This is a genomic window from Chloroflexota bacterium, from assembly GCA_016887485.1.
In the GTDB taxonomy this organism is placed as follows: Bacteria; Chloroflexota; Anaerolineae; order Anaerolineales; family Anaerolineaceae; genus Brevifilum.
The window spans coordinates 1,787,817-1,845,487 of sequence record CP069394.1 but is presented as its reverse complement, the minus strand read 5'-3'; the positions used below and the strand labels follow the sequence as shown (position 1 = coordinate 1,845,487).

Sequence of the window (57,671 nt, the reverse complement as noted above, 5' to 3'; positions counted from 1 at the left end):
GGATTGGTCTCTTCGAACTTTGGCAACCAGACATCTTCATATTCCACGCCAATGCTGAAGAAAACGGGAGATTCGGAGATGGCGACCATCTGTTCCGGGGTCGGTTCATAGGAGTGAGGTTCCTCCCCTGGGCCAACCATCGTATTGATGTTGACCCAGTCACCACCGATCCGTTCGGCAAAATAGGCAAGCGGTACGATGCTGACCGTGATGTTGACCTGGTCTGTGTCCTGAGCGGCAGGTGTTGAGGTGGATTGGCAAGCTCCGAGCACAGGCACGATTACCAGCGCGAGCAGGGTGAAAAGCACTAGAGGTTTGATGGATTTTTGAAGTTTATACATTTGCTAGCGCCTCTTTCTGTTCTTGTTGGCAATTTGGACAGAGGCCATAGAGCTGCAGCATGTGACCGTCGATGGTGAAGCCGGTTTCTTTTTGAATGCGGTTCACCAGGCTGGAAAGGTCTTCTCCGCCGCTGAACTCCACTGCCTGGTCACACTCCCGGCAGATCAGGTGATGATGATGCCCCGGGGAGGCAAGGACATAGCCGTGACAGCCATCCGCGCTGTGCACCTTGCGAACCATAGCCAGTTCCATCAGGATATCCAGGGTCCGGTAGACCGAAACCAGCCCAATTTCCTGGTGGGCTTCGAGAGACTGTTGGTGAATGGTCTGTGGTGAGAGCGGCACGTTGGTATTCTCCAGAATGGAGAGAACCACCTGCCGTGGGCGGGTCATACGCATGCCTTCTTCGTTTAATTTCGTTTGCAAGTCCATAAGTTGTCCTTATTGAAAATCATTTTCAATAAGGAGTCTATTCCATTGAAAAAAGAAAGTCAAGGTGGTTTTGGATAATGGGTGGAATAGGGTTGGGTTGAGGGGGTTAAAAAAAGAAACCCCCGGCCGGCGTAAACCAGGGGCAAGGAATATTCAATATGAATGGGTGGGCTCTCAGGCCCAGAAATTAATTATAGCATAATTCTATGCAAACACAATTATCGTCGAATGGTTTGGGTGTTTAAATAAATAAGCTCCTCGACCAGGACTCGAACCTGGAACCTAACGGTTAACAGCCGCTCGCTCTGCCAATTGAGCTATCGAGGAATGCGTAGGATATTATACGGAGAATCAGGGGGAGTGTCAAGCAGCAGAAGGCATTGACTTGCCACCAATTATTTAGTCATCCGAAGGCTGGATGATATCTTGTGCCAGGCTCTGCAGGCTTTCGATTTTATCGGTTGAGATTTCCTTATCAGTCGCCTTCAGGTAAATCTCCAGCAGCTCAGTCATGGATTTTTCGGTGGCATAATCCCCTTCCGGCAGCCTGGCCCGGGACTGACGCTGGGGGCGTTTGATCAACTGGAACTCAAAGGCCGATTCACCAAGGGCTCGGATTTCGTTGTTATTGATCAACGGCTCATAGGCTTCCGGGTATTGGAGGATAATCCGCACAATGGCATCCTTGAGCTGTTCCGGAGAGGGCATGATGGCATTAATCTGGGCGCTGACCTGATTGGGGTCGTTCAATTCCACCTGGCGGGTGATGAAGGGGCGGATGTGCTTCAGTTCTTTCCAGTGCACTTCGGTACGACCTTTTTCAATATCAGCCACAATGAAGAATTTCTTTTCCTTCTCTTCGCCAAAATCGACCCGCTCAATCGAGCCGGGGTAGATCGCAGGGGGATGATGGCCCTCGTTCAAATCCTGGGCCTTATGAATGTGACCAAGAGCGGTGTAGTCAAAGACCTTGTTGGTGACGAACCCGCGATCCAGAACGAAATCTTTGGAAATGTTGGCCAGCCGTTCATAGCCGTATTCCACGCCTTCCACTGAAGCATGAGCAGCCAGGAGGAGTGGAAGTTCTGGATTGATGACGGATGAGATATTTTCGATTTTCTGATTGAGGATACTTTGGATGAAATTGTTGATCTCACTCGGTGCGTTATTGTCCGAATTGTCAAAATCATAAAATTCCACCTGTGATAGCCAGGGAATGCAGAGCACCTGCACGGGCAGGCCGTCGAGATCATCCGGCAGCAGCAGGGTGGGTTTGTTGACCACCTTAACATAGGGGACGCCCAGGGATTCAAATTCATGAATGGCATGGGCGCGCCCAGTGGAGGGGGAGATATCATGGTTACCCGTCAGCAGGATGGTTGTGATCCCAGCATGGGAAAGTTTCATAATCCGCTGGTCCCACTCGCGCTGGAAGGTGGGCGCCGGCGAGCGGTCTTTATAAGCGTCGCCGGCGAAGATTACTAAATCTACCTTCTCATCAAGTGCCGTCTGGACGATTTCATCCAGGGACTTGAGAAAATCCATCACACGCATCGGCAGCCCGGATTCCGGGTCGTGCCGACCGTAATTAGCCATGTCGATATGCGCGTCCGCAAAGTGAAGCAGTTTGACCATGCGGTGATTATATCATCCCGAAATTTGGCGGAACGAATTGATTGCGGTTAGCCTTCACTTGCGGGGGCAGCGGTCGTGTTCCCGTTATTTGCCTTGTTCTCAGTTTCTTCTTTGGCGAGTTTGCGCTCGAGCCGCTTCTCATCCAAAAGTTTCAAGCGACGAGTCTGGATCCCGGTGTTGACCAGGAAGTAGATGGCCATGACGATTGTCAGCAGGGCTACAAACAGCGTATAGAAGCTGATTTCGCCAACAATGGGCAGCGTTAGCAGGGGGTTGCCGATGAAGAAGATAAAGGTGTTCAGGAGCACTGCCAGAACACGGATCTCAGTGGGGCCAATCTTGGCATTGGTGATCTGGAAGACACCGGTCACATAAGTGATCAGATAGACCATGATTGAGAGAAGGAGATACATAATGGCGCCCAGGCTGGCGGCTCTGAAGTCGACATAAGGTGAAAGCCCAAGACCGAGGAAGATCAACACGGTGCTCATTGCGTCAATCCAATGGTCCACCAGGAAACCATACCGGGGCCGTTCCATATGGCGATAGCGAGCCAGGGTGCCATCAAGGCTGTCTCCCAACCAGTTCAGGGCAAAGCCGAAGCTGGCAAGCCAGAGGAAATGAGGACTGACGTTGGTGAGAACGTAACTGATGAAGATCAGTACGGAAGCACTAATCCCAAGATAGGTTAGAACGTCTGGGGTGACCCAGGCGGGGGCGTTTTTGGCCAGCCATTGCAGTGCTGGGCGTTCAAGAAAACCGAGAAGAATATCGTTTTCTCTTTTGTGTTTTTCAACTTTGGGCATAATTACCTTTCCTTCAATAAATCAGACTCCCAGGAATTGGGGCCAGATGGGATAAAACATCGCCCATTGTTGGGCTTGTTCAGCAATAAAGGGTTCGGCGGCTTTTAAAACCGTTTCGGCATTCGTCTGGATTTCGGTTTCCAGATCGTCGTTGGGGGTCATCCAGATCGGATCGGACCCTATTAGGCGATAGTTGCCATCCGGTAAGGTGACGACTGCCAGGATGACCACGGGGGCGTTGGCCTTCAGGGCCATGCGGATGTAGGCAACAGGCAGATGAGTTTCGTAGCCAAAGAACCGGGGCATATATTTTGTGTCACTCTGATCCGCCAGGGGGCGATCCATCCCGGTCAGCACACTGCCGCCTTTTTGCAGCCGTAATTGGGCTTGCCGGAATGCGGAGAAGTCGAGTGGGGTGACATTGATTCCGGTGCGTTCTCGTAATCGGTTTTGGACTTTATAGGTCTCGTTCGGATTGGGGAATGAGAGCACTTGAACATCAACTTTATGGAGGGCCAACGTATAGCCCATCAGGTCAAAGTTGCTGAGGTGCGGACAAACCACAACCGTGGGTTCCTGATTTTTGATCCGCTCAATCGCGTTGCTTGCCTCGGGGCTGAAGCTGATAACTTTATGAAGCTTCTCAGGGCGGGGCAGAAAATAAAAATAATCAAAGATACATTTGGCTGCTGAAACGAAAATGGTCTTTGGTATTTGGTTTAAGGCTTCGGCAGGCATCTCTTGCCCATGCACCACATATTGGTTGGCCCTGATGGCTTTCACCATTTTGTTATTCTTGAGGCTTCCTATCAGGTTCCCAACGAGCGTCGCCAGGCCATATCCCCAACGGCGCGGAAAGATCCATCCGATCAGGATTGCCAGATGAATCAAAAGAGGCTGTATGGAAAGACGTCTTTTTTGTTTCTCTTGTTGCATTATATTTTCTTTTTCGAGCTTTTCCCGATTTATATCAGGATTAATATTTTACAACGCGAATGTAAGCGTTATGTAAATTATTAACCGGTAAAATAAGTACAGACGTTTATTTAGATCGCGAGATGTCATGTCTGCCTATTGGTTCTTATTAATTATTGCCCTTGGCGGCTTATTTACCTGGTTCATCTATGTCCTATTTCGAAGCCACACCAAATGGCCAAAATGGGTACAGATTATTCTGGGGTCCATATATGGACTATCACTGAGCGGTTTTTTGGTATTGGTCGTGCTGCTATCACTCAGCAATATCTTCCCGCAGACCTTTACTATTGAGGACCGTTGGGTAAAATGCGATCCGGCTTATCCGGCAGTTTGCATTGCACCTGGCCCGCCAGACCTGAATTGCGATGACATCCCCTATGCCAATTTTGAGGTGCTCTGGCCAGACCCGCATCACCTGGACGCTGACGGTAATGGGATCGGATGCGAGCGTTAGTGTGTCTTTGCGGGTCCTGTGGTATAAATGCAATCGTCAAAGATTCTATAACCCCCAATTTACTGGAAAGTTGTTCACCTAATTAGGCATACCCGGATTTTCTAATGAGAATTGTTTGTATCGCTGCATCTTTTGTCCCCTCCAACGCTGCTAATAGCATCCAAGTGATGAAGGCGGCTCATGCCCTCGCTGAACTGGGCCATGAGGTGACTTTGTTGGTGCCGGGGCATGAAAACGCCCCTTGGGACGCGCTTCAAGACCATTACGGCTTGCAGGTTCCCTTTCAGGTCGAGTGGATTCCTGAAAACCTGACCTTTAAGCGTTATGACTATGCTTTTAAGGCCGTTCGCCGTGCCAAACAGTTGTCACCGGACCTGGTCTACACCTGGGTTTTGCAGGCGGCTGTATTTGCCCTTGGTCGCGGCTTGCCCGCTTTGTTGGAACTGCATGACCGCGTGACGGGCAGGATGGGTCCCTGGTTGTTCAACCGTTTTTGGCGATCCAAAACGCCTCAGCGAGTGCTGACCAACACCCAGGCGTTGAAGGATGTCCTGATTGAGACCTTCGGGTTGAGTGAAAAAGCGGATGAAATTTTGGTTGGCCCCAATGGAGTCGAACTGGAACGCTATCAGGATTTACCTGATGAAAAAATAGCCCGTAAGGAATTGGGTGTACCCGAAGGCTTCACCGCCGGTTATACCGGGCATTTCTATGCCGGACGTGGGATGGAACTGATGCTGGCTTTGGCCAAAGCCCTGCCGGAGGTCAACTTCCTGTGGGTTGGCGGCCAGCCGGGGGATGTGGCTCAATGGCAGCAGCGGTTGGCAGATGAAGGCGTTCACAACATCACCCTGACCGGTTTTGTTGATAATGCCATTCTGCCCCGTTATCAAGCCGCGGCTGATGTGCTCCTGATGCCCTATGGCACCCAGATTGCGGGCAGCGGTGGTGGGAATTCAGCGGAGATTGCAAGCCCCATGAAAATGTTCGAATATATGGCGGCTGGACGGGCGATCATCGCCAGTGACCTGCCTGTGATCCATGAAGTTTTAAATGAGGAAATGGCGGTTTTCTGCCCACCGGAGGATGAACAAGCCTGGCAGCAGGCGATTCGTGAGTTGGCGACTGACCCAGCCCGTAGCGCTGCTCTGGCTTCGGCAGCCAAAGCGGCAGTGAGTGACTATACATGGACTGCCCGAGAAGCTCATGCCCTGGCGGGGATGAAACTAAATAAATAATGGAAAAACCAATCCTTACTGAAGATAAGCAAAAAGCCCGGCAGCTTCGAACCTGGCTGTTGATTGTGCTTGTGGTGGCAGTGGCCCTGAGGGTCTTGCTCTTTGCGGTGTACCCCCCGGTGTCCTATTCTGACACAGCCAGCTACCGGCGGTCGGCCAATGCGATTTTGGGCGGCCTGACGCATTATGACGGCACCCGCACTCCCGGCTATCCGGCCTTCATGGCGCTGGTCGGTTCTGATCGCACTGTTTATGCCGTTCAACTGATCCTTGGCCTGGGAATTACCCTGGCCTGGTTCCTGATCGCCTGGCAGGCCACAAAGTCCGTAGTTTTTGCGGGAATTGTCAGTCTGGCGCATACGCTCAACCCCGGACAGTTGTTCTTTGAGGCAGACCTGTTAACCGAGACTTTGGCGACCTTTTGGCTGATCCTTGCGCTTCTGGGCGCATGGTTCTGGCTGAGGGCAGAGAAGAACCGCTCCATCTGGCTGGGTATGGGCATTGGCACGGCGGCTTCCCTTGCCGTTCTGACCCGTCCTGTGTTCATTTTCATGCCGGTCTGGCTGGCGGTCTTCCTGGCTGTTTCCTTTAAGGACCGCAAATTGAAGGTGAATTGGCGGGCTGTCTGGACTATTTTATTGGTCGCCGCTGTCCTGGTGGGTGGTTGGATGACCTATATCAAATCTCGCTATCATGTCTTCAGCGTCTCCACGATGTCCGGCTATCACCTCGTCCAGCACACCGGTTATTATTTTGAAGACGTTCCGGATGAATATGCCGTGATCCGAGATATTTATCTGGATTACCGCGATGCCCGCATTGCGGCGCGCGGCACCCAGGGGAACACGATCTGGGACGCCATCCCCGCGATCATGGACGCAACCGGTCTGAGCTTCTATGACCTATCCGGCGTACTTTCCAAGATTTCAGTACAATTAATCCTGACCCATCCCTGGCAGTATCTGGCCAGGGTTCTGCGCGGTTGGTGGCTGTTTTGGCGGGCACCGGTCTATTGGGATGTCACCGCTGTTCAATCCACCGTTTTGGCAAGCGGCTTGAATGTGATGATTTGGGCCGCCCGCTTGGCTTTGTTCACGGCGAACCTCATTTTTGTCGCGACGTCAGCTGGGGCGCTGTTTTCAAAACGGCTAAAAAAGTTATGGCAATTTCAGCCCTTCCATTGGCTCCTTGCCGGTTCGGTCTGGGCGACCTCTGTGGTTTCTTCCCTACTTGATCATGGGGATAACCCCCGTTTCCTGATCCCACTGCAAACAGTGGTGGTCTTTTGGGTTTTATGGATCAGTTTCTATTCATGGCAGGCCTGGCGTTCGCATCGTCAGAGCGTGCCCACAGTTGAAAAAGGTGACTGATGAAACCTTTGAAAGAATGGAATTTTGAAGTCTATCTGGCGTTGATCATTGGACTCAGCCTGGCTCTTGGCGCTGGTATCCAGGGCTTGGTTGGTGTAGGCCGTTTTCTGCCAGGATTTGTTGCCGGTTCTCTGATCGCTTTCTTTTGCTTGTTCATTATTCTGCTGATCTGGCATTGGGCGGGCAGCGGAAAAGTAGTTGCCTTGATGATGTTGATTGCCTTTGGCCTGCGGATCATCCTGGCGGTTTTTCTGATTATTGGCTTACCGAACTATGGCTATGATAACGAAGAGCAGCAAGCCGGTTTTGTTTTTAATGATTCTTATCGTCGGGAAGGGACCGCTTGGGCGCTGGCTCAGTCGGATGAGTCCCTGCTCAAGGCTTTTGATGATGAACTGGGGACGGATCAGTATGGCGGCATGCTCCTGATGAGTTCTCTGGTCTATCGCGTGCTCAGTCCGGATGCCTTCAGGCCCGTTCTGATATCGATCATCTCTGCCGCCGCCATGAGCCTAAGTATTCCGATCTTGTTGACAACCATTCGACGCAAATTCAGCCCAAGGGTCGCTTTATGGGCAGGATGGATCATGGTCTTTTATCCGGAAGGCGTTCTTCTAGGCGCATCCCAGATGCGCGAGCCCCTGATGATCCTGCTGATTACGGTGCTGATCTGGGCCGTGGCTCACTGGCTGGATCGGGATCGGGTGAAGTTGGCGATAACCGTGTTTGTCGTTGATTTGGCCGTGTTCCTCCTGATCTCCTCTCGGGTCGCTATTCCCTGCATTGGCGTGATGGGTCTCTGGATTTGGGTTGTTGAATCGAGCAAGGCAAAGAAGTTATGGGTGAAGGTGGTCGGCTGGCTGGTGATCGCTTTGGGCGGGTTGGTAAGCCTGGCGTTCTTCAAGCCCTGGCTGGATGAAGTCTTCCGGTGGGATGCCTACCTGACGATCTTGAATTCCGGTATGATGGATTTCCTGGTGGAGAGCATGCCGGAAACATGGGCTTTTCCCTTCATAATGGGCTATGGATTGTTCCAGCCTGTGCTGCCTGCTGCGCTGGTCACTCCTGCGCCGGCGATTTGGAAGGGAATTGGTATTTTCCGCTCAATCGGATGGTATGCCCTGATTCCGCTGCTGGTTTTTGCCGCAGTTCGGCTATGGAAAGCGGATTCCAGGCTCCAGCGTCAGTGGCTGGGAGTGTTCCTGGCTGTAGTCGTGGCCTGGATCGTGCTTGCTTCAGTCCGAGCAGGTGGTGACCAATGGGATAATCCCCGTTACCGGACGATTTTCCTGCCCTGGATGGCGTTTTTGGCTGGTTGGGGCATGGATTATCTCGCCAAGCATAAAGACCGTTGGTTCAGGCGGATTATCGCTGTTGAAAGTGTCTTTTTGCTGCTCTTTACGGAGTGGTATTTCAGCCGTTATCTGCTGATTGGCCCGAATTTGGGCTTCAAGGTTACCGTGGCGCTGATCGCGGGAATTAGCTTGTTGATCCTGGTTGGGGGTGTGGTGCGAGATCATTTGGAGCATAAGCGCGCCTTGACGGATTAACTTTAGAAGTTATAATTCAATCGTTGAAATTATGATGACTGCAGATTCGAAGAGCGACGAATATCGAGACCTGGCCCTCTTACAGGAGATCGAGGCGGACCCAGATGTTTCTCAGGCTATGCTGGCTGAGGAGCTGGGCGTCGCCATTGGGACGATCAACTGGCATATCAAGCGCCTGGTCGAAAAAGGCTTTGTCAAAGTCAAGCGTGCCCGGCGGCGAAAGCTCCGCTATATCATCACGCCTGAAGGCATTGCCTTGCGCGCGCGTCTGACAGTGGACTATATTCAACAGTCCTTCAAACTTTTTCGGCATGTTCGTGAGCGGGTGACGACCCTGCTGCAAAAGTTGGAGGCGATGGATATCCATTCGGTGCGGCTGGATGCCACGGGTGATGTGGCCGAGGTCTGCCGGCTGACCTGTATGGAGCAGCATTTTACTTTGACGGACAATCCCGAAGCGCCGGCCCTGGTCGTTGATGGCCTAAAGGTTCGGCTGGAACTAAATTCACTTGAATCTAAGCATGAAGAGGAATGATGGAAAACAAGTTCAATTGGGCAGATAAACGTATTTGTGTCACAGGCGGCGCTGGCTTTTTGGGGACCCACCTGATCGCTAACTTGCGGTCGAAAGGCGCCAAAGACATCTTTATTCCCACAATCGAGAAATATGACCTGACGGATCGCGATGCTATCGCCCGGCTGTTGGAAGATTCCAATCCTGATGTGATCATTCACCTGGCAGCCCACGTGGGCGGCATCGGCGCTAACCGTGAACACCCCGCCGAGTTCTTCTATGACAACCTGATGATGGGCGTGCAGCTTCTGCACCAGGCTTATGAGCGCGGTGTGGAAAAGTTCGTGGCGATCGGCACCGTCTGTGCCTATCCCAAGTTCACCCCCGTGCCCTTCAAGGAAGATGATCTCTGGCTGGGTTATCCTGAAGAGACCAATGCGCCCTATGGCCTGGCGAAGAAGATGCTGCTGGTGCAGTCACAGGCTTACCGCGCGCAGTATGGCTATAACAGCGTCTTCCTGCTGCCGGTGAACCTCTATGGCCCCGGTGACAACTTCAACCCCCGCAGCTCCCATGTGATCCCCGCACTGATCCGCAAATGTGTGGAGGCCAAAGATAATGGCGATGATCAGATTGTGGTCTGGGGTGACGGTTCACCAACCCGTGAGTTCATCTATGTAAGCGATGCCGCCGAAGGGATCGCCCTGGCTGCGGAACGTTATAACGAATCAGAACCGGTCAATATTGGCTCCGGTTTTGAGATCAGCATCAAAGACCTGGCTGAAAAGATTGCCCGGATGACAGGCTTCGAGGGCGAATTGGTCTGGGATACCAGCAAACCCAACGGCCAGCCCCGCCGTGCGCTGGATACCAGTCGCGCCACCGAGAAATTTGGCTTCACCGCCAAAACCGATTTTGAAGAAGGGTTGCAGGCAACCATTAACTGGTTCCTCAACAACAGGAGCTAATGGCTGAATTGATCGAAAAACGTCCAATTTCCGAAACAGAGGAACTGGTCACCTTTTTGAAGCCGGCCAAGGGCTGGCTTTCAATTGACTTCAAGGAACTCTGGCGTTACCGGGAATTGATCTACTTTCTCACCTGGCGGGATATCAAAGTCCGCTATAAACAGGCTGTCCTGGGGATTGCCTGGGCTGTCTTGCAGCCATTGATGACGATGGTGATCTTCACGGTCATCTTTGGTACCCTGCTGAAGACCCCTTCTCAGGGCATCCCTTATCCGCTGTTTTCGCTCACCGCGCTGCTGCCCTGGCAGTTATTTGCCTCTGCTTTGCAGCGTTCGAGTACCAGCCTGGTGGGGAATGCTAACCTGCTGACCAAAATTTATTTTCCCCGTCTGGCGATTCCCCTGGCCTCGATTTTTGCCGCTTTGGTTGATTTTCTGATCTCCTTTGTTGTGCTGATCGGCGTAATGGGCTATTACCGTTATATGCCGGGCTGGAATGTGCTCTGGGTGCCCTTGCTGGTGCTGTTGGCCCTGTTGACGGCCTTGGCCGTTGGGCTTTGGCTTTCAGCGCTCAATGTCCAATATCGGGATATTCAGCAGATTGTTCCCTTCCTGATCCAGGTGTGGATGTATGCTTCGCCTATTGTTTATCCCATTGAAACCATCCCGGCCGGGATCTGGCGCTGGTTGTATAGCCTGAATCCAATGGTTGGTGTGATCCAGGGATTCCGCTGGGCACTGCTGGGCGGAACGCCACCGGACCTGACCCTCGTGATTTCAGTTGCGATGGTCCTGATCCTGTTGGTGAGTGGTTTGTATTATTTCCGGCGAATGGAAAAGACCTTCGCCGATATTGTGTAGGATCTTATGGCTGATTACGCGATTCGAGTTGAGAACATCTCCAAACAATACCGGATTGGCCTGGCTCAGGACCGACCTGACACCCTGCGCGACCTGCTGACCTCAGGCGTGCGGCGGGTGGGCAGGATCTTCCGTCCCAAGGCCGAAGGCCGTTATAGTGACCCAACCCATATCTGGGCCCTCAAAGATGTCTCCTTTAATGTGGAACGCGGTCAGGTGCTGGGCATTGTGGGCCGTAACGGTGCGGGCAAAAGCACGCTGCTCAAGATCCTCTCACGGGTCACAAACCCCACGGAAGGCTTTGGCGAAATCCACGGCCGGGTGGGTTCCCTGCTGGAAGTTGGCACCGGTTTCCATCCAGAACTCTCCGGACGTGAAAACATCTATTTGAACGGTGCGATCCTCGGGATGCGGCGGGAAGAGATCACCCGCAAATTTGATGAGATCGTCGATTTTTCTGAGGTCGGTAAATTCATTGACACTCCCGTCAAGCGCTATTCAAGCGGGATGTACTTACGTCTGGCTTTTGCCGTTGCCGCGCACCTTGAACCGGAGATCCTTGTTGTGGATGAGGTCCTGGCAGTGGGTGACGCAGAATTCCAGCGCAAATGCCTGGGCAAGATGAACGATGTAGCTAATGAGGGCCGTACCGTGCTGTTTGTCAGCCATAACATGTCCGCGATCCTGCGCCTGACGCAGGAGACGATTGTCCTCAATGAGGGCAAGGTGGTCATGCGGGCCCCGACGCCTGAAGCGGTGGATGCCTATTTGAATATGGGCCTGACCAAAGCCGGTGAGCGTAACTGGACCGAGAGTGAATTGGTGGGTGCGGATAAGGCATTCAGGCCGATTGCACTCCGGGTGCGCAACCCCAGGGATCAGGTGGTTGATACCGTGGTCGCTGCGGATGGTTTCTCGGTGGAATTGGAATATCAGCTCAATGAGGCCATCAGTGGGCTGCGGGTGGGCTTCTATATGATGACCACCCGAGGCGAATATGTCTTCACCACGTTTGATACCGATGACCCCGGTCTTTATCAGACCTATACCTCGCGACCTGCTGGCCGGTATATCAGCCGCGTGCAGATCCCGCCGAATTTGATGAACGAAGGCCGTTATCTGCTGGGTGTTAATGCCAGCACATACCGGATCAAGCGCTATTTCCAGGACGACAAAGTGCTGACCTTCACCGTGGATGCCACCGGTGCGCCGGGTATGCAATGGCCGGAAAAACGTCTGGGGCCGGTTCGCCCGGATCTGGACTGGAAAATTGAAGTGGTAGAAAAATAAAATGAATAAAAGATTACTGAAGAACATTCTTGGGCGTTTGCCCTATACCGTTGAGTTGTACTGGGAATTGGTCCAGCGGCATCGGCCCTGGTCGGCCCATTACAACCTGGATGACCTGGCTGCTGTCCTGCCTGAGGCAGTTGAGCAGACGGCCCCCTTCGCGGCATCGGCAAAACCCGGCAAGAAGGTCTTTGTTTTTGCCTCCCTGCACTATTGGATTGATTTTTCCACCCTGTTGGGCTTGGCGCTGGCTGGGAAGGGCCATGACGTCACACTGTCCTTCCTGCCTTATGCCAATTGGGATAAACCGATCCAGAAGTTTGACCTTCGCAAGCAGAACCTCTATACCCGCGAGGTTTTGAGCCAGGTACATCCCTTGATGCAGGTCCAATCCCTGCTGGACGTGCGACCATTCTCACGAGAGCTTCCATCTGACCTGCGCCAGGCGGTTGAAGCTGTGAGTGTTTTTGATACGCAATATACTCTGCAGGTGGAAGATATCACCCGGGAAGAGGAAGTCTATAAGATCCGTCAGGAACGCAACCTAGAAGCCGCTCGGAACGCCCGGGCCTGGCTGCTGGCGCATAAACCGGATGTTGTGGTCATTCCCAACGGGACGATCCTTGAAATGGGCGCGGTCTATCAGGTCGCCAAACATTTGAATATCCCGGTGGTTACCTTTGAATTCGGCGACCAGCGCGAACGGATTTGGATTGCGCAGGACGCTGAGATCATGCACCATGAGACGGATGAACTCTGGGGTGCTTTGGGTGATCAGCCGCTGACCGAAGATGACCTTGGCAAGCTGCAAGCGCTCTTTTCCGCCCGGCAGGATGCCAAAACCTGGAAGAATTTTGCCCGCCAATGGCAGGATACCCCTACGGAAGGCGGCAAAGCCGTCCGGAAGAAACTGGGACTGGATGACCGGCCCGTGGTGCTGCTAGCGACCAATGTACTTGGTGACAGCCTGACCCTTGGGCGCCAGGTCTTCAGCGAGTCGATGGCCGAATGGATCGAACGCACGGTTAAATTCTTCGCTGAACGGGAAGATGTGCAGCTGGTGATCCGGGTGCACCCCGGCGAAATGCTGATCCATGGCACCTCGATGGTGGATGTGGTCAAAGATGCCCTGGGTGAGATTCCACCGCAGATTCATCTGGTGGGACCTGAGGAAAAGGTCAATACCTATGACATCACCGATATCACCGACCTGGGCCTGGTTTATACCACCACGGTCGGGTTGGAAATGGCCCTGCGCGGGATCCCCGTGGTCGTCGCCGGCCAAACGCATTACCGGAACCGCGGCTTCACACAGGACCCGGCTTCCTGGGATACCTACTCTGAGACCTTGAACGTCCTGCTGGCGGACCTCAAATCCGCCCGGCTGACCGAAGAGCAGGTCGAACTGGCCTGGCGCTATGCCTACCTGTTCTTCTTTGCTTTCCCCAAGCCTTTCCCCTGGCACCTGCTGGATCTGAAATCGGATATCAAAGAACGTCCGCTGTCTTTCGTGTTGGGAGACGAAGGCACTCAGCGCTATGGTGAGACTCTGGCATACCTGACTGGCAAACCGCTGGTCTGGTGAGACCGCATGAACATCCTGCTGACCACAGCCTGTAACCTGGCATGCGACTACTGTTTTGAGCAGTCACTGAGGAGCGGGACAGGGAAACAGGAAATGACATTGCGGGAGCTTGAATGGCTCCTGTTCAATAGGCTAAACCCGGATGTTGATGAAGTCCGGTTGATGGGCGGTGAGCCCACTTTGCATTCCCGCTATCCGGAAGTGATGCGGCTGGCAAACGAGCATGGCTATATCGTCACGGTCTTTACCAATGGTACTCAGCCGGTCCTCCGGCAAACTGCGCCGGACCTGCCCTATCGGGTGCTGCTGAACCTGAATGATTGGTCTTTCTATTCGGAGGATCAGCAGACCGAAATCCTTAACAACCTGGCTGCCCTGGGTGAAAAAGTTAGCCTGGGCTTCACGGTGACAAAACCGGACTTTGACCTTTCAATGCACCGGCATCTGATCCGAGAGTATGGCCTCAGGCAGGTGATCCGGCTGGGCCTGGCTCAACCGATCATCGGCGGGACGAATGTCTACCTGCCCGAAAAGCACCTGGCAGCGGCGCATGCCTCAATTGCCGACTGGGCGACTGAGCTGGCCGTGGATAACATCCGCTTGAACTTTGATTGCGGATTCATGCGCTGTCACTTTGATGACCGCCAGATTGAGCAGTTGATCCGGGCAGGCACGATTCTGCGTTTTGACTGTTCACCCGCCCTGGATGTGGGCCCGGGTCTGCGAGCCTGGCGCTGCTTTGCTTTTTCAAACGGGCCAAGCCTGGATCTGCAGAAATTAATGGATTTGCAATCCGCTCGGGAATGGTTTGAGCGGCGGGATCGATATCTTGCCCCGCAATGGGATGCTTGTCCCCGGCATCAGACAAATTGGTGCCAGGGTGGCTGTCTGGCCCGCCAGGCAGCCAAAACCGCTGAGTCGGAGATGGCAGCGGAAAAAATCTAGAGAATATTGGAAGTACGACAGAATGAGTGATGAGAATATAAAGAAAAATGTGCGTGAGTTTTATGACCGCGTGGGCTGGCAGATGGTCAGCGGCGAGGTCTACCAGAACGCGGAATATGAAGACTTGCGTCCTGTCTCACGTGACTATATCCATAAATGCCACCTGCGGATCAACCGCCATTTAGCCCCGGAAGGTGACTTCCTGCTGGATGCCGGCTCCGGGCCGGTGCAATATCCCGAATATCTGACCTACTCTGAGGGCTATAAAGCTCGAGTGTGTATGGATATCTCGATTGTTGCCATGCAGGAAGCCCGTAAGCGCCTGGGCGAGAAAGGTCGCTATGTGGTGGCTGATATTGCCCACCTGCCTTTCAAATCTGACGCTTTTGATGGGATTGTCTCCCTGCACACCATTCACCATGTACCGATGGAAGACAAGCTCCCGGCCTATGAGGAACTTTACCGGGCATTGAAACCCGGACGCAAGATGGCGATTGTCAACGGCTGGACCAATGCCCCATTGATGGTGCGGCTGAAACCCTTTATGAATAGAACGGCCCGTTTCCACAATTGGTGGCTGCGGCGGGTGAAAAAGCAGGAGATTGAGCCGGTGGCAGCAAAACCGGTTGCTCAGAACGCTGCTGAACCTGAAGAAAAGAAGAACGGCCCGGCTGGGACATTTGTGCAGAAGTTGACCGCTGAATGGCTGACTGAGGCGTTGAGCGGCAAGATGCCCTTTGATATTCTGGTTTGGCGCAGTGTGAACGTGGCTTTCTTGCGGGCTGTGATCTACCCTGAATGGGGCGGGAATTTCTGGCTGAAGGTGATCTATGGACTGGAAACCATTTTCCCCCGCTGGCTGGGCCGGATCGGCCAATACCCGCTGGTGGTTGTTTCCAAACCTCTGGTTGAAGAACCAGTGACTACGATATAATTTTTTAAAAAATTCCAGGAGAATGATGATGGATTGGACCAATAAGAACATACTGGTGACCGGAGGAACGGGTTCCTTTGGCAAGAAGTTTGTGGAAGTGATGCTCAAGGAATATCACCCCGCCCGGTTGATCATTTTCAGCCGTGACGAACTGAAACAGCATGAAATGCGGATGGCAGGCTTCAATCAGCCCAACCTGCGCTATTTCATCGGCGATATCCGTGACCTGCCCCGGCTCAAGCGGGCTTTTAATGGTGTGGACATTGTAGTGCACGCTGCGGCGCTCAAACAGGTGCCCGCTTGTGAATATAACCCGATGGAAGCGATCAAGACCAATATCCTCGGCAGCAGCAATGTGGTTGATGCCGCATTGGATGCCGGTGTGGAAAAGGTGCTGGCGCTCAGCACCGATAAAGCCGTCAATCCGGTGAACCTCTATGGCGCCACAAAGCTGGCCGCCGAAAAACTGATGGTGCAGAGCAACGCCTATGCCGGCGGCACCAACACCCGCTTCAGTTGCGTCCGCTATGGTAACGTGGTGGGCTCTCGCGGCAGTGTGGTCCCCCTGTTCATTAAACAGCGTGACAGCGGCCAGGTGACCCTGACCGATGACCGCATGACCCGTTTCTGGATTTCGCTGGACCAGGGCGTGCGCTTCGTCATCCGCTGCATTGAACAGATGGATGGCGGCGAGGTCTTCGTCCCGAAGATCCCCAGCATGAAAATGACCGACCTGGCTAAGGCGATTGCCCCTGAGGCTGAGATCAAGGTGATCGGCATTCGCCCCGGCGAGAAGCTGCACGAAGTCCTGATCTCAGAAGATGAGGCCCGCACCACCGTTGAACTGGACGATATGTACGTGGTTCAGCCCGCCGCGGCGCTCTGGTTTGGGCACCACTGGCAGGATCTTGGCAAGGCGCTGCCGGATGACTATCACTATGCCAGCGATAACAACACCGAGTGGCTCTCGTTGGAGGGCATCAAAGATCTTGTCGCACCTTTTGAAAAGAAAGGTCCCGCTAACTAATGCGACTCCTGGTGACCGGCGCAAGCGGGCTCTTAGGGCTGAACCTCAGCCTGGTGGCCGCTCGTCAGGGGGATGAGGTGACCGGGCTGGTCCATTCCCGCTCGCTGCAGGGCGTTCCGTTTGAGGTCCGGCAGGCAAACCTGCTGGAGACGGATGCGGCCTTGCAAGTTGTCGAGGCCAGCCAACCGGATGCGATCATTCACTGCGCCGCAATTGCCAGCATCAATTTGGCTGAACAACAGCCTGAGCTGACCCAAAAATTGAATGCCGAAGTCCCCGGAAAGCTCGCCGCAGCTGCTCAAGGTTGGGGTGTGCCGTTTGTGCATATCTCTACCGATGCGGTATTTGATGGTGTCAAGGGAGACTATCGCGAAACGGACCCCACCGGGCCGCTCAGCATTTATGGCCGCGCCAAACTGGCCGGTGAGCAGGCTGTTCAATCCGCTAATCCGGATGCGATCATCGCCCGCACGGTCTTTTATGGCTGGAGCCTTTCCGGCAAGCGCAGCCTGGCGGAATTCTTTTTCAACCAGCTGACCGCCGGTGAACCGATGAAGGGCTTTACCGATACGGTGTTCTGCCCGCTTTATGTCGAAGATCTGGCGCAGGCGTTGTTGGAGATGATTGAAAAGCGATTGAGCGGGGTGTATCATGTGGTCGCATCGGAGCATTTGAGTAAATATGACTTCGCGGTACGGATCGCCCAGCAATTTGGCCTAAACCCTGATCTTATTGAGCCTGTGCAGGCAGAAAAAGAAAATCGGATTGTGCCCCGGTCATTGAATCTGACTCTGAATACGGAAAAATTACAGACAGCGCTGGGGCATGCCCTGCCCGGTGTGGAAGCGGGACTGACCCGGTTTTATGACCGCTGGGTTGAAGGTTACCCACAGACCCTGCAGGGTTATCGAGCCTGACGCTACATAAAAACTTGGTGGAGGATGACATGGAATTGAAGATTGGCAATCACCTGATTGGAAAAGAACATCCCACTTATTTCATTGCAGATATCGCCGCCAACCATGACGGCAGCCTGGAGCGCGCCAAGCTCCTGATCCGCCTGGCCAAAGAAGCTGGAGCGGACGCCGCCAAGTTCCAAAACTTCCAGGCGCCCAAGATCGTCTCGGATTACGGCTTCACCCACATGAACGGCCAGGTGTCTCACCAGGCCAAATGGAAGAAGTCCGTGTCGGAAGTCTATGCCTCAGCCTCAGTCCCCTTTGACTGGACGCCGGTGTTGAAGCAGACCTGTGACGAGGTGGGGATCGACTATTTCTCCTCGCCCTATGACTTTGAGGCGATTGATATGCTGGAAGACTACGTCCCGGCCTACAAGATCGGTTCAGGGGATATCACTTGGATTGAAGCCTGTGAGCGGATGGCTAGCAAGGGCAAGCCGGTGCTGCTGGCAACCGGCGCCTCCACCATTGGCGATGTGCAGCGGGCTGTGGAAGCGATTTTGGCGATCAATCCCCAACTGGTGCTGATGCAATGCAATACCAATTACACCGCCGCGGACGGCAATTTTGACAATATTCACCTGAATGTGCTCAGGACCTATCATTCGATGTACCCGGACCTGATTTTGGGCCTTTCGGATCACACCCACGGCCATGCGACTGTGCTGGGTGCGGTGACATTGGGCGCAAGGGTGGTGGAAAAGCACTTCACGGATGATAATAACCGGGAAGGGCCAGATCATCCCTTTGCAATGAACCCGCAAACCTGGGCCGAGATGGTCAGGGCCACCCGACAGCTGGAAAGGGCGATGGGTTCCGGCGACAAGTTTGTGGCGGACAATGAAATGGAAACTGTGGTGATCCAGCGGCGTTGCCTGCGGGCCGCGCGGGACCTGCAACTCGGTGAGATCGTGACGCGTGAGATGATTGACGTGTTGCGACCGGCATCAACGGGCGCGATCATGCCGTATGAGGTTGATGATCTGATCGGATTGAAAGTGCTGGAACGAATCCCGGCCGGGCAGGATCTGCGCTGGTCGCAATTTGGGAATTCCTGAACGAGACCAACTAATTTAACTGAAAACGAGACCTGATGCGAGTCCTCTACTTCACCGAACGAGATACGCCGCACGACCGGCGATTTCTGTCGGCTTTGGCGGGGTCAGAACATCAGGTTTTTGCGCTTCGGCTGAAGGCCTGTGAGCCGCTGACTCCCAAGGGCATCACGGAATGTGAATGGCCGGAGGGGCTGCCGGAACTTACCCATTGGGCAGGCTGGCAGGCGGGAGCGAAACAGCTCTCCACATTTTTAGCCGACCTCAAGCCTGACCTGGTGCACGCCGGACCGGTGCAAGGACCTGCCTTGTTGACGGCACTGATTGGATACCATCCCCTGGTGACAATGTCCTGGGGCTCGGACCTGTTGCGGACGGCCCAGCGCAGCCCGTGGATGCGTTACGCCACCCAGTGCACATTGGACCGGACGGACGTCTTCCTGGGTGATTGCCAGGCAGTGGCGGATGCAGCAGCGGGATTTGGCTTCCCGCATGAAAAGATGGTTTTATTCCCCTGGGGAGTGGACCTTGATACCTTTTCTCAAACCAATGGTTTTGAGGAGGGGGAAGACCTGCGTGAGGAGCTGGGTTGGAATGATAATTTTGTGGTACTCTGCAACCGCTCCTGGGCGCCGCTCTATGGGGTAGACCTGCTGGCCCGGGCTTTTTCAAAGGCCGCCAGGCAGGAACCCCAATTGCGGCTGTTGCTGGTTGGGGATGGCCCTCAAGCAGAGTTGATCCACAAGATCCTCGACCCGTTGGGCGAGGTGGTTCATTTCGCCGGCCGGCTCAGCCAGGTACGGCAACCCGCCTATTATCATGCGGCAGATCTTTATGTCAGCCCCTCGCACAGTGATGGTTCTTCGATTTCACTGTTGGAAGCAATGGCTTGCGGTCGAACGGTGTTGGTTTCGGATATCCCCAGTAACCGCGAGTGGGTGGAGGATGGTGTGAATGGTCGTTTGTTTGAGGATGGCTCTGCGGTGGACCTGACGGCAAAACTGGTTGAAATGGTGAGAGACCCGGGGCAGTTTGACTATAGGTGGCTGGCGCATGTCACAGCGACAGAACGTGCGGATTGGCGGCGGAATTTTATCGAGCTGCTGAAGGCTTATAAGATGGTGTAACTGTAGACGTTTGTTTCTGTTGTTGGACCAGGATGTGAGATTTTAGAATTGTTGGATATTATGATTTGTGTTTATATTGAGCAAATACGATGAAACCAGTAAATAGATAATAAGGTTAAATTAAATTTGATAGCCATGACGCATAGAAATTCAAATACCGTTGCCATTATCCAGGCCCGGATGGGATCCAGCCGGCTGCCGGGTAAGGTGCTGCGGGATATCGGCGGTCAGCCGATGTTGTATCGGGTGGTCGTTCGTGCCCGTCATGCCCAGACGGTCGGGAAGGTGGTGGTTGCCACCACGACCGATGCCGGCGATGACCCGGTGGAGGTGTTTTGCAATCAGCAGGGATTCCCGGTTTTCCGGGGCGATCCCTATGATGTCCTGGACCGCTATTTTCAGGCGGCTGTCACCTATCATGCGGAGACGGTCGTTCGCCTTACGGCGGACTGCCCATTACTGGATCCAGGTGAGGTTGACCGAACGGTCCTCGCGTTTGAGGACGCACATGTGGATTTTGCGGCGAATCGTTTGCCGCCACCCTGGAAACGCACGACCCCAATTGGCATGGATACCGAAGTGGTGACGATGGCCGCGCTCACCCGCGCCTGGCAGGAAGCGGACGCCAAATATGCCCGTGAACATGTGATGCCCTATCTTTATGAGGAGCCTGGTCGTTTCAAGACCCTGCTGGTGGATCACACCCCGGATTGGGGCGATGTGCGGCTGACAGTTGATACTCCGGAGGACCTGGAGCTGATCCGCCAAATCACCGCCCATTTTGGCAATGGCAATGACTTCGGCATGTCGGAGGCCGTCCAGTATCTTCTGGCGCATCCCGAGCTGGGTGCGATCAATGCCGGCATCCATCACAAGACATTTAAGGACGTGGATGACCGCGGTTAGGACGCGGTGTTATAATTGCGCCACAAATTTTTTTGAGGAGTTGCATGACCTGTTTACTTTGTGGATCGGAACAAAAGAAGATATTTGACCGGGCGGAATCCTTTGGGTATCCCCTGATTTATTACCAGTGCGAAAACTGCGGTTTGGTGTTCCAATCTCAGGAGGAGAGCCAGGCAGCGGACCCTGAATTTTATGCAACCACCTACCGGAAGATCTATCAGGCGCATGAGGAGCCAACAGCTAAGGACCTTTGGGTGCAGGGCCAACGCTCACAGCACTTGATAACCAATGTGCGGCAATCCGGGGTGAGCGCAGTGGCGAATATGCTGGATATCGGCGCATCAGCCGGTGTGCTGCTGGGGGCCTTTCATCAGGCTTTTGGCTGCAAGATCACTGGCGTGGAACCGGGTGAAGCCTACCGGGTTTTTGCCGAACAAAAGGGAATTCGAATGTTCCCCAGCGTGGAGGACCTGGTTGCTGCCAAGCCCCAGCGGTTTGATCTGGTGAGCATGAGCCATGTGCTGGAGCATCTGCCCGATCCGGTCGGGATGCTGCGGCTCATTCGGGAACGGCTGCTTACGGATGACGGGCTGCTGTTACTGGAAGTGCCTAATTTCTATGCTCACGATAGCTATGAACTGGCGCACCTGGCCTGCTACACGCCGCATACCTTGAAGGAAGTCCTCAGGCAGGCGGGCTTTCATGTTATGCATTTGGCGCGGCATGGCGTTCCCCGTTCAAACCTGCTGAACTTGTACCTGACGGTTCTCGCCACGCCTGACGCAACGAAATCAAACCCTGGCGCTGTTCGACCAGAGAAAAATGTCAGCCCAAAGCGTAAAATTGCCATGCTCTATCGCCGGGTGATCCAGCGGATCTTCCCGCACCGGGCCTGGCTTTCCCTGCCGACAGAGAAGGGTGACTAAATGGCGCCTTTGCTAACCCTTTTTACCGCCCCGAAATCCTTTGAGAACCCTCATATCAACACTATCCAGCGCAATACCCTTCGCAACTGGCTGGCGTTGGGGGATGAGGTTGCCGTGGCGGTGATCGGGGATGACCCCGGGATAGCGGAGGTCTGTGCGGAATATGGCATTACGCATTTGCCTGACGTGCGCACAAATCAGCAGGGCACGCCGCTGATCAGCTCGATCTTTGAGCTTGGCCGCGATCTGAACGACTCGCCCTTATTGGTTTATGCTAATGCGGATATCCTCTTTCTGCCAGATTTGGTCACGGCCGTAAAGCGCCTGGCGGAATCAGACAAGCCATTCCTGGCTGTGGGGCAGCGTTATGATATGGATATCACCGAGTCCGTGGATTTCAGTGGGGAATGGCCGCAGGAATTGAAAGCCTGGATCAGTAAAAAGGGAAAGCTGCACGGGCAAACCGGCAGCGATTATTTCATCTACCCGCGGGGATGCTTTGATGATATCCCCGATTTTGCTGTTGGCCGAGCAGGGTGGGATAACTGGATGTTGTATCAGACCCGTTATCAGGGTTGGAAGCTGGTGGATGCAACACCAGCGATCACGGTGATCCACCAAAACCATGATTATGCCCATTTACCCGGTGGGGTGATCCATTTTCGCCAGCCGGAAACGGAAGTGAACGTCAAACTGGCGGGCGGCCGGCGTACCATTTTCAATGCCACGGATTCGCGCTACCTTTTGACAGAGAACGGCCTTGAACGAAAACCCTTAGGCTGGAAAGGCTTTTGGCGTGAAGTTGAAGTCTTTCCCCTCATTAAGCTCCATTCACGCTTGCTGGGCATGGTGAGTTTTGCCATTTTTCATCCGGTATTGGCATATAAAGAGGTTCGGGGCTGGTTGGCTTATAAACTCAAGCAGAACAAGGCAGGTTAGAAGATGCCGAGGATTGGGATTAACCCCTCTCGGGGACAGAAACTGGAATTCACACCGGCCCGCACAACGGTAGCGGTGTTGGTTTATGCGCCTCACCAGGCCGGATATTTTCAAAACCGGCTGGACGTAACCCGGATGACTATAGAGAGCATCCTGGCAAATACTCAGGAGCCTTTTGACCTGCTGGTGTTTGATAACGGCAGCTGCCCAGAGATGGTGGATTACCTGAAATCTCTGGAATCTGAAGGGAAGATCGACTACCTGATCCTTTCCAAACGCAACATCGGCAAGCTGAACGCCTTGAAGATCATTTTCAATAGTGCGCCAGGTGAGATCGTGGCCTATACGGATGATGATGTTTTCCATTTGCCGGGCTGGTTGGGTGAGCATTTGAAGATCATTGACGCCTTCCCTAATGTGGGCGCGGTGACCGGTTTCTATATCCGGCAGCGGGTGGCAATGAGCTCCGAGAGCACTCTGGCATTCGTGAACCAGCCGGGGATGCAGACGGAATGCGGCCTGTTGATGCCCCGCAAGTGGGAAGAAGAATATCTGATCAACAGTGGGCGCACCTGGGAGCGCTATGAGCAGGAAGTGGCAGGGATTGAGGATATTATTGTCACTTATGAAGGCCTGGAGGCATGGGTGTCGGCGCATCATTTCCAGATGGTCTGTCCGAAGGCTGTGATCCAGGAAGTCTTGGGGGAAATGCTGCCGGAAGGCTGGAGCGAGGCTGTGATGGGCCGGATGGTTGAGATGGACGACCGGATGGATGCCAAAGGCTATCTTCGCTTCTGCACCCGCCGGCAGACCGTTCGCCTGATGGGCAATGCGATTTCAGATGAAGTGGCTGAACTGGCGCGTCAATCGGGGCTGGAGGTCCGGGCTGCGGAACCGGTGAAAAAGACGGGTGGGTTAATGCAGCGTCTGGTCCAGGTGAAGTGGATTCGCTTCATCGTTCAGGGGATTGTCAACCGGCTCTATCGCTGGTTGAATGGGTGATTTTTCAGGGAGTTTGTACAATTTAGATAGATTCTGCACAACGAAATATGCTCTTTTTAACAGAAATAATTTGGGGAGAGCTTTTTTGTCTCCCAAAACTTGTTTTTCAGGATAGCAAAGGATAATTTTGGTATGAATTTCAATTGCTACCATTATCTATGCTTTGACCTGTTGAAAGATAAAAGTTATGATTGGGTTAATGTTTTCCACTGAAGGACAATAGAAAACAGAGCCCTAAGTTAACCGGGAAAATAGTTTACAAGGATGGCTGATTGATGATGGAAAAGGAATTTGCATCATTCCGAGACCCCAGTGGGTTCCTGTTTTACCAGGATGGTGTGCTTTATCGGCAGGTGAACCAGGAATACCAGTCCCATTATGACCAACTGATGAAATCCGGTCTGTATCAGGAGTTGGTCGATAATGGTCTGATGGTGGCGCATGAAGAGGTGGATATCGCTAAAGCGCCTCAGCCGGAACTGGCCTATAAGATCATTCAACCGGAAAAGGTCCGTTTCATATCCTATCCCTATGAATGGTGCTTCCATGAACTGCGTAGCGCAGCTTTGATGACCCTGCGCCTGACCCGGATGGCGCTCAGTCACGGCATGATCCTCAAGGACGCCAGCGCCTATAACCTCCAGTTTGTGGATGGCTCCTGGAAATTGATTGATACGCTCTCCTTTGAGACCTATGAAGAGGGCACGCCCTGGGTGGCCTATAAACAATTCTGCCAGCACTTCCTGGCGCCGCTCGCATTGATGGCTAAACGAGACCTCCGCCTGAACCTGATGAGCCGTTTGTTTATAGATGGCATTCCGCTGGACGTGGCCGCCAAGCTGCTCCCCTTCGGGACCAAGTTGAACTTCGGGCTGATGACCCACATCCACCTGCATGCCCGCACACAAGCCCGTTATGCCGGCAAGGAAGTGAAGCAGGAGGAGGTCAAGGGCAAGGTCAGCCAGCAGGCCCTGATTGGGCTGTTGGATAGCCTGCGCAACACCGTCAAGGGCCTATCCGTCAAGACCACCGGCACGGAATGGGCGGAATATTATGACATCACCAATTATTCCGATACAGCTTTTGAGGAAAAGAAAGCGATCATCAGCAAGTTTGTGGATGAGGTCCAACCTGATGAGGTTTGGGACCTGGGCGCTAACAATGGCGAGTTCAGTCGGATCGCCAGCGACCGCGGGATATTCACCGTGGCTTTTGATATTGACGCCAATGCGATTTCCAAAGCCTATATCCAGGCACGCAAATCACGTGAAACGAACCTGCTGCCCCTTGTGATGGATTTGACCAACCCCTCACCCGGTTTGGGTTGGGCGCACCGTGAACGCCAATCGTTGATCGAGCGTGGCCCCGTGCCGATGGCCTTTGCTTTAGCTTTGGTCCATCATTTGGCCATTTCCAATAACGTGCCGCTGCCTAAACTGGCGCAATTCTTTGGTGAGGTTTGTGAGAATCTGGTGATAGAATTTGTTCCCAAGGCCGATTCTCAGGTGAAACGCTTGCTCGCTTCCCGGTTGGATATCTTCGATGACTACACAGAGGACGGATTTGAAGCGGCGTTTAAAACCCAATTTGATATTCTCCACAAGGTTTCAGTCCCCGAATCGGAGCGAACCTTGTATCTGATGCAGGTAAAAAAATAGTAGTAGCATAACGACACTGGAAAGAGGTTGCTAATGCGGATCATTATCTTATTGAAACCCCTGGCTTATCTGGATCCCGGTTCAGGGAGCTTTATCATCCAAATGCTGCTGGCCGGTCTTTTGGGCATCGGCGTTGGTGTCCGGATCTACTGGAAGAAGATCGTGGCCTTCTTCAATAAAAAGAAGGGCACCGGCGTGCAGGATGAACTGGACGAGTTGGATGAGTACGGTGGCAAGGATGACGTCACGCCAGTAGATATTGACGATTAACACCTCGTTTTAGGAAATCCTATGAAATTTATGATCGCGGGCCTGGGATCAATCGGCAGACGGCACCTGCGCAATCTGGTTGCGCTGGGCGAGCATGATATTCTGCTCTACCGTACCCATCTCAGCACCCTGCCGGATGATGAATTGGCGGAATATCCCGTTGAAACTGATCTGGAGAAGGCGCTGGCACAAAAACCGGATGCGGTGATCGTGGCGAACCCTACAGCCTGCCATCTGGATGTGGCCCTGCCAGCGGCTAAGGCGGGCTGTCACCTTTTCTTGGAAAAGCCAATCGCTGACAGGCTGGGTGAAAGGGTGATGGAACTGCAGGAAGTTGTTGCAGCTCAGAGCCTGAAAGTGCTGGTGGGATTCCAATTTCGCTTCCATCCGACATTAGGCCAAATCCGCGATCTGATTGCGTCCCGTAGACTGGGACGTCCGCTGTCCTTCCGAGTGCATTGGGGTGAGTATCTGCCCGGCTGGCACCCCTGGGAGGACTATCGCCAGTCCTACGCCGCCAAGAAGGACCTGGGCGGTGGGGTAGTGAACACACTCTGCCATCCGTTGGATTATGTCCGCTGGCTCTTTGGTGATGTTTCCTCTCTGATGGCCAAGACCGGCAAGATCTCTGACCTCGAGTTGGATGTGGAGGATGTCGCAGAGATCACCCTGCGATTTGAAAGTGGCCTGATCGGTTCCGTACATTTGGATTATTTCCAGCGTCCACCTGAACATACCCTGCAAATTGGCTTTGAGCGCGGGCTGGTCCGTTGGGATAATGCCACAGGCGCGGCGGAAGTATACTCGGTGGACGAGGACCGCTGGGAAACTTTTTCACCCCCTGCGGGTTTTGAACGGAACCAATTATTCATAGATGAGACGGCGCACTTCCTGGCGCTGCTTAGGGGAAATGCAGCTTCTCGCTGTGATTTGACGGATGGCATCCGAGCCTTGGAACTCACTGAAACGGCGCATCAATCTTCTCTGAAGGGGCAGGAATATTTCTTCTAGCAATAACATTTATTTATTCCCAAAAACAAATCATTTTCCATCCTGGTCACGCCTGGATGGTCTCCGCTGGTATAATATCAATCTGAAAAACTTACAATTTGTGAAGGATAATACATGACAACGATCATGGATAAATTCTCCCTGGAGGGCCGTACTGCCCTGGTCACCGGGGGGGCGGGGTTGCTTGGCCGCCAGTTCACCCAGGCTTTGGGTGAGGCCGGCGCAAAGGTGGTCGTCGCTGATTTGGACTTTTCTCAGGCGGAGGCTCATGCGGGCAAGCTGGCGGATGCCGGGATTGACGTTATGCCCGTGCAGGTGAACGTCACGGATCCTGCTTCGGTCTCCGGTATGGTTGCCAGCGCGGTGAACCATTTTGGCAGCCTGGATGTGATTGTCAACAGCGCCGCTCTGGACCCTAAATTTGACCCCGATAATGTGGATGCCCAATCCGGCAATGCTTTTGAAAGCTACCCCCTGGATTCCTGGCAAAAAGCCATTGATGTGAACCTGACTGGCATGTTCCTGACCTGTCAGGCGGCTGCCCGGCAGATGGTGGCGCAGGATTACGGGAAGATCATCAATATCTGCTCAACCTATGGGTTGGTGGGCCCGGATCAGCGCCTTTATGAGCGCCCGGATGGGCCGAGACAGTATAAGCCTGTTTATTACACTGTGAGCAAAGCCGGTGTGCTGGGCTTGACCAAATACCTCGCCACCTATTACGCCGGGACGAATATCCGGGCTAATGCCCTGACCCCCGGCGGTGTTTATAACAAGCATGATGATACTTTTCTCAAAGCCTATTCCTCCCGTACCGTGATTGGCCGGATGGCCAACCAGGACGAGATGAGCGGGGCGGTTGTTTTCCTCGCCTCCGAAGCCTCATCCTATATGACCGGTGCGAATCTGGTTGTGGATGGCGGGTGGACGGCATGGTAGCCCGACCGGAAGTTCTGGCGATCATCCCCGCGCGCGGGGGCTCTAAAGGAATCCCGCGCAAGAACATCCGAGATTTTGCCGGTTTCCCCCTGATTGCCTACAGCATTGCAGCCGCAAAGCAGTCCGAATCGGTCACCCGTGTGATCGTTTCCACGGACGATGAAGAAATTGCGGCTGTGGCCCGGGAGCTGGGCGCGGAAGTGCCCTTCCTGCGGCCTGATGAACTGGCTCGTGATGAAACCCTCGATTTGCCGGTCTTTGAGCATGTCCTGCACTGGCTGGCTGAAAACGAATCGTATTCCCCTGACCTGGTGATCCAGCTCAGGCCGACCTCGCCTGTCCGCCCGGTGGGTTTGGTGGACCGGGCCGTGAGTGAATTGCTCACTCATCCTGAGGCAGATTCCGTGCGGGGCATTGTCCCTGCTGGGCAGAACCCCCATAAGATGTGGCGGATCGGGGCCGATGGCCGGATGCAATCTCTCCTAAAGGTAGATGGGATTGCCGAACCCTATAACGCTCCCCGCCAGAAATTACCCCCTGTCTTTTGGCAAACCGGACATATCGACGTGATCCGACCGGCAACCATCCACGAAAAGCACTCGATGAGTGGGGATGTGATCCTGCCGGTGCATATTGACCCTGAATATACCGTTGACATTGATAACCTGCGTGATTGGGCGCGTTATGAATGGCTGGTGCGGGAATCTGGCCTGCCGATGGTCTCACCCGGACCGCAGCGCCGAGCCTGGCCCGACACGGTCTCGCTGGTCGTCTTTGATTTTGACGGCGTGATGACCGATGACCGGGTATGGGTGAATCAGGACGGCCAGGAGTTTGTGGCCGCCAAGCGCGGTGATGGCATGGGTATTAGTTTCCTGCTGGCCGCTGGGTTCAAGGCTGTGATCATCTCCACCGAGACCAATCCGGTGGTGGCGGCCCGCGCCAAAAAGCTGAAGCTGCCCTATTTCCATGGGGTAGGAGATAAAGCCAGCCTTCTGAAGACTTATCTGGCGGAAAACGCCATCTCCGCCGAAGAGACGATCTACGTTGGCAATGACGTCAACGATTTACCCTGTTTTCCAGTGGTGGCCTGCGCCGTTGCGGTGGCAGATGCGCACCCGGATGTAAAAAGCAAAGCGGATCAGGTCCTTGCCCATAAAGGCGGGCATGGCGCTGTGCGTGAGGTTTGTGATATCCTTCTATCCCGGAAAAAAGTAAAATGATGCGAAACCCCGTTGGACACCCCGGCGGGATTGCAAAGGAGACTCAAATGGCTCGTGAAATCAAAATTGGGAACCGAATGGTGGGTGAAGGTCACCCAACCTATGTTATCGCCGAAGTTGGCATCAATCATAACGGCAGCGTGCAAGTTGCCAAAGATTTGATCTTAGCCGCCCATGAAGCTGGGGTGGATGCAGTGAAGTTCCAGAAGCGGACCCCCGAGATCTGCGTGCCGGATCATCAAAAGGGTCAAATGCGGGATACCCCCTGGGGCTATATCTCCTATCTGGATTACCGCTATAAAGTGGAATTCGACCAAAAAGAGTATGAAGAAATTGACGCGTATGCCAAGTCACTGGGTATTGACTGGCTGGCCAGCTCCTGGGATATTCCTTCCTTGGAGTTCATTGACGCTTTTAACCCTCCGGCGCATAAAGTACCCTCGGCCCTGCTGACCGATCATGAGTTACTGCGCGGGCTCAGGAACACCGGTAAACCCGTCATCCTTTCCACAGGCATGTCCACTATGGATGAAATTGAGAGCGCTGTGGAAGTGGTTGGAACCGATAATCTGCTGATCTGCCACACCACCAGCAGCTATCCCTGCCCACCGGAAGAATTGAATCTGAAAATGATCCAGACCCTCCAGGACCGCTTCGACTGCCCGATTGGTTATTCCGGGCACGAGGTTGGGCTGGTGCCTTCCGCAGTGGCGGTGGCGATGGGTGCCTGCCTTGTGGAACGGCATGTGACCCTGGACCGTGCGATGTGGGGCTCTGACCAGGCTGCTTCTGTGGAGCCGCAGGGCATCCGCACCCTGGTGAAATACATCCGGGTGACTGAGAAGGCCCTGGGTGATGGCAAGAAAAAAGTTTATGACAGCGAGCAATCTTCTCTGAACAAGATGCGCCGTTACAGTATTTAGGACGATAAACGCTATGACGGTTTTGGAAAGAGCAAAAGACCTCTTGCAGGTTAAACCGGCGCGGCAGGCCATAAATCGTGACATCCGCAGAATGGCCCGCTTGGTAGAAGCCCTCGCGCCAGCCCCCAAAGATGATCGAGTCATCATTTCATTCAACGCTTCAACCCGGATCACCGGGTTGAGCCTGAACGCGGCTTTTGCCATGCTGACCGGCTGGTCACTCCAACTGCAGGGAGTGCGGGTGGTCAATTTTGCTTGTCTGCACGGGATGCGCCGCTGTGTGTTGGGGACACGAACCGATGACGTCCTCCGCGAGCCGCCCTGCGAGCATTGCGTGAAGCAATCCAACGCCATTTATGACCGGCAGGAGTTGGTCTGGATGGCCGGTGACCCGGATGCCGACCTTGAAGATGCACTCAAGGGATTGACGCTGGCTGAATTGCAGACCTTTACTTATGAGGATATACCGCTGGGTGAGATTTGTTTACCCTCCATGCGGTGGATCCTGCGCCGCCATCATTTGATGGATGACGCCCCAACCACCCAGCTCTATCGAGACTATATTCTTTCCGCCTATTCCGTCGCTATTCAATTTGAAGCCCTCATCAACGAGCTGCACCCGCTGGCCGTGATGGTTTTCAATGGGATGCAGTTCCCTGAGGCTGCCGCCCGTTGGGTGGCGCAGAAACATGGCATCCCAGCCTATTCCCATGAGGTTGGGCTGCGAGCCACTTCCGCCTTCTTCACTGCTGGGGAGGCCACGGCCTATCCGGTTGATATCCCGGACGATTTTCAATTGACCCCCAAGATGGACCAGCGCCTGGATGCGTATCTGTCAAAACGCTTCAAGGGCGATTTCAGCATGGCCGGCGTGAAGTTCTGGCCTGAGATGAGCGGCCTGGATGCCGATTTCATCGAGAAATTGGCGCAGTTCAAGCAGGTCGTCCCGGTCTTCACCAACGTGATCTTCGACACCAGCCAGCCGCATGCCAATGTGGTCTTTGAGGATATGTTCATCTGGCTCGATGAAGTTCTGAAGGTGGCTAAACAGCATCCCGAGACCTTATTCGTGATCCGAGCCCACCCGGATGAATCCCGCCCTGGCAAGGCCAGCCGCGAGAGCGTGGCGGATTGGGCGGCGAAGAACCAGGTGGATGATCTGCCAAATGTGACCTTTATTCCCCCGCAGGCCTATTTCAGTTCCTATGAGATGATCCAGCGTTCCAAATTCGTGATGATCTATAACTCCACGATTGGGATGGAAGCCGCGATCATGGGCGCGCCGGTGCTTAGTGCCGGTAAGGCTCGTTTTTCGCAATTGGATACGGTTTTCTTCCCCAAAACGCAGGAGGCGTACCTGGCGAAACTGGAAGCGTTTCTCAATGCCGATAAGGTGGAAGCTTCACCGGAGCATAAAATAAATGCCCGCCGGTTCCTCTATTACCAACTTTACCGTACATCGCTGCCTTTTGAGGATTACCTGAAACCGGATGGTATCTGGCCAGGTTTCGTGCGCATGAGCGATTTTAAATGGAAGGATTTGTTGCCGGAGAATTCGCCCACATTTCGAGTGATCTCGGAGGGGCTGCTGGAAGGGAAGCCATTCCTGCTAAGCGATGAGCAAGATTAGTATTTTAATTCTGTAAATAATAGCCTACCTACAGAGTAGATTAATCCTCATCGGAAGGTGGAATATTCTTTTCTTTAATAATATATACTGGGCGGTTTTTTACTTCTTGAAAAATATATCCGATATAGATTCCAATAAAGCTGATGACAGTTGTTAGGGTTCCTCCAACAATGAGGATCATGAACATCAAAGAACTCCAGCCTGGTTCGAGTTGGCTGGTATTGCCAGATATCCATAAAAACAGGATATACAAAATTTCAATCAGTGCGAGAAAATAAAAAAGACCGCCAGTGAATAATCCCAATTTAAGTGGAAATAAAGAGAATGAAAAGATAGCGTCGTTTGCGAGGTTTAGCATCTTCTTAACGGTGTATTTAGATTGACCACCAATTCTAGGTGGGGGATCAAATTGCAGAATAGTTGACTTGAAACCGATCCATCCGATCATTCCCCGCAGGAACCGGTGGTATTCTGGCATGGATATCAGCGCCTGGGCAGCCCGTTTTGAGAGCAAACGAAAGTCTGCAGCGTTTGGAATTGTTTTTTGATCACCAATCGTATTGATGAGTTTATAAAATCTCTGCGAGGTCAATCGTTTGAACAAGGATTGATTTTGAGTTTGTTTTCTTTGGCAGATGACAATATCATAGCCGGCCTGAAAAAATTTCACCATTTCAGGAATGAGCTCGGGTGGGTTCTGTCCATCGCCATCCATGGTGATGATGGCATCACCATCAGCAGATTCGATGCCACAAGATAGCGCGGCTTGGTGTCCAAAGTTTCGGCTTAGCGTTATCACCCGAATTAGTTCATCCTTCTGAGCTAGGTCATAAAGAATCTCTGGCGTGGAATCTGTTGAGCCATCATCAATATAATAAATATTTGCCGGGTTCGGCAATTCATTGAGGACAGATCTTAGGTTGTGATGAAATTGTTCCAATATTTCAGCTTCATTAAATATGGGAACAACAATTGAAATTCTCGAAGTAGTGTGAATGTTCATTGAATTTTGGAAATCTCCCACCCATAAGTGAATGCTCGATAATCAAAGAGAGGATCAGGGTTTTGACAGAAGCCAGCATCTAACCCGAAGTTGCAAAGAATGATAGGTAAGTTAATATTAGATAAGCGGAATGATTCTTCAAAAACACTTAGCTGTTGGCGGTTTTCCTCAGTTGTCATAAGGAAAGTCTCATTCCACCTATCTTGGTAGGTTTCCTCAATCCCGGCACGGACGGTGAGGGTAGGTTGGTTTTCAATATAAGGCATGAGAGCGATAACACAGGATTGGGTGTTCACAGTTTCCATTTGGGTGCTATCAAGTACTCCAAAGCTAATATCTGTTCTCTGATAATGCTCCTTTAAATATATATCAAACTTTTCGGAATATTCATTACTTGTTCGCAGGTTCATCAGAACGGTGGAATTTTCGGGAGCTGTTTCGGTGAGGTAAGTTAACATTTCATTATTTGCTTGGTCAAATGCTAATTGCATTTTTGCTTCAGTTCGATAATTAGGGAGTGTCAAAAGGAACAGGAGGCTTGCCAGAATGCCTAAAATAAGTGGAACTGTCCGGCCTGAAGCTTTTGACCTTTTAAGCGTATTAAGAAAGACTGGCGCAGTGAGACCGATCAGCATGGCTCCCCCAAAGGCGAAAGGTAGGAGATAATAACTTTCTGCATATGTCCAGGGAATGAAAACTACAAACCAAAAAAACCACCAAGTAGCCCAACGAAAAAGCATGAATTTCTGGTTTTGGTTAATGGAAATCTTCTTGATAACAAACCAAACCCAGAATAAAGTGATGGGCATGGTGTAATGAAAATAATACGCGTATTGTGTTACCCACCGGAGTAGTTTATTTAGAGTTTCTCCAAGATCTATCAGGTAACGGTCAGTATATGTACCTTCTAATAAACCGGTGCTTTGAATGGATTGTCTTAAGCCAAAATAAGCCAGCACTGCAATGGTTACTGAACCTACCAACATCCAATAATTCTTCCGGTACAATTTGAGGTTTTTGTTTTTCCTAAAATATGTGACGTAAAGCGCCCAGAATACAATCAAAGGAAGCATGACAATTGCTGTCTCTTTCACCATGATAGCTAGTAGGAGCAGGGATGCGGCGAATATGCCTTTGGCCCATGGTAACTTCTCTTCGTGTACAAATTTGGGGGTTAGGACGAGAATAGCGCTAATTATGAGTGTTAGTTGTAATGGCTCACCTTTAGAAAGGGTATAAAAATTCCCAATGATGGGCATTGAAAAAAGAAAGATGCAACTAGTCAGCAGTATTTGCCATTCCGCAGCACCTGAACGCTTCAGGAGTAGCCGGATTTCGACCAGAAGGATAAATAAGATAACTAAGTTACTTATGAAATACCAGAAAGAGTGGTAACCCGCGAAAAAATAGATTATTGTGTAATAAAGCCAGTATATGGGACGAAAACGCCCTGCTTGAAAGTCGTGGCTCATACTGAAATCCCCGCCGAGGAAATTTCGGGCTTGTTGCAAGGTTGTAGCATCATCTAACAGCCCAAACTGTGGAGACAATAAACGTGGCAGCATAATTAGAATTGCGAGAACAAAAGGTATTGCAACAAGCAAGGCTTGCCTATTTTTATTTTTTGCCATGGTGTCCTCCCATTGGCGTTTCCAGTATAATACGCTTGTTGGTGTATTGCGATTATTGTAGTTTATAATATATCACTTGGCAGAGAAAAAAGGTAGCCGAGAGTATTTTATGACAAAAAAACTAACTGCACTGGTACCCATGCGGCACCATTCTGAGAGGGTCCCCGGGAAGAATTACCGGCCGCTGGCGGGCAAACCCCTCTATCACCATATCCTGAATACCCTTTTGGCAGTGGAGGCCATTGACCGGATCGTTGTCGATACGGACAGTGACCTGATTCTGGAGGGCTTGCAGCAGGATTTCCCCACCGTGACCAGATTGCGCCGTCCTGATGAGCTTCGGGCAGGCACCATACCGATGAATGACATCCTGCTTCACGACACGGCAGAAGTGGAAGCGGAATTCTATTTGCAAACCCACACGACCAACCCTCTGCTGACCTCTGAAACGGTGGCCAGGGCTGTGAAGACCTTCTTTGAGAATTACCCTGAGCATGATTCCCTCTTTGGAGTCACCAGGTTGCAGACCCGGCTCTATGACCAGAACGGCCTGCCCCTTAACCATGACCCAAACGTTCTCCTGCGCACGCAGGACCTCCCGCCGATCTATGAGGAAAATTCCTGCATCTATATTTTCCCGCTCCAGATCTTGATCTCGCGGGGAAACCGGCTGGGAGAACGCCCCATGATGTTTGAAATCCCGGCCAATGAAGCCTGGGACATTGACGAGGAATTGGATTTCACCGTGGCGGAAACCATTTACAAGCAGATCCACGGTGTTGACTGACCCTCAACCTGAGATTGAACTTGGAGTCGATTGATGAAAGATATATTAGTATCCGCCCCCTATATGTTACCGGAATTGGACCGGCTGCTGCCGGTTTTGAAAGCCTTTGACCTGAACCTGATCGTCCCGGAAGTGCATGAGCGCCTCTCGGAAGAAGAGATCCTGGCTTATGCCGGCGATTTTGACGGCACGATTTGCGGTGATGACCGCTATACCCGCCGGGTGATTGAAGCCTGCCAGCCTCGGCTGCGGGTGATCTCCAAATGGGGCACCGGCATCGATTCGATTGACCAGGCGGCTGCGGCTGATTTTGGCGTGATGGTGGGCAATACCCCCAACGCTTTCACCGTACCGGTTTCGGAGAGTGTGCTGGGATATATGCTTTCCTTTGCACGCAACATCCCCTGGCTGGATGATGCTATGAAAGCCAGTGAGTGGCAGAAGATCAACGGTAAGACCCTCAGCGAATGCACCCTTGGTGTAGTTGGGGTCGGCAATGTTGGTCAAGCCGTACTGCGGCGAGCCCGCGGCTTCGGCATGGAACTGCTCGGGAATGACATTGTGGATGTCGCCCCGGATTTCCTGCTGGAAAACGGTGTGGAGATGACCAGCCTGCAGGATTTGCTTTCACGTTCAGATTTCATCAGCATCAACTGTTCTTTGAACCCCACCAGCCAGCATTTGATCAATGCTGAGACCCTGAGTTGGGTCAAACCGGGCGCAATTTTGATCAATACCGCTCGCGGTCCGATCATTGACCAGCCTGCGTTGGTGAAGGCATTACAAGAGGGTAAGTTGGGCGGTGCAGGGATGGATGTCTTTGAGGATGAACCACTGCCCGCAAACAGCCCCTTATTGAAGATGAATAATGTGCTCCTTTCACCCCACAACACGAATTCAAGCCCCCGCTTTTGGGAACGGGTACACTGGAACACGATCAAGAATTTGCTCATTGGTTTGGAGATCCCGACGGATCGGTTAGCGGCATTGAAAGCGGAATACGGCGGCTGACCCCAGGAACCTTCAGTTAATATTCGAGATTTCAACACCCTAGAAATGGAAGGATAATCACTTATGACTGAAAAAGAGACCAGGATAATGCTCATTACCGGTGCGGCAGGTGGCATTGGCCGTGCGACCGTTAAAGTCTTTGCGGATCATGGTTGGCGGGTTTTCGGTGTGGACCGGGAGCCTAAATATGATGAATTTCCGGCGGATGGCGTTTATATTCAGGCTGATATTTCCCTGCCTGAACAGATCGAAGGGATTTATGATCAGGTCAAGGCTGAAACGGACACCCTGGATGCCGTGGTAAATAACGCCGCTGTTCAGATCGCCAAGCCTCTGATTGAGACGACTGCGGAAGAATGGGATATGACCATAGCTTCCAATCTACGTTCAGCTTTCCTTGGTGCCAAACTGGCCTATCCTTTATTGAAGGCTGAGGGGGGCGGCGCGATTGTGAACACCTCTTCCGTCCATGCCGTGGCAACCTCCGCAAATATCGCTGCGTATGCCGCCAGCAAGGGCGGTCTCCTGGCACTGACCCGAGCGATGGCGATTGAATTTGCACCCGCGAATATCCGTGTGAATGCGATCCTGCCCGGTGCAGTGGATACCCCCATGCTGCGGGCCGGCCTCAACCGCGGGCATGTCGGCCATGGTGATATGCAGGAGCGGTTGGATAACCTTGCTGCCAAGACCGTCAATGGACGGGTTGGCCTGCCGGAGGAGATCGGGAGCGTGATTTACTTCCTGGCTGATAATAACCAGTCCTCCTTCATCACCGGTCAGGCATTGATCGCCGATGGCGGCGCGACTGCCCGGCTGAGCACAGAGTAATCTGATGTCCGTGAAATCAACTCTTAAAAAAGCCCTGCCCGAATCGCTCTGGCGGTTCGGGTCGGACCGTTATTGGTCCTGGTATAACCGTGACCGGCACTTGATGGCGAAGATCTTTTCACCGGCGTGGATGCATAATAAGGCCCGCCTGGAGGAGTATCGGAACAAATATGCCGGTCAGCGCTGCTTCATTGTGGGTAACGGCCCCAGCCTGCGCAATACCGACCTGACTAAGCTGGCCGGGGAATTCACCTTTGGGATGAACCGCATTTACCTGGCTTTTGATGAGTATGATTTCAAGACTTCCTGTTTGGTTTCGGTAAATGATCTGGTGCTGGAACAGTGTCATGCGGATATTTCTGCACTGGACCTGCCCAAATTCGTCACCTGGCGCGCCCGGAAATTCTTTGAGGCGGGGCCGGAGATGATGTTCCTGGATACGGATTACACCCTGCCCGAAGATTTCAGTGGTGACGCGACTGGGCGGATGTTTGAAGGTTTTACCGTGACCTATGTCTGCCTGCAGTTGGCCTATTTTATGGGCTTTTCTGAGGCAATACTGATTGGGGTGGATCATAATTTCGTGACCAAAGGTCCCGCGAATACGACGGTGACCTCTGAAGGGGATGACCCGAACCACTTCTCCGGTAAATACTTCGGAAAGGGTTTTCGCTGGCAGCTACCCGACCTTGAAGGCTCAGAAAGGGCTTACCGGATGGCGAAGGCTGCTTATGAGGCGGATGGACGACAGGTCCTGGACGCCACTGTGGGCGGGAAGTTGACCGTCTTAAATAAAGTTGAGTATGAAAGTCTGTTTAAGGAATAAATAGAAATAAGGGGCTAAGATGCTTGTTCTTTCATTACTTCCAGTAATTGGTATATTGCTATTCTGGATATATAGTGCATCCATTCAGACTTCTGAAGAACCTTCAGATTTTATTTGGCAAGAATCGTTAATTAGATCTGCGCTAATATGGTCAGCTTGGCTTGTCATCGGAACTGAGATTCTGAGCCTTATTTCCGAGATTACAAGTTTAGGCGTCATTGTTTTTTGGGCGTTAACGATACTTGTCTTGTTGATCTTTCTTTGGAAAACAGGAAGATTTGCTTTTGGTTGGTATCAGATAATAAACTCAATTCGTTTGCCTAAAAAAATCTTTGGATGGATTAGTCTGGTTCTGATTATTATCATTCTGATAATACTATTCATTACAGGTATCCTTTCTCCACCGACAATTCATGATGTCTTTACCTATCACATGAGCCGGGTCATGCATTGGATCCAAAATCGTACACTTGATTATTTCCCAACATCCATCACCTGGCAGCTCTGGATGCCGCCTTTTAGTGAGATGATCCAGCTGAATTTTTACCTCCTAACGGGAAATGATGTGATGTCTTTTTATAACCAATGGCAGAGCCTTGTCTTAGCATTGGTAGCAGTCAGTGCGGCCGCTGGTCAATTTGGAGCGAAAAAGAACGGTCAGTGGATTTCAGCAATATTCATTTTGACCATGCCTATAGTAGTTCTTCAGGCATCCGGTGCGAAAAATGACCTTGTTTTGGCTTTCATCTTTTCTGCGGTCGCATATTACATTATTAAAGCAACTCATGAGAATCTAGGAGTCTGGGATAAGATTTCCTTAAGTATTGCTGTTGGGTTGGGTTTACTTACCAAAGGGAATTTTCCATTTTTCGTTCTACCGGTACTGATTTGGCTTTTGATCATATTTATTAAGAAGAAAAATTGGAAAGATATTTTAGTATTCATTGGGATAGGTATTTTGGCGGTTGGTAGTCTTAATGCGGGCCAATGGCTGAGGAACTTTAATGCATTTGGTGATCCCTTAAATTCATCGGCAGCGGATTTCACACTCAATCAACGATTTGGTTTGGATGTTGTTATATCTAACCTTTCCCGAAATATTGTGACTCAAATGATCTCTATCGGTTTTGTAAATGAGATTATGATGAAAGCGCTGACAACGATTCATAATATGATGGGTATAAGTGTGTTTGACCAGACGATCACCAATGGACCAGGTGAGTTTTTTATTGTACCTACCCGAGAAGAGGTTGCTGCAAATCCTATTCACTTTTTAGTAACTTGTTTTGTGGTTTTAGTTTTGCTAATTTCTTTGTTCAAAAAGAAAAACTGTTCAAAAGACCGAAAGGTTTTGTATCTTTGTATAGCAGCTTTTTTGGGTATGGTGATCTTCTCAGCGATATTTCGCTGGCAAGTCTGGGGAACACGGTATTTTATCCCATATTATGTTCTTTTTGCCCCAGCAGTTGGATATATTTTTAGTAGGTGCCTTCCCCGTTGGATGGGGTGGTTGGTTTGTGCGGCGCTTTTGGCCTGGTTGATTAATCCCTTACTAAACAATCATTCCCGCTCATTCTCCTGGTCAGAATCCAACCGAAATAGCATTTGGACGATGTCCCGCAAAGGGCTTCTGTTTGCAAACCATCAGGCATATGAGGGTGCAATCCTAGAAATGACCTATGAGATGTATACCTCAGGCTGCCGTGAATATGGTATGGTTTTGGGTAAAAATGTACCTGAATATTTATTTTGGGCTACTCTGACACCTGATGCATCAGAATATCGCCTTGAACATTATGCGGTTGATAATGTTACTGCTAGCCTGGAATCCCCGGATTTTGAGCCATGCGGTATCATTGTGCTGGATGCCTCATCACCTGAAATTGTGGAGGATGGTTCATATTCACTCAAAGATGAGTGGTATTTTGAGTCAGATGGTGAAAGACATCTTATTTTATACCTACTACCGGAGTATATTCCGCAAACAACAGAATGAGAAATGACTGATCAAAAACCGCTTGTTTCCATCATCACACCCTCCTATAACCAGGCGCAGTATCTGGAGCAGACCATGCTCTCAGTACTCTGCCAGGATTATGCACCCATTGAATACATTTTGATTGATGGCGCATCTACCGATGGCAGTCAGGAGATTATCCGCAAATATGAGGATCGGCTGGAATTCTGGGTCTCCGAAAAGGATCACGGCCAGGCGGAGGCGATCAACAAGGGTTTTAAGCAGGCCAAGGGAGAGGTCGTGGCCTGGATTAATTCAGATGATCTCTATTACACCTGTAATGTCGTCAGCCAAGCGGTTCGGGTGATGACGGAGAACCCTGAACTGGGGATGGTTTATGGCAATGGCGTGATGGTGGATGGCGAAGGATATTTGCTTGATTGGCATCCCTACCGCCAGTATTCGCTGGATGACCTGCTGGCATTCAATGTCCTTTTGCAACCGGCAGTATTCATGCGGCGGGAAGCTCTGGAACAGGCGGGTTACCTCCGGCAGGAAAGTCATCTGATCCTGGATCATGAACTTTGGGTGCGAATTGCTGCAGTGCATCCTGTCCAGCATGTGGATGAGTTTTGGGCTGTGGAGCGGACCCATGAAGACGCCAAGACGATTGCCATGTCGGCTAAATTTGTGGATGAAGCCTTTAATTTCGTGGAGGGGCTAAAAGCCGAACCGCAATTTGACGCCGTATTGCAGCAATATGATCGAAAGATCCAGGCCGGTCTGCATGTGTTTTCCGCCAGGCGGCTGATCGATTCCGGCGAGCCAAACCAGGCGCTTTCGCATTTCAAAAAAGCCTGGGCGATTGATCGAAAGTCAGTTTGGCATGTCTGGTACAAGTGGGTTCAGGCTTTGGGCGGTGCTTTAGGCCTTTCGGGGTTGTTTTTAGCCTATCGCAAGACCAGAAGGCAGGTTACCCACCGCGACCAGAAACTTGTGGTGGATCAAGACGGGATCCATTGGATGTAATTATTTTTAACAGGTGGAAATTTGAGGAGATAAATGAATCGAGAATACCAACCCAACACAATGAACCAAATCTGGGAGAGGGGAAAGCGGGGTTTCCTTTCATTACTGACCAATCCTTCTTTTTATATTTACCTTTTCGCTGTCCTGCTCTATCTACCTCATTTCCTCCCTAATTTAAGTGATATTACACCTTGGGATGAGACCTATTACTTGCTAAGTGGAAAAGAGCTTGTTAATGGTGTGATTCCCTCTTTCAGTGGCAGCCCGATGACAGCAATTTTTTATGCAATTTGTTATCTGCCATTCAAAGCATCGCCATTTTGGCTTGTTCAGACAGATTCGCTGGGCAGATTCTTATTGTTCTCTGGTTTATTTTTGGGCTTTTGGCAAGTTGGGAAGGCCTTGAAATCCCACTTCAATCCAATGATCCTTTGGGGATTGTTGCTCTTATCTCCAGCCCTGGTCACAATATATGAATATCCTGCGGATCCCTTGTTTATAACTTTCTCTGCCCTTGCTTTTTCACAAGCGATCCGATTTATTAAAACTTGGCAATTGAAACATTTACGATGGGCGTCTTTCTGGCTTGGGCTTGGGATGCTGACGCGGGGCGATGCACTTGTGCTCATTTTTGCGTTGGTTGGGTTTTTGGTAATTGTAGGGCTAAAAAAGAATAAGTGGTGGCAAATTGTCTTGTCTGGGATGATTCCATTCGTTGCCTTGGCGGGAGGATATATTCTCCTGCGGGGAGCAATCACCGGAGATTTTGCTACCGGCATGGGCCCTTATTCATACACGGTGTTTGAACAGGGACAAGAGGTGGACCTCCAAGGCGGTACTCAACGGTTTGCTGGTCCGACAGAAAGTTATTATGTCGCCAGGCAGCTATTTGGTACACCGGAAGAAAATGACTACTCAATGTTCAATGCGATCAAGCGGAATCCTGAGGCATATATTCGCAGATTGAAAGCAGTGGTCACCTGGATCCCCGGTGTGTTCCTCTCTGCCCACTATCGTCGTTATGCCCCTCTCATTGTCCTGTTAGCCATTCGAGGTCTTGTCGAATATTTACGAAACAAGAAGATAAAACTTGCCCTCTTGCACTTAGTCTGGTTTCTACCGTTTGGAGCGGTCATTGCTCGAACGCTGGTTCGCCCCGGATATTTCTATATGTTCCTTTTTGTCACGTTTGCCCTGGCCGCAAAGGGCCTTGTGGGAATCTTGGAGAACCTGAAAAAGGGCTGGGAAAAATATATCTGGATGGGTGTTTTTGGCGCAGGCCTGATCTTCGCCTATTTGCGCGGTGAAGATGGTGTAATGCTGGCCATGCTGGTTTATCTCTTCTGGTTTATTTTATCTCTACTGCTTATGAAGCGGAAAGAGAAATATCCAAACTGGAAATCCATGGCCATGTTGTTGCTGCTTGTAGCCGGGTTCATGTTGAAAGCGGATTATCGGATCTATTCACCTCGTGTTTTAGGACAGGATTATCGGGAAAGGGCTTCTTTGGAGCTACGGGCAGTCACGGAACCGAATAGCATTGTCTTAACCGGAACGTCCTCAGTTGTCTTGATGGCCGACCGCGAGGTGGCTAATTTTAGTGCGAGTGATATTCCTGAATTCGAATCTTCGGGTGATTTCATTGAATGGATGACGGTTCAGGATTTTTCTGCGATCTATCTGGACGAGGAAGCTCCAAGAATCCTTTGGGACCTTGTGCTTGATCAGGAGGGAAAGGCTTTATCTCTGGTCTGGTCAGATGACGCAAATGAGGCCCATATATATCTGCTAAATTCCGATTAGTCGAAGTTTTTATTTGGAATAAAGTAGAATAGATGACCGTTAGCAATCCCGGTATAATTATTTGATTCGGTTTTCTCAATAATTGTCCATGAAAGTTATAATTACTGCTTATGAACCAAGCGCCCCTCGTTTCAATTATCACCCCTTCTTATAATCAGGCCAAATTCCTCCGCCGGACGATTGAATCCGTTCTCAATCAGGATTATCCGAATTTGGAATATATTGTGATTGATGGCGGTTCGAATGATGGCAGCCTGGAGATCATCCAGGAATATGCTGACCGGCTGGCGTATTGGGAATCGGTTCCGGATAAGGGCCAGACGGACGCGATCAATAAGGGGTTCAATCGGGCCACAGGGAAGTACATTGCATGGCTGAATTCGGATGACGTGTATTATCCTGGTGTGATCAGCGAGGCGGTGGCCTATCTGGAAGAGCACCCGGATGTTGGGCTGGTTTATGCGGATTGTGACTTCCTCGATGCTGAGGATCATGTGATTGGTAAGTTTCCCTCTGCGCAGACAAATCATAAATTGCTGCAGCAAGGATATGTCCATATCCCCCAGGCAACGGCTTTCCTGCCGCGGGAAATCTGGCAGAAGGTTGGCCCCTTGGATCCGTCCTTCTATTTCGCAATGGATTACGATCTTTGGGTTCGGATTGCACGGCTGGCACCCTTGGTTTACCTGCCCGACCGCACCTGGGCCGGTTTCCGGCTGCATGGTGACGCCAAGACAATCGTTGCTGATTCTCAGTGCTGGCCGGAGATGCTCAAAGTCCACTATCGCAACGGGGGGCATTGGCTTTCTGCGATTCAGGCCAAGTATTATCTTCGTAGATTAGCTGCACCGATCATCAATTGGTATCGGAAGCAGTCTTTCCAGAAATATGCCGAAGAACACAAGGACGAAGAATAGGTTTTGACTGAATGGGGTATATGCTATAATCCAACTACAATATTGGTAAGCTTTCTTATTATGGAGGTAGACGATGACCTTTAAGAACTGGGAAGTGATCAAAGTATCCTACTGCGAACATGCTGGCGAGGAAGTTGCCCTGGAGGCTGAGATCGTATACCCGGCCAGTTACTTGCCGGAGCAAGCCCCCAGGATCATCGCTCATCGCTGCTCGCGAGGCCTGGCCTGCAACAGTTTCCGTCACCCCAGCTGCTGTTGGGCGGGGACCAACCCCGGATTTGACCCTTTCAAAACACCAAAAGAAGCCAGCCCTGTGTAAAAAATCCTCAGAACAGAATAACTAAAGAAAAAGCACTCGCTGAAAAATCCTTTCAGCGAGTGTTCTGATTTAAAGACGGTTTTTTCTATTTTGGAGCCGGGTATTCACTGTTTTTAAGCTGATCAAGCAATTTCAGATAAAAGGTTCGGAAGAAGCTTATTCGCTCAACCCATAATTTGGTCGCAAAATCGGTCCCCAGTGTCATGTTGATGTAGTTATTAAGTCTCTCCAGAGTGGTTGTAACCGTTTTCTTTTTCTCTGCAATGGGCATCTTGCTGAACGCCTTCATCTGGAGGATTTCATAAATGCGGTAGGCGTCAAAGCGGTCCAGGTTATCAGCGTCACCCACAGAGATGGCAAGCGGCGTTCTCTCACCTTCAAAATCCGACTTGTCATCCACGTGGATGGCGATCCCATAGCAGATTTCCTGGATTCTCTCCGGTTCCAGGTCGAGGGATTCAAGAAATGGCCTGGCGATGGCTGCTGCTCGTCTGCCGTGATTGAGCCAATCTTCTTCCCCTGATAACTCCTCACAATAGCTCACATCGTGCAGCAGGCAGGCGATGACTAGAGCTTCAACATCCAGGCCTTCGGCTCGTGCGATCTGTTCACCGAGATTTGCCACCCGCATAGTGTGTTCTAAACGGTAATCCTTTTGTTCTTTGCGCTCCATATAATGAGCGTAATAAGCGCTTTCATCAAATTTCTTAAATAGGAAGGCTTTAGTTTTTTTGATATTGTCGGTCATTTCGGCCTTTCAAAATGTCATTGATCCGTGCAGCGCCCTTGAAGGGATTTTATCGCTTAAAGTAAAGCCCTCAAAATTAGCTATAAAGGACTACTCTTGAGGGCTATTAATTGTCAATAAATCAGTCTGAGGTTTAGATCACGCCCAGTTCTTTTCCAACTTTCTCAAAGGCTTTCAGAGATTGTTTGAGATCCTCATCGGTATGGGCTGCTGAGATCATCACGCGGATCCGGGCCAGACCTCGCGGCACGGTGGGGAAGCCCAGTGCCATCGCGAAGACACCTTCTTCATAAAGCCGGCGGCTGAACTCGCGAGCTAGTTTGGCCTCACCCAGCATAACGGGGGTGATCGGCGTCATGCTCTTGCCGGTATCGAAGCCTAGTTCGTTCATGCCGTTTTTGAACATTTCAGCGTTGGACCAAAGCCGATCCACCAGTTCGGTGGATTCTTCCAGCAGGTCAATCGCGGCAATGGTCGCAGCGACATCGGGGATGGTGACTGCAGAGGAGAACAGGAAGGGCCGACCGCGCTGGTGCAACCATTCCATGATCTTGGCGTTCCCGGCAACGACGCCGCCCATCACGCCAAAGGCCTTGGAGAAGGTGCCGACCTCGACATCCACCCGACCATGCAGGTTGAAGTGGTCCACGATCCCCCGGCCGCCCTTACCTAAAACGCCTTCGCCGTGGGCATCATCGACCATCAGCATCATGTCGTAGGCTTCGGCGATCTCGACAATTTTATCGAGTGGTGGGAAGTCCCCATCCATGGAGAAGACGCCGTCGGTCACGATCAGGCCGCGCCGATATTGGCCTTCATTTTCCCGGATCACGGCTTCCAAAGAGGCGGGATCAGCATGTTTATAGCGGACGATCTTTGCCCCGGAGAGCCGGCAGCCATCAATGATTGAGGCGTGGTTCAGCTCATCGGAAAAGATGCGGTCTTCTTTGCCCACCAACGCTGGGATGGTGCCGAGGTTGGCGGTGAAGCCCGATTGGAAGGTGATTGCCGACTCCACACCCTTAAATTTGGCAATCCGCTTCTCGAGTTCGAGGTGCAGATCCATGGTGCCGGCGATGGTGCGCACAGCCCCCGGCCCGACGCCGTATTTATCCATGGCGTCTTTGGCAGCCTGGACCAGTTTGGGGTGATTGGCCAGCCCCAGGTAGTTGTTCGAGCAGAAATTGAGGACTCGCTTGCCGTCAACGACCAACCAGGCACCCTGCGGTGAGCTGAGTGTGCGAATCCGGTTATACAGGCCTGAATCCTTCAGGTTTTCAAGTTCCTCATCAATCCAGTTTAATTTGGTTGACATGGCTCCCTCTGATTATGGTGAGTGGGTAAAAAATTCTGAGACTATTATACCTTTTGTTCTCTGGTGAAACGGCGCTTTGAGGGTGAAACAAAATGTAATTCAATATAATCCGTGAGTAAAGGTCACGTTGAAATGATCTTATAAAACCAATAAACGACCCTATCCTCATTCCTTCCCCTGATCCCAGGGGAAGGATGCCTGCAAACGGAGTGTGGCAGGCAGAAAGGGGTTCTCATATAAATGAGAAAGCAGGTTGATGACCATTTTCTATACCAAAAGGTCTGGATGCATATTTTGGAGAAGAGATTTTATTTCAGCGTGATTTCCCAGAGGTGCACGTGGGCAATCTCGCCATCGTAAACGCTGAGCACCTCGATTTGGATTTCGTCCACGGTCACTTGCTCATCAAAGGTCAGGGTGAGCTCCCGGGTGACCGGTGATTGCCCGACTTCCTGGGTTTGGCTGGCGACCTGGTCCCCCGCAAGGTAGGCTGCCACAGTGACCCGGGTGGGCGGACCGCCGATCAGCAGGGTGGCGGATTGGAGCTGGACCGGTTCAGGATAACTCAGGACGATCTTCAGCGGGTTGGCCTCGAGGGTGCGGATCAGGGTAGTGGGGTCACCATCGAAGGCGTGGGCGATCTCGTTGGTGTCCAGTGCGGAATGCGCCACGGTGACCTGCCGGCCGTCCAGCAGCATCTCGGTGGTGATCAGGGCCTGTCGCGCCTCGCGTTCTTGCGCCAGAATATCGAGGATCTCCGGGACATATGCCAGGCGGACGAAATAAAATCCTGGGCTGCCATCCGGATAGGCGAGCGTTTCTTCTATGTTGATATCCGTGAACTTACCGCAAGAGTAGATGAAGTCCAGGTCATCTTCGGTCATCACGAACAGTATGCTGTCATCCAAAGGGCGGTAATCCAGCGCCCAGGCGTTGATATTTCCCATCTGCAGGTTGGGGATGCCGTCTGCAAAGTAGCGCAGGAGCACATCCGAGCCGTTGGCCCAGGTGGAGCTGACATAGACGGTGGTATCCGCTTCGGATTTGGCGATCTCAGCCGCCCGAGGGAAGACCTGCCGCGCGCCGTACTGCATCCCGTCCAGGCCGTAATTATCCGTCCAGGTGGGTCCGTTGGTCAGAGCGTCCGTCATCATCCAGAAGCTGAAGCCGGTGAGAACCGCGAACACAGCCAGCCAGATCAGCGTCCGGCTCAGCCGGAGCCACTTCGACCGCAGCCAGGTCGCGGCCATTTCCAGGCCAAGAGCGATCATCAGCGTGGCCGGGATGATGAAGACCAGCCCGCGGGTGATCCCCCAATCGACAAGTGCCGCCCCGGATGGGGCAGCCAGGGTGGCAAGGATCAAGGTGCGGTGGGCAGGGTCCCGGAAGCGGCGGATGCAGCGGATCAGCCCTGCCAGCCAGAAGGGGAAGGTCGCCCAGAAGATGTGCCCGTAGCCAAACATCGTGTGCCGTGCCAGGTCGAACTGGGTTGAGAAAAGCCAGGTGGGCAGGGTGACACCAGGCCAGATTCTTTCAATCAACGAGGGATTGGGCCAGAACCAATAGAAGGGGTTGAGCCCTTTGAGATAGCGGACGAAGTACATCCCGATCTTCTCCCAAAAGGAGAATGGCTTGACCCAGTAGGAATTTAACAGCGTCAGGTGTTGGAACTGTGCGCCGCCCTCGGTGAGTGTGAACCGCAAGTAGGGCAGGGCCAGGAGGATGATCAGAGCCAGCCCCTTGAGCGCGGCTTTGCGATGCTGCCAGTGATAGCGGGCATCAGCGGCTAGCAGCATCAACCCGGTGACCACTACGATCACCTGCCCGGGGCTGTAACTATAGAAAGCCAGCGCACCGGCGATCAATGCTGGGTAGAGGAATTCTGGGTGATCGCTCCGGTAACGGAGGTAGAAGGCGAGAAAGGCGGCGTAAAAGGAGACCATCAGGGTGGTCTCGAAAGCCGTGCGGGAATGCAGGAACCACGCGGGGACGGCCGCCAGCAGCAGTGGGGCCAGCCACCAGGTACGGCTCTTGAAGGCATCTTTGAACGTCAGTCCCAGGCTGGCCGCGGCCACTAAGGTGAGCAGCACGGCGGTACCGCGGGTGACCCACACATGCTTGCCAAAGATCAGGGTGGGAATCAATTGGGCATAAACCGACAGGCTTAGGTTGAACTGCCCGCCGTTTTCGAAATAGGTAGGCAGGAAGACCCCTGCGCCGTCCCGAAAGCCGCGGGAGACGAGGTCAGTGGCTTGCTGGGTCTGGATGGCTTCATCGGTGAAGAAGTATATTGGGAAATCCGCCAGACCGATCAACCGGGTGAGCAGATAGACCGCGATCCCCAGCAGGAACAACCAGACGGCCAAGCGGCTGCTGGCGCTCTTAGTGCTCACGGGTGAGGTTGGGCTATCGGACATTTCCGGGCCGGTTCAGGCTTTCTGCAATATGTAGTATAGATGCACATACTGCGATTCTTCGTCTAATTGATACGAGGTCCATTTCTGCTTGGAGAGGATTTTCCAATCGGTCAGCAACCCCTCAGCCTCCGGTACGGAAAACATGCTGTGCAGGGTCATCTTGTCGCCTTCCTGTCCATAATACTCGCCTGGGGCCTGTTCGACCCCGAAGCCGCTCTTGGGGAAGCATTCATCGGAGATGAAGCCCAGGAAGCACAACCCACCCGGCTTCAACACCCGGTGCATCTCCCGGATGGATTGGGCGGTGTCTGCTTTGCTCATGTGGCACATGGCGAAATGTTCATAGACGAAATCAAAATCTGCGTTCTCAAAGGGCATCCGGCGCATATCGCCTTTTTGGAGGTGGATTGTCAAATCCTGCTCTTCGGCATAGGATTTGGCCTTTTCGAGCTGCTGGTCCGAGATGTCGATGCCCCAGCAATCAAAACCCTGCTGGGCGAAAATCGCCAGGGGTGGCAGCGGGCCACCTGCGCCGCAATCCAAAATCTTGCCGGGGGCAAGATCACGCGACAGGATGGTGCTCAGGAATCGGTAAACAGGTGCAGCGTTAGGGCGCAGGATGATATTTGACATGGTCCTCCCTTGAAATAACTGGTCAATATTAGAGATAAGATCCTTTAATTTTATATCAGAATGGGCCGGGGACTGGCTGCCAATTTCCATGACTGGCTGCCGGATAGCCGCCAAAAGTGAACCAAAGGTCATGACTCATTGGATTGTAGAGATTGGCATAGACCGTGCCGTAATCTTCCCTGTGTTGTTCCACATTGGGGTCCGCCAGGACAGCGATCAGATCCTTCAGTTGCGGATTTTCCGGTAACGCGTCCAATTTCGTTGTCATGGCTTCCGCCCGATGGAGAGAACTCTGATTGGCCGTCATTGCATCTTTCATTTCGGGGATGAATTGGTAATGATTTGTGCCCACCAGAAAGCCTGAATCAAGATCGCAGCGGGCAACCCGGCGGCAGGAACATTCCAAAATGGCAGCTTTCCCGTTGGGACTGGCTGAGAATATTAACATACCGCCCTGCCGGGTTTCGGACCGCAGTCTGGCTTCAACCGCATCAATGGAGTCACAGGTTTCAAGGATGTCTGTCAGGAGGACGAAGGGTGTCCAGGCGTGCGCTTCAGGTTGATCCAGGGCAGGCAGCCAGTTGTAATGCAGCCATAATCCACTTGAGTTCACGCCCGTTGCGGCGTAGAGTTCACCACGCATCCCAAAGGTCACGGTGCCCAATCTTCCGTTCACCTGGCGATGGATGGTATAGCCCCAAAGGTCAGGCACCCAGAGGTCATTGTTCCGCCCGACCCAGAGCGCATCACGGGTTCGGAGGAGGAAAGCACTGCAGCCTGTTTTGCCTCCGGAGTCGGCATAACCCCACTCAGCAATTCGCTTGAGGGGCACACCGGAACCATCTGCTAATCCCTCCATTTCCAAAAGAAATCGTTGGGGGAGGGAATGGGCCCATTCCAAAGCGCCTGCTGAGAGTTGTTCAGCCGTGATTTCGCCTGCCTGCAGGGGGCCGGCATTCAGATATTGTGAGATGTTATTTGCCAGGCTTTTCTGCATGTGTTCACCAAGTTGGTATCCGACCTGATAAGGCGAACCTTCGAGGCTGATATAACGGTTTTCAGCGAGAGCAGTCACAATGAGAACTCCCTTTATGTATGTTTTCGATTGAGTTCATTATAAGGCAGAAGCCTTTTGCAAGTGTTTGATTGAAAACGGTGCCCTCCAGCGAGTGAGTTTAAGGTATCTGATATCAACAGAATTCTATGATCTGGGGCATTTAGATTACTACTATATGTTTATGGAATGTAAAAGTTATTGGTGAATACTGAAGTTATTGAATCAATGTCTATATGGAAAACAACAATGATGAAGATTTTATAAAGTCTACATCACTCAAACCAAAATAGTCTGATAGATACTCATAATGTCGTAAATCACTATCTGAATAATATGCAAATGTAATCTTTTTCAGTTGTCTCTGGTTTTGCATCCCATTTAGCCTAATAAATAGGTGCTCATCGACTATTCCACCTATTGTAGGCTCCTTATATTTAGGGATACTGGCAGATAGTCTTTCCTCATATCCAGAAATTTGAAACCCAACACCATAAACCAATAGATTTCTCAAAGATAAATTTTCATCAAAGAAGAAGTCAAAATCAAAAAATGTGTCATAACCGGGAATCTTTCTAATTTTAGAAATTTCTTCTAGTTTCCCAATGCCATTCCATCCCCACAGGCATTTATAATCGAAGGTTTTATTCGATCTTAAAGTAAAAATTAATTCCTCTTTTTTCTTAATGCCCTTCACGAAAGACCCATGTATATGGTCGGGTTTTAAACCCTCAAATAGTCTATCAAAATTCGTTGTAAATATACGAGCATCTCTTCTCACAAATGATTTGATAGATTCTTCAAAATTTTCAAGCTTTTGAGTAAAGTTCAGATAAGTTAAATAATCCACCATTATTTCATGCCAAATATTGTATAAGAATGGGAAAGAAGTTCTTATGGTCGGGTAGTCATAATCACACTCTTCTTCTTTTGTAAATAAATCTGCTCCAAACCAATATTCAATATTTGAATCATGGGCGGTGTAATATTGTTTGAAAGTTTCTTTCAGTTTCTTGAAAAAGAGTAAGTTTGTTGTGTCTTTTTTATCGTAAAACAATTTAAAAATGAGCGACTCTTCTCTTGGACTTAATTGATTGGTAATAAAGGCTTTTAAGAAACCATCAATATGAAGCAAATAATGTTTATCTGGTTTTATTAAAGGCTGCAATTGGGAAATTAAATTTAATGACAGCCCATTACCAAATAACAATCCGTCATATTCATGAATTTGCCCGTTCAAGAATTTTCAATCCTTCCAATTCGATTTACTATTATCACATTAGGTCTAAAATAACAATTTTCTATGTTATGAAGATTAATTATGGGGTTCTCCCTGATCTAAATTGTAGGCTGATTTCCCAACCTGCTATTACTAAGGAATGGGCTCAGGAATTTATAAAAGCCCGTAGTCTTGGGGCGCAGGATGATGGTTGGCATGGTCCTCCCTTGGACGCAAATTGGATCTGAATCGGTATTTTAATTCTAACAGAAGGGTGGCTGAGGGGATATCCTTTCAAACCGGTGCCCTTCAGCGAGTGAGTTTAAGGTATCATATATCATCAGAATGCTGTGATCCAGAATACGGTAATTTTAGACAATCCAGCATGTAGTTAACGCAAAAACTAAGCACTGGAAAAAACAATGACTGATGAAATAACCCCTGAACTTTTTGAACATCTGGTTGACCTGGCGGCTTTTGCCTTTGACCCGGACGAGGCGGAATATCTGCGCAAGCAGCTCAATAACCAATTGAAAGCGGTCCACCACCTGACCAGCGTCCCCCTGCCGGAGGACGTGCCCTTGGCCTCGCACGGCGTGACCTACACCGCTGAGACCCGCACCGGCCTGCGTGCCGATGAATGGGAACCCTGTGAGAACCCGGATGAGATCCTGTCTCAGGCGCCTCAGGTCGAGAACCGCTACATTATCGTCCCGGATATTCCCCATACGAAACTGGACTGACACTATGGCATTGACTGAATTAACTGCATTTGAAACGGCTCAAAAGGTCAAATCCGGTGAGCTCTCAGCGATGGAAGTGCTGGAAGCTGCTCTGGAGCGGATCGCCGCTGTGGACGGTCAGCCCGGCACCCTCGATTACGGTGAGCTGACCGATGAGGACCGGGAGAAGGTCCACGCGTTCATCACACTCACTGCCAAGACGGCCATCAAGCAGGCCGAAGTAGTGGATGCGAAGGTAAAAGCGGGTGAGGAAGTTGGCCCGCTGGCCGGTGTGCCGCTGTCCGTGAAGGACATCTTCACCGTCAAGGGAACACCCTCGACTGCGGCCTCCCGCATTCTGGCGAACTTTACTGCGCCCTACACGGCCACTGCTGTGCAGCGGCTGGAAGCGGCAGGAGCGATCAACCTGGGCAAGGTGAACCTGGATGAGTTCACCTATGGCTCTTCAAGCGAATCATCCGCTTTCCAACCCTCCACCCGCAACCCCTGGGACACCGATCATGTGCCCGGCGGGTCTTCCGGTGGCTCCACGGCTTCTGTGGCCGCGGGAGAGGCGATGCTCTCCCTCGGGACGGATACCGCGGGTTCGATCCGTCAACCGGCCGCTTTTTGCGGTGTGGTCGGGCTCAAACCGACCTATGGCCGTGTCTCCCGTTATGGGCTGATCGCTTTTGGCTCTTCGCTGGATTGCCCCGGCCCGGTGGCGAACAATGTACGTGATGCTGCTCTGATGCTGGGTGCTATGGCAGGCGCTGACCCGCATGACAGCACCGCCGCGACTGTGCTTGTGCCAGACTACCTGGCCAATCTGGGTAAAGGTGTGAAGGGGATGCGGATTGGGCTTTCGCCGGATTATATGCAGATCACCTTCCCGGACCCGGAAACGGGTGACCTGGTTGTGCAGGATCTGCCGGAAGAGATCAAATCCGCCACCTTGCATGCCGCAGATGTGCTGGCGAAAATGGGCGCGGAGATTGTGGAAGACGTCCCGATGCCCAATACAGCTTATGGCATCCCGGCCTATTTCGTGATCAGCCGGGTGGAAGCCGCTTCCAACCTGCACCGCTTTGACGGCGTGAAATATGGCTACCGGACCCAGAGTGATTACCGTGACCTCAAGGAGATGTACCGGCTGACCCGGGCGGAAGGTTTTGGCCTGCAGCCCAAACTGCGCATCCTGATGGGAATGTATGTCAGCGCTGCACAATATGCTGAACAATATTACGCCCGTGCGCTGCGAATCCGCAGCCTGATCCGCTCGGATTTTGACGCCGTCTTTGCACCGGATGGCGATTATAAGCTGGACGCCTTGCTCACACCCACCACGCCCACCACCGCGTTCAAGATGGCGGATGTCTACGGCGACTCGGTCCTGATGCAGTATGCTGACCAACTTACCGTACCCGCCAACCATGCCGGCATCCCCGGCATCTCGCTGCCCGGTGGGATCGCCTCGGATGGACTGCCAATCGGCGTGCAGTTCCTGGCGCCTGATTTCGCTGAAGAGACGCTCTTCCAGGCGGGACAGGCTTTTGAGGATGCTACGGCGGATGAGGATTGGCGAAAAATCAAACCCGCAGTGTTGCGGTAAAGAAGAACTCTCCGGATAACGTGAAGGACAACACGATGACCGATTATGAAGTAATTATTGGGTTAGAGACCCATATCCAACTGAACACCACTACCAAGATTTTCTGCTCCTGCAAAGCGGACTCCTGGGAGGATGAACCCAACACCAATATCTGCCCGGTCTGCACCGGGCTGCCAGGTGTGCTGCCTGTGCTGAATGAGGCTGCGGTTGAGAAGGGCGCACTGCTGGCTGCCGCCATGCACTCCGAGATCCGGCTGACCTCTTTCTTTGATCGCAAGAATTACTTCTACCCGGACCTGCCCAAGGGATACCAGATTTCCCAATTTGATCTATCGCTGGGTAAAGGCGGTTACCTCGACCTGCCGATGCCGGATGGCAGCGAGCGTAAGGTGAATATTGAAAAGCTGCATCTGGAAGAAGACGCCGGCAAGACCAAATATGAACACGGCGTGAGGTATGTGGACTTTAATCGCTGCGGCGTGCCCCTGGTGGAAATGGTCACCGGCCCGGACCTGCGCTCAGCGGATGAGGCCGCGGAATATCTGATCCGCTTGCGCCAGTTATTGCGCTGGATCGGCATCTCAGAAGCGAACATGGAAAAGGGCCACCTGCGCTGTGATGCCAACGTTTCGATCCGTCCGGTGGGCAGCATGCATCTGAACACCAAGACCGAGATCAAGAACGTGAACTCGATTGAGGCCGTGCGGGCCGCGATCAACAAGGAAGTTGAACGCCAGATCGAAGTGGTTGAAGCGGGCGGCAAAATTGAAGCCTGGACACTGGATTGGGATGATGCCAAGGGTAAGCTGACCAAGATGCGTTCAAAAGAGACCGAGGCGGATTACCGTTATTTCCGCGAACCTGATCTGCTCCCGCTGGAGCTGACCGACGAATGGCGGGATGAGGTGGTGGCCTCACTGCCGGAACTGCCGCTGACACGCCTGGCGCGGTTCATGAGCGAATTTGACCTGCCGGAATATGACGCCGACATCCTGACGGCTGACCGGCCGATCTCGGAATATACGGAGGCCGCGATTAAAGCCTATGGCGGCGACCCGAAAGTGGTCTCGAACTGGATCATGAATGAAGTTTTGCGGATGCAGAATGACCTGGGCGTGAGCGCCGATGAACTGGTGCTGAAGCCGGAAGACCTGGCGGCAGTGATCAAACTGGTCGAAGGCGGCACGATCAATAACGCTACCGGCAAGGCGCTGTTAGGTAAGGTGCAGGAGACTGGTAAGTCCCCGGTAGTCATTGTGGAAGCAGAAGGCCTGGCGCAGGTCAGCGATGATTCCGCGCTGCTGGTGGTGATTGACAAGATCCTGGCCGAGAATCCGGATGAAGTTGCCAACTATCGCAGCGGTAAGGAAGGACTGTTTGGTTGGTTCATGGGGCAGGTGATGCGGGAAACCCGCGGGAAAGCTGACCCGAAAGCAAGCCGGGAGCTGCTGCAAAAAGCGTTGAAGGGCTAAGGTTGACCGAATAGTCCGATTCGCGTAAAATAGAGTGGCACTATTTGCGGGCGTCGCCAAGTGGTAAGGCATCAGCCTTCCAAGCTGACATTCGCCGGTTCGAATCCGGTCGCCCGCTTTTTTGTTTTAATCGTGAGATAAACCGAAGAGTCACGGTCTCATTGAGAGTGGTGATTTGCTGGTAATGGGCCCGATAAGGATTGAGGAGTTACAAAGTACAGAGCCCTTATGAGAGCTATCTTGCTGATTAAGTTATACTAATAAAATAAAATGATAGCAAAGTATAAGACACACCAGATAGAAAGACTCCCACATACGCTACCATTTTCTCTCTTTTAAGTCTGTATGGTATTTCAATTTTTAAAAATATCCTAGTGATTAACCTGTAGAAATTATCAGGGAATAAGGTTAATTCTTTATCTTTGATTAAAACTTTTAACCCTCTGAACATGTATTCATAAAAGAAGAACAACGTCATAATAATAAGGGTTATCCCGACATCAGTTAATTTCATTTCTACAGATTCCTTTCATTTATCAAATGCTCCACTGGATCAGTAATGGATAATAAAAAACATTTATCGTGTTCTTCTCGGGTCCAGGATCTTATATTTCCCTTCACGGTACAATGGTATCGGTTTAAAGGAAACATCGGTAAGTAGGGACCTCCCGAACACTGGCATACGCCTGATGCGGCTCGAATCCATTCAGGCAATTGCCAAATGGTAAGTAGATTCGATGTTCCACACCCAAGTCTCTCGAAGTCTTCAATTTCCTTCTAGATCTAAGCCTTGTGTAATTCGGTAATACTTGGTGCCGGGGCATTTCCTTGCCCCTCTGCCAATAATCCTCCCAATCCCTCCAAATATTATTATAGTATCCAAATCGGTTTATTGGGGATAAGGACGCAAATTTGTTTAATATCGAACAATCCTATAAAATATTAAATGAGGATCAAATATCCACCGTATATTTGGTGGTGTTGTGACCTGATGGATCTGTTTAACGGAGCCCCGTTTCGACCTGACACGATTTTACTGGTGCCTTTTTTATTGTTGTTATCAGCCAATAGGTGTAATAACCTTATATCTGAAAAAGGAGATAGTAATGGATGAAAATTTAAAACAATCGTATGAGGCACTGGATAATTTTTGGGGGATGAAGGTCCGTGAAGATAACAAAATGTGGATTAATTTCATTACCTATTTCAAGACGCAAGAGAGTACGATGAAGGCTTTTGAAAATTTATCCTTTTCAATTGTGGATAACCGCGGGATTAAGATGCCTGATGGTGTTATCGCCAAGCTGCACCTGATGACAGATCTGAACCGCATCGTTTTGGTGTACTTGATGGGGAAATTTACTAAAAAACAGGCTAGAGAGGTTATTTCCACGTTTGGCCGTTATATTGACCCGGGTGTCAATGACCAATATTTGCCGGATGTTGCTGCCAAATTCGCGATCGCTCTTCAGGAAAAGGGCGGTGGTGGGCTCATCTGGACGGATTGGCCGGAGGTCACTGATGCGGGCAAGAAGAAACCATTTTGGAAGATCGGGAAATAATTGAAAATTGTTTGCTCAAGAGAGAGAAAAGAATGTAGGGTGGGTCGCTGACCCACCAGTCAAAGGAAAATCAACCACTTGCAATAATTTCCCAATGGCCAGGTTTGGTCGATCTTTAGCATAGGGCTGAGACAATAAACTGTTATGGCTGGCTTCCAGCCAATTTTCCCCGCCATTATTACTCGACCAGGTTTGGCTGGTTGAGATTATGAATCGTGAATGGCAATTATTGTTTATCTTTATTATTACCATTCTTACCACTTAACATTTTTTAAGAAGTTCCATATATAGGAAACTTCCAAAAGAAATGAAGAGACTAATAACTAATATCACTGGAATAAGTGCCACTACATATCCTATAGTCGTCCCAAATAGAGTTGGGATAGAAGCTAGAAAGAAAAGGGAGTTAAATATTAATAATGCTCTCAAAAGTGTGTTTATCCATTTATCTTTCGAGTACCTCAATAGATAAACATTCATAATCATTGAACCGCAAGCAACGAGGATAAAAATTATCATAGAAATTATTGGTAAATAATTATTCATTCCAGTCTCCTGAGTCCATAGCGTTGGTCCCTGACCCACCGGTCAAAGCAAATCCACCCTATTTCATTAGTTTCCACAATAAATGGCCCATTCCGACCTCCAAGGATCCCTGGGTCGGCGTTGTTCACTTACTTTATTCAGTTTGCTGGGACAAAAGGACTTAATCCCTAAAATTCCCAATCTCAACTTCGAATTTAGTCCGGTCACCCCGGAAGAGGACTTTGGTGGAGCCAATCCCCCGTCCATTCTTTAGGTAGGAAACAGATTTATAGAGTAATAAGGCGGACCCAATCGGGACTTCCAAAAGGCGTGCCTCGTCTTCGTTTGCGAGCACGGCCTCAATGGAGCGGCGGCTGGAATCGATCTCATAGCCGTATTCCCTGCGGATCTCTTCCAGAAGGGATTTGCCGGTCAGGTCGATCTCGGCAATCTTTGGGCAGAGGTCAAAGGGGACATAGGAGCGCATGAAGGCAAAGGGTTCGTTCTCGACGAAACGCAGGCGGTGCAGTTTGACGGCCTTGCTGCCGGGTTCCAGGCCCAGGCGGTCACAAACGGAGGTGGGCGCTATGACCACTTCGTTTAAGAGTACTTTAGTGACGGGGTTGATGCCCAACCGGGTCATGTTTTGGTAGGTGCCGGATAATTTCTGCAGGAGATCACCCGAAATTTTCTTGTTAAGAATTTCAGTGAGTTTCCCGCGACGCTGGACAATGAACCCCTCCAGCTCCAGTTCCCTTAATGCCTGCCGTACGACAGACTTA

General features: G+C 51.5%; 52 protein-coding genes, 2 tRNA genes and 1 pseudogene (2 of these 55 cut by a window edge). 40 read left to right on the top strand and 15 right to left on the bottom strand.

Annotated features, from left to right (window positions below; translation table 11 throughout):
• The 6 genes from JR338_08425 to JR338_08400 all read right to left on the bottom strand — a co-directional run.
• Window positions 1-341, bottom strand: the 5' portion of a protein-coding gene (locus JR338_08425; protein QRN82450.1) for a zinc ABC transporter substrate-binding protein. The gene continues 607 nt to the left of window position 1, outside the view; only the first 341 of its 948 coding nucleotides appear in the window; it begins with the start codon at window positions 339-341; the stop codon falls past the left edge of the window.
• The gene (locus tag JR338_08420) at window positions 334-774 is read right to left on the bottom strand and encodes a transcriptional repressor (GenBank protein QRN82449.1); all 441 of its coding nucleotides are present in this window, start codon (window positions 772-774) and stop codon (window positions 334-336) included. Before JR338_08420 ends, JR338_08425 begins: the two co-directional genes overlap by 8 nt.
• A gap of 254 nt (window positions 775-1,028) precedes the next feature.
• Window positions 1,029-1,101: transfer RNA gene (locus JR338_08415), tRNA-Asn, on the bottom strand.
• A 72-nt stretch (window positions 1,102-1,173) separates the two neighbouring features.
• A complete protein-coding gene (locus tag JR338_08410; GenBank protein QRN82448.1) occupies window positions 1,174-2,409 on the bottom strand; it encodes an exonuclease SbcCD subunit D in 1,236 nt (411 codons plus the stop codon).
• A gap of 47 nt (window positions 2,410-2,456) precedes the next feature.
• Window positions 2,457-3,215: a CDP-alcohol phosphatidyltransferase family protein gene (locus tag JR338_08405; protein ID QRN82447.1), complete on the bottom strand. Its 759-nt coding sequence runs from the start codon at window positions 3,213-3,215 to the stop codon at window positions 2,457-2,459.
• Between the two features lie 21 nt (window positions 3,216-3,236).
• Window positions 3,237-4,151, bottom strand: a complete 915-nt coding sequence (locus JR338_08400) for a hypothetical protein (protein QRN82446.1) — start codon at window positions 4,149-4,151, stop codon at window positions 3,237-3,239.
• Window positions 4,152-4,500: 349 nt separating this feature from the next.
• On the opposite strand from JR338_08400, the pseudogene JR338_08395 reads away from it, so the two are divergent.
• The 26 genes and pseudogenes from JR338_08395 to JR338_08270 all read left to right on the top strand — a co-directional run bounded on the left by JR338_08395 (window position 4,501) and on the right by JR338_08270 (window position 31,496).
• Window positions 4,501-4,647: pseudogene (locus JR338_08395) on the top strand (excalibur calcium-binding domain-containing protein).
• 104 nt (window positions 4,648-4,751) lie between these two features.
• Window positions 4,752-5,885 carry a glycosyltransferase gene (locus JR338_08390; protein QRN82445.1) on the top strand — a complete coding sequence of 378 codons (1,134 nt, stop codon included), beginning with the start codon at window positions 4,752-4,754 and terminating at the stop codon, window positions 5,883-5,885.
• Window positions 5,885-7,255: a hypothetical protein gene (locus JR338_08385; GenBank protein ID QRN82444.1), complete on the top strand. Its 1,371-nt coding sequence runs from the start codon at window positions 5,885-5,887 to the stop codon at window positions 7,253-7,255. The genes JR338_08390 and JR338_08385 overlap by 1 nt, the downstream gene beginning before the upstream one ends.
• Entirely contained in the window at window positions 7,255-8,805 is a 1,551-nt protein-coding gene (locus tag JR338_08380) for a hypothetical protein (protein ID QRN82443.1), read from the top strand. The genes JR338_08385 and JR338_08380 overlap by 1 nt, the downstream gene beginning before the upstream one ends.
• A 31-nt stretch (window positions 8,806-8,836) precedes the next feature.
• On the top strand, window positions 8,837-9,340 hold the full coding sequence (locus JR338_08375) for a winged helix-turn-helix transcriptional regulator (GenBank protein QRN82442.1): 504 nt from the start codon (window positions 8,837-8,839) through the stop codon (window positions 9,338-9,340).
• Window positions 9,340-10,287, top strand: coding sequence for a GDP-L-fucose synthase (locus JR338_08370; GenBank protein QRN84395.1), 948 nt, complete (start codon window positions 9,340-9,342; stop codon window positions 10,285-10,287). The genes JR338_08375 and JR338_08370 overlap by 1 nt, the downstream gene beginning before the upstream one ends.
• Window positions 10,287-11,147: an ABC transporter permease gene (locus JR338_08365; GenBank protein QRN82441.1), complete on the top strand. Its 861-nt coding sequence runs from the start codon at window positions 10,287-10,289 to the stop codon at window positions 11,145-11,147. Before JR338_08370 ends, JR338_08365 begins: the two co-directional genes overlap by 1 nt.
• Before the next feature lie 6 nt (window positions 11,148-11,153).
• Window positions 11,154-12,437 (top strand): ABC transporter ATP-binding protein, encoded by a 1,284-nt coding sequence (locus tag JR338_08360; protein ID QRN82440.1) that lies wholly within the window; start codon window positions 11,154-11,156, stop codon window positions 12,435-12,437.
• A 1-nt stretch (window position 12,438) separates the two neighbouring features.
• Window positions 12,439-14,022 carry a hypothetical protein gene (locus JR338_08355; protein ID QRN82439.1) on the top strand — a complete coding sequence of 528 codons (1,584 nt, stop codon included), beginning with the start codon at window positions 12,439-12,441 and terminating at the stop codon, window positions 14,020-14,022.
• A 6-nt stretch (window positions 14,023-14,028) separates the two neighbouring features.
• The gene (locus JR338_08350; GenBank protein ID QRN82438.1) at window positions 14,029-14,967 is read left to right on the top strand and encodes a radical SAM protein; all 939 of its coding nucleotides are present in this window, start codon (window positions 14,029-14,031) and stop codon (window positions 14,965-14,967) included.
• 22 nt (window positions 14,968-14,989) lie between these two features.
• Window positions 14,990-15,901 carry a class I SAM-dependent methyltransferase gene (locus tag JR338_08345; protein ID QRN82437.1) on the top strand — a complete coding sequence of 304 codons (912 nt, stop codon included), beginning with the start codon at window positions 14,990-14,992 and terminating at the stop codon, window positions 15,899-15,901.
• A gap of 28 nt (window positions 15,902-15,929) precedes the next feature.
• Window positions 15,930-16,928 (top strand): UDP-N-acetylglucosamine 4,6-dehydratase (inverting), encoded by a 999-nt coding sequence (gene pseB, locus JR338_08340; GenBank protein ID QRN84394.1) that lies wholly within the window; start codon window positions 15,930-15,932, stop codon window positions 16,926-16,928.
• Window positions 16,928-17,845 carry an SDR family oxidoreductase gene (locus JR338_08335; GenBank protein QRN82436.1) on the top strand — a complete coding sequence of 306 codons (918 nt, stop codon included), beginning with the start codon at window positions 16,928-16,930 and terminating at the stop codon, window positions 17,843-17,845. The genes pseB and JR338_08335 overlap by 1 nt, the downstream gene beginning before the upstream one ends.
• Before the next feature lie 29 nt (window positions 17,846-17,874).
• Window positions 17,875-18,945 carry an N-acetylneuraminate synthase family protein gene (locus JR338_08330; GenBank protein QRN82435.1) on the top strand — a complete coding sequence of 357 codons (1,071 nt, stop codon included), beginning with the start codon at window positions 17,875-17,877 and terminating at the stop codon, window positions 18,943-18,945.
• A 35-nt stretch (window positions 18,946-18,980) separates the two neighbouring features.
• On the top strand, window positions 18,981-20,069 hold the full coding sequence (locus tag JR338_08325; GenBank protein ID QRN82434.1) for a glycosyltransferase family 4 protein: 1,089 nt from the start codon (window positions 18,981-18,983) through the stop codon (window positions 20,067-20,069).
• A 135-nt stretch (window positions 20,070-20,204) separates the two neighbouring features.
• A complete protein-coding gene (locus JR338_08320) occupies window positions 20,205-20,975 on the top strand; it encodes a glycosyltransferase family protein (protein QRN82433.1) in 771 nt (256 codons plus the stop codon).
• A 44-nt stretch (window positions 20,976-21,019) separates the two neighbouring features.
• On the top strand, window positions 21,020-21,901 hold the full coding sequence (locus JR338_08315) for a class I SAM-dependent methyltransferase (GenBank protein ID QRN82432.1): 882 nt from the start codon (window positions 21,020-21,022) through the stop codon (window positions 21,899-21,901).
• The gene (locus JR338_08310) at window positions 21,902-22,840 is read left to right on the top strand and encodes a hypothetical protein (protein ID QRN82431.1); all 939 of its coding nucleotides are present in this window, start codon (window positions 21,902-21,904) and stop codon (window positions 22,838-22,840) included.
• A gap of 3 nt (window positions 22,841-22,843) precedes the next feature.
• A complete protein-coding gene (locus tag JR338_08305; protein QRN82430.1) occupies window positions 22,844-23,842 on the top strand; it encodes a glycosyltransferase family 2 protein in 999 nt (332 codons plus the stop codon).
• A 275-nt stretch (window positions 23,843-24,117) separates the two neighbouring features.
• Entirely contained in the window at window positions 24,118-25,500 is a 1,383-nt protein-coding gene (locus JR338_08300; protein QRN82429.1) for an SAM-dependent methyltransferase, read from the top strand.
• 33 nt (window positions 25,501-25,533) lie between these two features.
• Entirely contained in the window at window positions 25,534-25,770 is a 237-nt protein-coding gene (locus tag JR338_08295) for a hypothetical protein (GenBank protein ID QRN82428.1), read from the top strand.
• A gap of 21 nt (window positions 25,771-25,791) precedes the next feature.
• The gene (locus JR338_08290; protein QRN82427.1) at window positions 25,792-26,781 is read left to right on the top strand and encodes a Gfo/Idh/MocA family oxidoreductase; all 990 of its coding nucleotides are present in this window, start codon (window positions 25,792-25,794) and stop codon (window positions 26,779-26,781) included.
• A 114-nt stretch (window positions 26,782-26,895) separates the two neighbouring features.
• Entirely contained in the window at window positions 26,896-27,720 is an 825-nt protein-coding gene (locus tag JR338_08285; protein QRN82426.1) for an SDR family oxidoreductase, read from the top strand.
• Window positions 27,714-28,943 (top strand): acylneuraminate cytidylyltransferase, encoded by a 1,230-nt coding sequence (locus JR338_08280; GenBank protein ID QRN82425.1) that lies wholly within the window; start codon window positions 27,714-27,716, stop codon window positions 28,941-28,943. Before JR338_08285 ends, JR338_08280 begins: the two co-directional genes overlap by 7 nt.
• 47 nt (window positions 28,944-28,990) lie before the next feature.
• The gene (locus tag JR338_08275) at window positions 28,991-29,866 is read left to right on the top strand and encodes an N-acetylneuraminate synthase family protein (protein ID QRN82424.1); all 876 of its coding nucleotides are present in this window, start codon (window positions 28,991-28,993) and stop codon (window positions 29,864-29,866) included.
• 13 nt (window positions 29,867-29,879) lie between these two features.
• The gene (locus JR338_08270; protein ID QRN82423.1) at window positions 29,880-31,496 is read left to right on the top strand and encodes a hypothetical protein; all 1,617 of its coding nucleotides are present in this window, start codon (window positions 29,880-29,882) and stop codon (window positions 31,494-31,496) included.
• A gap of 40 nt (window positions 31,497-31,536) precedes the next feature.
• Here JR338_08270 and JR338_08265 read toward each other — a convergent pair whose 3' ends face one another.
• Together JR338_08265 and JR338_08260 are read right to left on the bottom strand one after the other, a co-directional pair.
• Window positions 31,537-32,499, bottom strand: a complete 963-nt coding sequence (locus JR338_08265) for a glycosyltransferase family 2 protein (protein ID QRN82422.1) — start codon at window positions 32,497-32,499, stop codon at window positions 31,537-31,539.
• The gene (locus JR338_08260; GenBank protein ID QRN82421.1) at window positions 32,496-34,130 is read right to left on the bottom strand and encodes a hypothetical protein; all 1,635 of its coding nucleotides are present in this window, start codon (window positions 34,128-34,130) and stop codon (window positions 32,496-32,498) included. The genes JR338_08265 and JR338_08260 overlap by 4 nt, the downstream gene beginning before the upstream one ends.
• A 109-nt stretch (window positions 34,131-34,239) precedes the next feature.
• On the opposite strand from JR338_08260, the gene JR338_08255 reads away from it, so the two are divergent.
• The 9 genes from JR338_08255 to JR338_08215 all read left to right on the top strand — a co-directional run bounded on the left by JR338_08255 (window position 34,240) and on the right by JR338_08215 (window position 43,610).
• Window positions 34,240-34,917 carry an acylneuraminate cytidylyltransferase family protein gene (locus JR338_08255; GenBank protein QRN82420.1) on the top strand — a complete coding sequence of 226 codons (678 nt, stop codon included), beginning with the start codon at window positions 34,240-34,242 and terminating at the stop codon, window positions 34,915-34,917.
• A 33-nt stretch (window positions 34,918-34,950) separates the two neighbouring features.
• Window positions 34,951-35,928: a phosphoglycerate dehydrogenase gene (locus JR338_08250; GenBank protein ID QRN82419.1), complete on the top strand. Its 978-nt coding sequence runs from the start codon at window positions 34,951-34,953 to the stop codon at window positions 35,926-35,928.
• A gap of 63 nt (window positions 35,929-35,991) precedes the next feature.
• A complete protein-coding gene (locus JR338_08245; GenBank protein QRN82418.1) occupies window positions 35,992-36,759 on the top strand; it encodes an SDR family oxidoreductase in 768 nt (255 codons plus the stop codon).
• A gap of 103 nt (window positions 36,760-36,862) precedes the next feature.
• Window positions 36,863-37,585: a DUF115 domain-containing protein gene (locus JR338_08240; protein ID QRN84393.1), complete on the top strand. Its 723-nt coding sequence runs from the start codon at window positions 36,863-36,865 to the stop codon at window positions 37,583-37,585.
• A gap of 19 nt (window positions 37,586-37,604) precedes the next feature.
• Complete coding sequence (locus JR338_08235; GenBank protein QRN82417.1) at window positions 37,605-39,581, top strand: glycosyltransferase family 39 protein; 1,977 nt, start codon at window positions 37,605-37,607, stop codon at window positions 39,579-39,581.
• A 3-nt stretch (window positions 39,582-39,584) separates the two neighbouring features.
• Window positions 39,585-40,571, top strand: a complete 987-nt coding sequence (locus JR338_08230) for a glycosyltransferase (protein QRN82416.1) — start codon at window positions 39,585-39,587, stop codon at window positions 40,569-40,571.
• A 60-nt stretch (window positions 40,572-40,631) separates the two neighbouring features.
• Entirely contained in the window at window positions 40,632-42,374 is a 1,743-nt protein-coding gene (locus tag JR338_08225; GenBank protein ID QRN82415.1) for a hypothetical protein, read from the top strand.
• A 110-nt stretch (window positions 42,375-42,484) separates the two neighbouring features.
• Window positions 42,485-43,291 (top strand): glycosyltransferase, encoded by an 807-nt coding sequence (locus tag JR338_08220; GenBank protein QRN82414.1) that lies wholly within the window; start codon window positions 42,485-42,487, stop codon window positions 43,289-43,291.
• A 73-nt stretch (window positions 43,292-43,364) separates the two neighbouring features.
• Window positions 43,365-43,610, top strand: a complete 246-nt coding sequence (locus JR338_08215) for a hypothetical protein (protein ID QRN82413.1) — start codon at window positions 43,365-43,367, stop codon at window positions 43,608-43,610.
• An 85-nt stretch (window positions 43,611-43,695) separates the two neighbouring features.
• Here JR338_08215 and JR338_08210 read toward each other — a convergent pair whose 3' ends face one another.
• From JR338_08210 to JR338_08185, 6 genes are all read right to left on the bottom strand, one after another.
• Window positions 43,696-44,358, bottom strand: a complete 663-nt coding sequence (locus JR338_08210; protein ID QRN82412.1) for an HD domain-containing protein — start codon at window positions 44,356-44,358, stop codon at window positions 43,696-43,698.
• A gap of 133 nt (window positions 44,359-44,491) precedes the next feature.
• The gene (locus JR338_08205; protein QRN82411.1) at window positions 44,492-45,673 is read right to left on the bottom strand and encodes a glycine C-acetyltransferase; all 1,182 of its coding nucleotides are present in this window, start codon (window positions 45,671-45,673) and stop codon (window positions 44,492-44,494) included.
• Window positions 45,674-45,981: 308 nt separating this feature from the next.
• On the bottom strand, window positions 45,982-48,090 hold the full coding sequence (locus JR338_08200; protein QRN82410.1) for a glycosyltransferase family 39 protein: 2,109 nt from the start codon (window positions 48,088-48,090) through the stop codon (window positions 45,982-45,984).
• Between the two features lie 12 nt (window positions 48,091-48,102).
• Window positions 48,103-48,723 (bottom strand): class I SAM-dependent methyltransferase, encoded by a 621-nt coding sequence (locus JR338_08195; GenBank protein ID QRN82409.1) that lies wholly within the window; start codon window positions 48,721-48,723, stop codon window positions 48,103-48,105.
• 55 nt (window positions 48,724-48,778) lie between these two features.
• Entirely contained in the window at window positions 48,779-49,798 is a 1,020-nt protein-coding gene (locus tag JR338_08190; protein QRN82408.1) for a hypothetical protein, read from the bottom strand.
• 211 nt (window positions 49,799-50,009) lie between these two features.
• The gene (locus tag JR338_08185) at window positions 50,010-51,017 is read right to left on the bottom strand and encodes a hypothetical protein (protein ID QRN82407.1); all 1,008 of its coding nucleotides are present in this window, start codon (window positions 51,015-51,017) and stop codon (window positions 50,010-50,012) included.
• 401 nt (window positions 51,018-51,418) lie between these two features.
• On the opposite strand from JR338_08185, the gene JR338_08180 reads away from it, so the two are divergent.
• From JR338_08180 to JR338_08160, 5 genes are all read left to right on the top strand, one after another.
• Window positions 51,419-51,739: an aspartyl/glutamyl-tRNA amidotransferase subunit C gene (locus JR338_08180; GenBank protein ID QRN82406.1), complete on the top strand. Its 321-nt coding sequence runs from the start codon at window positions 51,419-51,421 to the stop codon at window positions 51,737-51,739.
• Window positions 51,740-51,743: 4 nt separating this feature from the next.
• Complete coding sequence (gatA, locus tag JR338_08175) at window positions 51,744-53,330, top strand: Asp-tRNA(Asn)/Glu-tRNA(Gln) amidotransferase subunit GatA (GenBank protein QRN82405.1); 1,587 nt, start codon at window positions 51,744-51,746, stop codon at window positions 53,328-53,330.
• 35 nt (window positions 53,331-53,365) lie between these two features.
• On the top strand, window positions 53,366-54,802 hold the full coding sequence (gene gatB / locus JR338_08170) for an Asp-tRNA(Asn)/Glu-tRNA(Gln) amidotransferase subunit GatB (protein ID QRN84392.1): 1,437 nt from the start codon (window positions 53,366-53,368) through the stop codon (window positions 54,800-54,802).
• Between the two features lie 46 nt (window positions 54,803-54,848).
• A tRNA-Gly gene (locus JR338_08165) sits at window positions 54,849-54,920 on the top strand.
• A 988-nt stretch (window positions 54,921-55,908) separates the two neighbouring features.
• Complete coding sequence (locus tag JR338_08160) at window positions 55,909-56,364, top strand: hypothetical protein (protein ID QRN82404.1); 456 nt, start codon at window positions 55,909-55,911, stop codon at window positions 56,362-56,364.
• Window positions 56,365-57,070: 706 nt separating this feature from the next.
• On the opposite strand, the gene JR338_08155 is transcribed toward JR338_08160, so the two are convergent.
• Window positions 57,071-57,671, bottom strand: partial view of a GntR family transcriptional regulator gene (locus JR338_08155; GenBank protein ID QRN82403.1) — the 3' portion only. It continues 143 nt past the right edge of the window; only the last 601 of its 744 coding nucleotides appear in the window; its start codon lies off the right edge, out of view; the stop codon is at window positions 57,071-57,073.

What these genes read in the sequence shown, in the direction of transcription:
- JR338_08260 (QRN82421.1), bottom strand. Translation starts at nt 34,130, where the DNA reads ATGGCAAAAAATAAAAATAGGCAAGCCTTGCTTGTTGCAATACCTTTT.
- JR338_08320 (QRN82433.1), top strand. Translation starts at nt 20,205, where the DNA reads ATGACGCATAGAAATTCAAATACCGTTGCCATTATCCAGGCCCGGATG.
- JR338_08295 (QRN82428.1), top strand. Translation starts at nt 25,534, where the DNA reads ATGCGGATCATTATCTTATTGAAACCCCTGGCTTATCTGGATCCCGGT.
- JR338_08300 (QRN82429.1), top strand. Translation starts at nt 24,118, where the DNA reads ATGATGGAAAAGGAATTTGCATCATTCCGAGACCCCAGTGGGTTCCTG.
- JR338_08380 (QRN82443.1), top strand. Translation starts at nt 7,255, where the DNA reads ATGAAACCTTTGAAAGAATGGAATTTTGAAGTCTATCTGGCGTTGATC.
- JR338_08285 (QRN82426.1), top strand. Translation starts at nt 26,896, where the DNA reads ATGACAACGATCATGGATAAATTCTCCCTGGAGGGCCGTACTGCCCTG.
- JR338_08235 (QRN82417.1), top strand. Translation starts at nt 37,605, where the DNA reads ATGCTTGTTCTTTCATTACTTCCAGTAATTGGTATATTGCTATTCTGG.
- JR338_08315 (QRN82432.1), top strand. Translation starts at nt 21,020, where the DNA reads ATGACCTGTTTACTTTGTGGATCGGAACAAAAGAAGATATTTGACCGG.
- JR338_08230 (QRN82416.1), top strand. Translation starts at nt 39,585, where the DNA reads ATGACTGATCAAAAACCGCTTGTTTCCATCATCACACCCTCCTATAAC.
- JR338_08280 (QRN82425.1), top strand. Translation starts at nt 27,714, where the DNA reads ATGGTAGCCCGACCGGAAGTTCTGGCGATCATCCCCGCGCGCGGGGGC.
- JR338_08270 (QRN82423.1), top strand. Translation starts at nt 29,880, where the DNA reads ATGACGGTTTTGGAAAGAGCAAAAGACCTCTTGCAGGTTAAACCGGCG.
- JR338_08345 (QRN82437.1), top strand. Translation starts at nt 14,990, where the DNA reads ATGAGTGATGAGAATATAAAGAAAAATGTGCGTGAGTTTTATGACCGC.
- JR338_08220 (QRN82414.1), top strand. Translation starts at nt 42,485, where the DNA reads ATGAACCAAGCGCCCCTCGTTTCAATTATCACCCCTTCTTATAATCAG.
- gatA (QRN82405.1), top strand. Translation starts at nt 51,744, where the DNA reads ATGGCATTGACTGAATTAACTGCATTTGAAACGGCTCAAAAGGTCAAA.
- JR338_08330 (QRN82435.1), top strand. Translation starts at nt 17,875, where the DNA reads ATGGAATTGAAGATTGGCAATCACCTGATTGGAAAAGAACATCCCACT.
- JR338_08325 (QRN82434.1), top strand. Translation starts at nt 18,981, where the DNA reads ATGCGAGTCCTCTACTTCACCGAACGAGATACGCCGCACGACCGGCGA.
- JR338_08255 (QRN82420.1), top strand. Translation starts at nt 34,240, where the DNA reads ATGACAAAAAAACTAACTGCACTGGTACCCATGCGGCACCATTCTGAG.
- JR338_08410 (QRN82448.1), bottom strand. Translation starts at nt 2,409, where the DNA reads ATGGTCAAACTGCTTCACTTTGCGGACGCGCATATCGACATGGCTAAT.
- JR338_08335 (QRN82436.1), top strand. Translation starts at nt 16,928, where the DNA reads ATGCGACTCCTGGTGACCGGCGCAAGCGGGCTCTTAGGGCTGAACCTC.
- JR338_08225 (QRN82415.1), top strand. Translation starts at nt 40,632, where the DNA reads ATGAACCAAATCTGGGAGAGGGGAAAGCGGGGTTTCCTTTCATTACTG.
- JR338_08385 (QRN82444.1), top strand. Translation starts at nt 5,885, where the DNA reads ATGGAAAAACCAATCCTTACTGAAGATAAGCAAAAAGCCCGGCAGCTT.
- JR338_08200 (QRN82410.1), bottom strand. Translation starts at nt 48,090, where the DNA reads ATGTCCGATAGCCCAACCTCACCCGTGAGCACTAAGAGCGCCAGCAGC.
- JR338_08195 (QRN82409.1), bottom strand. Translation starts at nt 48,723, where the DNA reads ATGTCAAATATCATCCTGCGCCCTAACGCTGCACCTGTTTACCGATTC.
- JR338_08205 (QRN82411.1), bottom strand. Translation starts at nt 45,673, where the DNA reads ATGTCAACCAAATTAAACTGGATTGATGAGGAACTTGAAAACCTGAAG.
- pseB (QRN84394.1), top strand. Translation starts at nt 15,930, where the DNA reads ATGGATTGGACCAATAAGAACATACTGGTGACCGGAGGAACGGGTTCC.
- JR338_08405 (QRN82447.1), bottom strand. Translation starts at nt 3,215, where the DNA reads ATGCCCAAAGTTGAAAAACACAAAAGAGAAAACGATATTCTTCTCGGT.
- JR338_08305 (QRN82430.1), top strand. Translation starts at nt 22,844, where the DNA reads ATGCCGAGGATTGGGATTAACCCCTCTCGGGGACAGAAACTGGAATTC.
- JR338_08420 (QRN82449.1), bottom strand. Translation starts at nt 774, where the DNA reads ATGGACTTGCAAACGAAATTAAACGAAGAAGGCATGCGTATGACCCGC.
- JR338_08400 (QRN82446.1), bottom strand. Translation starts at nt 4,151, where the DNA reads ATGCAACAAGAGAAACAAAAAAGACGTCTTTCCATACAGCCTCTTTTG.
- JR338_08250 (QRN82419.1), top strand. Translation starts at nt 34,951, where the DNA reads ATGAAAGATATATTAGTATCCGCCCCCTATATGTTACCGGAATTGGAC.
- JR338_08355 (QRN82439.1), top strand. Translation starts at nt 12,439, where the DNA reads ATGAATAAAAGATTACTGAAGAACATTCTTGGGCGTTTGCCCTATACC.
- JR338_08290 (QRN82427.1), top strand. Translation starts at nt 25,792, where the DNA reads ATGAAATTTATGATCGCGGGCCTGGGATCAATCGGCAGACGGCACCTG.
- JR338_08365 (QRN82441.1), top strand. Translation starts at nt 10,287, where the DNA reads ATGGCTGAATTGATCGAAAAACGTCCAATTTCCGAAACAGAGGAACTG.
- JR338_08240 (QRN84393.1), top strand. Translation starts at nt 36,863, where the DNA reads ATGGCGAAGATCTTTTCACCGGCGTGGATGCATAATAAGGCCCGCCTG.
- JR338_08275 (QRN82424.1), top strand. Translation starts at nt 28,991, where the DNA reads ATGGCTCGTGAAATCAAAATTGGGAACCGAATGGTGGGTGAAGGTCAC.
- JR338_08210 (QRN82412.1), bottom strand. Translation starts at nt 44,358, where the DNA reads ATGACCGACAATATCAAAAAAACTAAAGCCTTCCTATTTAAGAAATTT.
- JR338_08370 (QRN84395.1), top strand. Translation starts at nt 9,340, where the DNA reads ATGGAAAACAAGTTCAATTGGGCAGATAAACGTATTTGTGTCACAGGC.
- JR338_08215 (QRN82413.1), top strand. Translation starts at nt 43,365, where the DNA reads ATGACCTTTAAGAACTGGGAAGTGATCAAAGTATCCTACTGCGAACAT.
- JR338_08390 (QRN82445.1), top strand. Translation starts at nt 4,752, where the DNA reads ATGAGAATTGTTTGTATCGCTGCATCTTTTGTCCCCTCCAACGCTGCT.
- JR338_08310 (QRN82431.1), top strand. Translation starts at nt 21,902, where the DNA reads ATGGCGCCTTTGCTAACCCTTTTTACCGCCCCGAAATCCTTTGAGAAC.
- JR338_08360 (QRN82440.1), top strand. Translation starts at nt 11,154, where the DNA reads ATGGCTGATTACGCGATTCGAGTTGAGAACATCTCCAAACAATACCGG.
- JR338_08375 (QRN82442.1), top strand. Translation starts at nt 8,837, where the DNA reads ATGATGACTGCAGATTCGAAGAGCGACGAATATCGAGACCTGGCCCTC.
- JR338_08350 (QRN82438.1), top strand. Translation starts at nt 14,029, where the DNA reads ATGAACATCCTGCTGACCACAGCCTGTAACCTGGCATGCGACTACTGT.
- JR338_08160 (QRN82404.1), top strand. Translation starts at nt 55,909, where the DNA reads ATGGATGAAAATTTAAAACAATCGTATGAGGCACTGGATAATTTTTGG.
- JR338_08265 (QRN82422.1), bottom strand. Translation starts at nt 32,499, where the DNA reads ATGAACATTCACACTACTTCGAGAATTTCAATTGTTGTTCCCATATTT.
- gatB (QRN84392.1), top strand. Translation starts at nt 53,366, where the DNA reads ATGACCGATTATGAAGTAATTATTGGGTTAGAGACCCATATCCAACTG.
- JR338_08245 (QRN82418.1), top strand. Translation starts at nt 35,992, where the DNA reads ATGACTGAAAAAGAGACCAGGATAATGCTCATTACCGGTGCGGCAGGT.
- JR338_08180 (QRN82406.1), top strand. Translation starts at nt 51,419, where the DNA reads ATGACTGATGAAATAACCCCTGAACTTTTTGAACATCTGGTTGACCTG.